General features: G+C 62.1%; 39 protein-coding genes, 1 tRNA gene, 1 pseudogene and 1 riboswitch. Of the genes and pseudogenes, 29 read left to right on the top strand and 12 right to left on the bottom strand.

The annotated features are described in order from the left end of the window. Positions 1 to 379 precede the first annotated feature (379 nt). Positions 380 to 1621 (top strand): OmpP1/FadL family transporter, encoded by a 1242-nt coding sequence (locus ACE04I_RS25345; RefSeq protein ID WP_046797220.1) that lies wholly within the window; start codon positions 380 to 382, stop codon positions 1619 to 1621. Between the two features lie 492 nt (positions 1622 to 2113). Continuing rightward, positions 2114 to 2908, top strand: a complete 795-nt coding sequence (gene exoR, locus ACE04I_RS25350; protein ID WP_046797219.1) for an exopolysaccharide production regulator ExoR — start codon at positions 2114 to 2116, stop codon at positions 2906 to 2908. A 102-nt stretch (positions 2909 to 3010) separates the two neighbouring features. On the opposite strand, the gene xth is transcribed toward exoR, so the two are convergent. Both xth and erpA read right to left on the bottom strand, forming a co-directional pair. Next, complete coding sequence (xth, locus tag ACE04I_RS25355) at positions 3011 to 3817, bottom strand: exodeoxyribonuclease III (RefSeq protein ID WP_046797218.1); 807 nt, start codon at positions 3815 to 3817, stop codon at positions 3011 to 3013. 71 nt (positions 3818 to 3888) lie between these two features. Further along, a complete protein-coding gene (gene erpA, locus ACE04I_RS25360) occupies positions 3889 to 4218 on the bottom strand; it encodes an iron-sulfur cluster insertion protein ErpA (protein ID WP_046797217.1) in 330 nt (109 codons plus the stop codon). Positions 4219 to 4348: 130 nt separating this feature from the next. Here erpA and ACE04I_RS25365 point away from each other — a divergent pair, with 130 nt between their 5' ends. From ACE04I_RS25365 to ACE04I_RS25430, 14 genes and pseudogenes are all read left to right on the top strand, one after another. After that, the gene (locus ACE04I_RS25365) at positions 4349 to 5566 is read left to right on the top strand and encodes a deoxyguanosinetriphosphate triphosphohydrolase (RefSeq protein WP_046797216.1); all 1218 of its coding nucleotides are present in this window, start codon (positions 4349 to 4351) and stop codon (positions 5564 to 5566) included. 52 nt (positions 5567 to 5618) lie between these two features. Beyond that, positions 5619 to 7376 carry an arginine--tRNA ligase gene (gene argS, locus ACE04I_RS25370; RefSeq protein ID WP_046797255.1) on the top strand — a complete coding sequence of 586 codons (1758 nt, stop codon included), beginning with the start codon at positions 5619 to 5621 and terminating at the stop codon, positions 7374 to 7376. A 64-nt stretch (positions 7377 to 7440) separates the two neighbouring features. Then, complete coding sequence (locus tag ACE04I_RS25375; protein ID WP_487207740.1) at positions 7441 to 10545, top strand: SPOR domain-containing protein; 3105 nt, start codon at positions 7441 to 7443, stop codon at positions 10543 to 10545. Between the two features lie 106 nt (positions 10546 to 10651). Continuing rightward, entirely contained in the window at positions 10652 to 11668 is a 1017-nt protein-coding gene (gene nagZ, locus ACE04I_RS25380) for a beta-N-acetylhexosaminidase (RefSeq protein WP_046797214.1), read from the top strand. A gap of 22 nt (positions 11669 to 11690) precedes the next feature. Beyond that, positions 11691 to 12530 carry a segregation and condensation protein A gene (locus ACE04I_RS25385; RefSeq protein ID WP_046797213.1) on the top strand — a complete coding sequence of 280 codons (840 nt, stop codon included), beginning with the start codon at positions 11691 to 11693 and terminating at the stop codon, positions 12528 to 12530. Between the two features lie 13 nt (positions 12531 to 12543). Then, positions 12544 to 13236 (top strand): SMC-Scp complex subunit ScpB, encoded by a 693-nt coding sequence (gene scpB, locus ACE04I_RS25390; RefSeq protein WP_046797254.1) that lies wholly within the window; start codon positions 12544 to 12546, stop codon positions 13234 to 13236. Between the two features lie 51 nt (positions 13237 to 13287). Further along, the gene (locus tag ACE04I_RS25395) at positions 13288 to 14391 is read left to right on the top strand and encodes an ABC transporter ATP-binding protein (protein ID WP_046797212.1); all 1104 of its coding nucleotides are present in this window, start codon (positions 13288 to 13290) and stop codon (positions 14389 to 14391) included. 43 nt (positions 14392 to 14434) lie between these two features. Beyond that, positions 14435 to 14641, top strand: a complete 207-nt coding sequence (locus ACE04I_RS25400; RefSeq protein WP_046797211.1) for a twin-arginine translocase TatA/TatE family subunit — start codon at positions 14435 to 14437, stop codon at positions 14639 to 14641. A gap of 29 nt (positions 14642 to 14670) precedes the next feature. Further along, positions 14671 to 15318, top strand: coding sequence for a Sec-independent protein translocase protein TatB (gene tatB, locus ACE04I_RS25405; protein WP_046797210.1), 648 nt, complete (start codon positions 14671 to 14673; stop codon positions 15316 to 15318). Then, positions 15315 to 16139: a twin-arginine translocase subunit TatC gene (gene tatC / locus ACE04I_RS25410; RefSeq protein ID WP_046797209.1), complete on the top strand. Its 825-nt coding sequence runs from the start codon at positions 15315 to 15317 to the stop codon at positions 16137 to 16139. Before tatB ends, tatC begins: the two co-directional genes overlap by 4 nt. 52 nt (positions 16140 to 16191) lie before the next feature. Beyond that, on the top strand, positions 16192 to 17475 hold the full coding sequence (serS, locus tag ACE04I_RS25415; RefSeq protein WP_046797208.1) for a serine--tRNA ligase: 1284 nt from the start codon (positions 16192 to 16194) through the stop codon (positions 17473 to 17475). After that, a complete protein-coding gene (surE, locus tag ACE04I_RS25420; RefSeq protein WP_046797207.1) occupies positions 17475 to 18245 on the top strand; it encodes a 5'/3'-nucleotidase SurE in 771 nt (256 codons plus the stop codon). Before serS ends, surE begins: the two co-directional genes overlap by 1 nt. Positions 18246 to 18253: 8 nt before the next feature. Next, positions 18254 to 18886, top strand: a pseudogene (locus ACE04I_RS25425) (protein-L-isoaspartate(D-aspartate) O-methyltransferase); the annotation flags it as partial. Positions 18887 to 19018: 132 nt separating this feature from the next. Next, positions 19019 to 20626: a LysM peptidoglycan-binding domain-containing M23 family metallopeptidase gene (locus ACE04I_RS25430; protein ID WP_082118521.1), complete on the top strand. Its 1608-nt coding sequence runs from the start codon at positions 19019 to 19021 to the stop codon at positions 20624 to 20626. Between the two features lie 62 nt (positions 20627 to 20688). Here ACE04I_RS25430 and ACE04I_RS25435 read toward each other — a convergent pair whose 3' ends face one another. Further along, on the bottom strand, positions 20689 to 21561 hold the full coding sequence (locus ACE04I_RS25435; protein ID WP_046797204.1) for an ATP-binding protein: 873 nt from the start codon (positions 21559 to 21561) through the stop codon (positions 20689 to 20691). Positions 21562 to 21761: 200 nt separating this feature from the next. Between ACE04I_RS25435 and yajC the strand changes: the two genes are divergently transcribed. The 4 genes from yajC (at position 21762) to ACE04I_RS25455 (ending at position 24008) form a co-directional block, all read left to right on the top strand. Next, entirely contained in the window at positions 21762 to 22118 is a 357-nt protein-coding gene (gene yajC, locus ACE04I_RS25440) for a preprotein translocase subunit YajC (protein ID WP_046797203.1), read from the top strand. Positions 22119 to 22211: 93 nt separating this feature from the next. Continuing rightward, positions 22212 to 22598, top strand: a complete 387-nt coding sequence (locus tag ACE04I_RS25445; RefSeq protein ID WP_046797202.1) for an Mth938-like domain-containing protein — start codon at positions 22212 to 22214, stop codon at positions 22596 to 22598. Positions 22599 to 22608: 10 nt separating this feature from the next. After that, the gene (locus tag ACE04I_RS25450) at positions 22609 to 23463 is read left to right on the top strand and encodes a phytoene/squalene synthase family protein (RefSeq protein WP_046797201.1); all 855 of its coding nucleotides are present in this window, start codon (positions 22609 to 22611) and stop codon (positions 23461 to 23463) included. Positions 23464 to 23540: 77 nt separating this feature from the next. Then, the gene (locus tag ACE04I_RS25455; RefSeq protein WP_046797200.1) at positions 23541 to 24008 is read left to right on the top strand and encodes a hypothetical protein; all 468 of its coding nucleotides are present in this window, start codon (positions 23541 to 23543) and stop codon (positions 24006 to 24008) included. Between the two features lie 2 nt (positions 24009 to 24010). On the opposite strand, the gene trmFO is transcribed toward ACE04I_RS25455, so the two are convergent. The 3 genes from trmFO to ACE04I_RS25470 form a co-directional block, all read right to left on the bottom strand. Then, positions 24011 to 25435 carry a methylenetetrahydrofolate--tRNA-(uracil(54)-C(5))-methyltransferase (FADH(2)-oxidizing) TrmFO gene (trmFO, locus tag ACE04I_RS25460; protein WP_046797199.1) on the bottom strand — a complete coding sequence of 475 codons (1425 nt, stop codon included), beginning with the start codon at positions 25433 to 25435 and terminating at the stop codon, positions 24011 to 24013. Between the two features lie 148 nt (positions 25436 to 25583). Next, positions 25584 to 25727 carry a DUF1127 domain-containing protein gene (locus ACE04I_RS25465; RefSeq protein ID WP_082118520.1) on the bottom strand — a complete coding sequence of 48 codons (144 nt, stop codon included), beginning with the start codon at positions 25725 to 25727 and terminating at the stop codon, positions 25584 to 25586. 279 nt (positions 25728 to 26006) lie between these two features. Then, positions 26007 to 26153, bottom strand: coding sequence for a DUF1127 domain-containing protein (locus ACE04I_RS25470; protein ID WP_082118527.1), 147 nt, complete (start codon positions 26151 to 26153; stop codon positions 26007 to 26009). A 720-nt stretch (positions 26154 to 26873) separates the two neighbouring features. On the opposite strand from ACE04I_RS25470, the gene ACE04I_RS25475 reads away from it, so the two are divergent. Together ACE04I_RS25475 and tig are read left to right on the top strand one after the other, a co-directional pair. Next, positions 26874 to 26958, top strand: a tRNA-Leu gene (locus ACE04I_RS25475). Positions 26959 to 27099: 141 nt separating this feature from the next. Next, positions 27100 to 28578, top strand: a complete 1479-nt coding sequence (gene tig / locus ACE04I_RS25480; RefSeq protein ID WP_046797197.1) for a trigger factor — start codon at positions 27100 to 27102, stop codon at positions 28576 to 28578. 604 nt (positions 28579 to 29182) lie between these two features. On the opposite strand, the gene ACE04I_RS25485 is transcribed toward tig, so the two are convergent. From ACE04I_RS25485 to thiC, 5 genes are read right to left on the bottom strand one after another with little or no spacing between them, the layout of a single operon-like run. Further along, positions 29183 to 29815 (bottom strand): thiamine phosphate synthase, encoded by a 633-nt coding sequence (locus ACE04I_RS25485; protein WP_487207741.1) that lies wholly within the window; start codon positions 29813 to 29815, stop codon positions 29183 to 29185. Next, a complete protein-coding gene (locus ACE04I_RS25490; protein WP_046796810.1) occupies positions 29812 to 30585 on the bottom strand; it encodes a thiazole synthase in 774 nt (257 codons plus the stop codon). Before ACE04I_RS25490 ends, ACE04I_RS25485 begins: the two co-directional genes overlap by 4 nt. 3 nt (positions 30586 to 30588) lie before the next feature. Further along, complete coding sequence (gene thiS / locus ACE04I_RS25495; RefSeq protein ID WP_487207742.1) at positions 30589 to 30786, bottom strand: sulfur carrier protein ThiS; 198 nt, start codon at positions 30784 to 30786, stop codon at positions 30589 to 30591. Then, a complete protein-coding gene (thiO, locus tag ACE04I_RS25500; RefSeq protein WP_487207743.1) occupies positions 30719 to 31771 on the bottom strand; it encodes a glycine oxidase ThiO in 1053 nt (350 codons plus the stop codon). The genes thiS and thiO overlap by 68 nt, the downstream gene beginning before the upstream one ends. Before the next feature lie 4 nt (positions 31772 to 31775). Then, positions 31776 to 33584 carry a phosphomethylpyrimidine synthase ThiC gene (gene thiC / locus ACE04I_RS25505; RefSeq protein ID WP_487207744.1) on the bottom strand — a complete coding sequence of 603 codons (1809 nt, stop codon included), beginning with the start codon at positions 33582 to 33584 and terminating at the stop codon, positions 31776 to 31778. A gap of 97 nt (positions 33585 to 33681) precedes the next feature. After that, positions 33682 to 33793, bottom strand: a riboswitch (TPP riboswitch). A 167-nt stretch (positions 33794 to 33960) separates the two neighbouring features. Between thiC and ACE04I_RS25510 the strand changes: the two genes are divergently transcribed. Genes ACE04I_RS25510 through ACE04I_RS25530 form a run of 5 tightly spaced genes read left to right on the top strand, consistent with a single transcriptional unit; the run spans position 33961 to position 39751 of the window. Next, on the top strand, positions 33961 to 34212 hold the full coding sequence (locus ACE04I_RS25510; RefSeq protein ID WP_487207752.1) for an acyl carrier protein: 252 nt from the start codon (positions 33961 to 33963) through the stop codon (positions 34210 to 34212). Then, positions 34212 to 35393 (top strand): acyl-CoA dehydrogenase family protein, encoded by a 1182-nt coding sequence (locus tag ACE04I_RS25515; RefSeq protein WP_487207745.1) that lies wholly within the window; start codon positions 34212 to 34214, stop codon positions 35391 to 35393. Before ACE04I_RS25510 ends, ACE04I_RS25515 begins: the two co-directional genes overlap by 1 nt. 35 nt (positions 35394 to 35428) lie before the next feature. Beyond that, on the top strand, positions 35429 to 36337 hold the full coding sequence (locus tag ACE04I_RS25520) for an amino acid--[acyl-carrier-protein] ligase (RefSeq protein WP_487207746.1): 909 nt from the start codon (positions 35429 to 35431) through the stop codon (positions 36335 to 36337). A 4-nt stretch (positions 36338 to 36341) separates the two neighbouring features. Next, on the top strand, positions 36342 to 37325 hold the full coding sequence (locus tag ACE04I_RS25525) for a DUF1839 family protein (RefSeq protein ID WP_487207747.1): 984 nt from the start codon (positions 36342 to 36344) through the stop codon (positions 37323 to 37325). Continuing rightward, the gene (locus ACE04I_RS25530) at positions 37322 to 39751 is read left to right on the top strand and encodes a beta-mannosidase (protein WP_487207748.1); all 2430 of its coding nucleotides are present in this window, start codon (positions 37322 to 37324) and stop codon (positions 39749 to 39751) included. Before ACE04I_RS25525 ends, ACE04I_RS25530 begins: the two co-directional genes overlap by 4 nt. Here ACE04I_RS25530 and ACE04I_RS25535 read toward each other — a convergent pair. Beyond that, entirely contained in the window at positions 39722 to 41548 is a 1827-nt protein-coding gene (locus ACE04I_RS25535) for an alpha/beta fold hydrolase (protein ID WP_487207749.1), read from the bottom strand. The two genes, ACE04I_RS25530 and ACE04I_RS25535, sit on opposite strands and share 30 nt — an antisense overlap. Before the next feature lie 296 nt (positions 41549 to 41844). Here ACE04I_RS25535 and purU point away from each other — a divergent pair, with 296 nt between their 5' ends. Beyond that, a complete protein-coding gene (gene purU / locus ACE04I_RS25540) occupies positions 41845 to 42735 on the top strand; it encodes a formyltetrahydrofolate deformylase (protein ID WP_487207753.1) in 891 nt (296 codons plus the stop codon). A gap of 75 nt (positions 42736 to 42810) precedes the next feature. Beyond that, the coding region (locus ACE04I_RS25545) for a phosphotransferase (RefSeq protein ID WP_487207750.1) at positions 42811 to 44125 on the top strand (1315 nt) is incomplete at its 3' end.

Raw genomic sequence — 44125 nt, forward strand, 5'->3', positions numbered from 1 at the left:
CCTGTGGTGCCCCCCCCCCCCCCCCCCCCCCCGATGTGATTTGAGGGAATCAATACTGGTCGGGAATGCTCGACATTCTTCGCACACCCGGCCTTGGTCTCTTTATCCGCAATTGCATGTCTGTCGGTGCACAGAAGCAAAAAATGTTGCTCAACGGCAACATTCCATGCCCGTGAAGTATAAAATTCTATCCGCCGCCGGATGTCTGCGAAAAATTAGGTAATTTTATGCGTAAGGGGGCGGATCTCTGCCCCTGTTTCATTTTCTTACGTAAGTTTGAAGACACTTCGCGGCCAGTGCTCTCCGGCCCCGTAAAGTTGTCATTTAGAGCTAAACATCTAGAGTGATTCTCATCACTTACCAGGGAGTGGGAGCAATTATGGTAAGCAAAAAAATATCGAGGGGCCTGCTGGTGGTTGCCGCAGGTTGCGCCGTTCAATCAACGGCTTTGGCGGGAGGTCTTGAGCGCGGCGGGGGCTACAACATCGATCTTCTTTTCGATCCGTCACGTTTCGCGGTGGAATCCACCGCCACGTTCGTGATGCCGCAGCGGAAGGTGAAGAACGTCCGGGACATCAATCCCGCAAACGGCAATCTGAACGCGATACCGGGTTATTCCACCGAGGCGGACGATTCCGAAAACTACTGGTCGCCGCGTATCGGCGCGAAAGCGTCCATCGGCGATGCGGCGGACTGCATGTTCGACTATTCGCAGCCTTACGGCGCTCACGCGAACCCCGGCGCTCGGTGGGCGGGCGCGAGCGACAACGTCGAAACCAAGGTGAACAGCGACAACTATGCAGTGACCTGTTCCTATAAATTCGATATGGGCCCTGGCAAATTCCGCGTGATCGGCGGCGTCAACTATCTCGAGATGGATGGTTTCAAGGAGCGTCTTCTGGTTCCGCCGGAGCTTCTCGGTGCGCTCGGGCTGCCTGGTACTGGCATCGGTCGTCTCGATCTCGAAGGTGACGGCTGGGGCTGGCGCGCAGGCGTGGCCTATGAAATCCCCGAATACGCGATGCGCGCGAGCCTGATGTATTACAGCCAGGTGAAGCTCGACAACATCACCGGCACGGTGGATATGACACAGGTGCCGTCGGCCTTGCATCCGCTCGGTGGCCGGATCATTCCGGTCGAGGGTTCCGCCGCGATGCCGGATGCGCTCGAGTTGAGGGTGCAGTCGGGCATCGCGCCGGATTGGCTCGCCTTCGGTTCGGTGAAGTGGACCGACTGGAGCCAATTGCAGCGCGTGGTTTTCTACAGGGGAGCAACCGAAATCACCTCGCTCGATCTCGGCTATCGTGATGGCTGGACGATCACGGGCGGTATCGGCCACAAGTTCAACGATCAGTGGAGCGGTGCTGTCAGCGTCACCTGGGATCGCGGTACCTCCCAGGAGTTCGGCACGCTGAGCGATACCTGGCTGTTCACCGCGGGCGTGGCCTATTCGCCCAACCAGAATGTCGAAATCCGGCTTGCCGGCGTTCTCGGCATTCTTACCGGCGGCGAGTCCCGTCCGACGACCATCGATGGCGTTGGCGTCGGTCGCGAAGCGACCTACGAATACGACAGCGATCTGGTGGCTGCCCTGTCCACCTCGCTCAAGGTCAAGTTCTGATCCGCTGATGGAATATCTCGAATGATGAAAAGGCCCGGTTCGTCCGGGCCTTTTTCCAGTGAGCGCCGGTCGGGCGTCGAAGGTGGCTAGGGGTCGCTGGATCTGTGTCGATTTGGCAACAGTTTTTTATGACAATTTGTCCATAGTGTGTGCCGCGTCGATCTGTCCATTTCCCGCCACAAACGAGGAGCAGCGATAGACCGGCAAAAGTCGCGGATCGCGGGGGGCGACCGCGGTATTTGGAGTATCATGGGCGGGTTTCTTGAGAAAAAGCCGGGTGTTCGAGAGATTGGAAGGCGATCGTCTTTCAGATCTTCGAGAGTTGCGGCTGCGGGTCGTAGTCTTGCCGAAAACGGCAGCTACAGTTTCCTTCATCTGTCAGTGACGACGGCTGCCGACTCTTTTCGGACGGCCGAGCTGCTGGGAGAAACCGAGACTGGACAGCTGGTCCAATTCCGCTTGGGTCTCGAGTAGAGTGGAAGAAACTGTATCATGCCGAAATCTAACGTCGGATCCATGAAAGTATTGCTTCTGGGCATGTCGCTGGCCTCGGTGCTGGCGAGTTCGGCTGCGGCCTTCGATATCAATGCGGGGGTCTCAAAGGAATCGGGTCCCTTCGACCTCTTCAAGTTCGGTTTCAAAGCCTACAAGAACGGCCAGAAGGAAGATGCCGTCGAAGCCTATCGCTACGCCGCCGAAAAGGGGCATACCGGTTCGCGCTGGGCGCTTGCCAACATGTATGCCTACGGCGATGGCGTCGCCAAGGACGATTTCGAGGCCTTCAAGATCTACAACGAGATCGCGGCACAGGGCGTCGAGCCGGGTTCGGAAGACACCGGCTTCTTCATCAACGCGCTTTTGTCGCTTGCCAACTATTACCGCCGCGGCATTCCCGGCAGCCCGGTCAGGTCCGATCTGGCCCAGGCGCGCCAGCTCTATTTCCAGGCAGCCTCGACTTTCGGCGTGGCGGAAGCGCAGTTCCAGCTCGCCAGGATGATCCTTGCCGGCGAGGGCGGCACCGCGAACATCCAGCAGGCCAAGAAATGGCTGAACCAGGCGCGCAAGAACGGTCATGCAGGCGCCATGGCCGTGTTTGGAAACGTGCTTTTCCAGGAAGGGCAATCCGTGCGCGGGCTTGCCTTCCTTACGGCAGCCCTCGATCACTGCAAGAAGAATGATTGTCCCTGGATGCAGCAGATGCAGGAGCAGGCCTTCTCGCTGGCTTCCGAAGAGGACCGGCGCGTTGCAGTCGTGCTGGCGCAGGAATTCGCCAAGGGCGCCGACTAAATCCACCTATCAGCGGGGATGCTCGCGGATATCGCTCCGCGTGCATGAGTCATTTCGGATAACCCGCTCACAAGGCGCGAGAATTTCTTTTCATGCGGCTGATCAGGCTGCGAAATCGAAGTGCCCGACAACCGGTACATGGTCGGAGGGCTTCTCCCAGGCACGCACATGCTTTTCGATGACGGTCGATTTCAGCCGGTCGGCCGCTTCCGCCGAAAGGAGCAGGTGATCGATGCGGATGCCGTTGTTCTTCTGCCAGGCCCCCGCCTGGTAATCCCAGAAAGAGTAGAGTTTCGTGGCGTCCGTGGTGGCGCGGACGGCGTCCACCAGGCCGAGATTTTCGAGCCGCCGGAATGCCGCGCGGGTTTCGGGCAGGAAGAGCGCATCGCTCGCCCATACGGCAGGATCGAAACAGTCGTGCGGTTCGGGAATGACATTGTAGTCTCCCGCGAGAATCAGCGGTTCTTCAAGCAGGAGCAGGTTTGCGGCATGGGCGCGCAGCCGTTCCATCCAGGAAAGCTTGTAGGGATATTTGACGGGATCATCGGCAGGATTGCCGTTCGGTAGGTAGATCGACGCGACGCGCAATGCGCGGCCCGGAAGCGAGAAGACGGCCTCGATATAGCGGGATTGCTCGTCCACTTGTCCATCCGGGCCATTGCCGCCCGGAAGTCCGCGCATGACCTCATCCGGCTTGATCTTGGAAAGCAGCGCCACGCCGTTGAAGCCTTTCTGGCCATGGGTCTCGACGTGGTAGCCGAGCGCTTCGATCTCCAGGCGAGGAAAGGTCTCGTCGACCGACTTGATCTCCTGTAGGCAGACGATATCCGGCGCCGAATCCGCCAGCCACTGACGCAGGTTATCGATCCTGGCCTTTACGCCATTGATGTTCCAGGTGGCGATCTTCATGAAACCCGCTCTCCTTCGTAGGCCTCCTTTTTAACGAAAGAGAAGGCCTTGGGAAGGTGCGAAGATCGATATCAGATGGAAAAGCTGGTGCCGCAGCCGCAGCTTGCAACCGCGTTGGGATTCTTGATCTGGAAGGACTGGCCGAGCAGGTTGTCGACGAAATCGATTTCGGAGCCTTCCATATAGACGAGGGACAGGCTGTCGATCAGCACCTTGGCATCGCCGTTCGCGATCACCACGTCATCGTCCTGTGGGGATTCGGCGAGGTCGAATTTGTAGGAAAAGCCGGAACAGCCGCCGCCTTCCACCGAAACACGCAGGGCCTGTTTGCCGGCTTCGTTGCCGACGATCTCGGCGATCCGCTTTGCGGCGGCATCCGAGAGGGTTACATTCGCTTCCATTTTTCCGCCTCCTGCCGGGGTCAAGGCCCGGAGAGATTTGATGTCAACTGCTTTGCGCAAGTTTGCTCTATAGGTATGAAGGCGTGAACGGCACGTCAATGGGCATGCAGGCAGGAACCAGGAAAGCAGCATGACGATCGATACCAGAGCACTAGGCTTCGGAAGCGGCGAGAGAGCGGTCTATGCGACCGACCCCTGGTCTTCGCGCGGCCGACTCTTCCCCGAAACAAGCAGCCTGACCCGCTCCGAGTTCCAGCGGGATCGCGATCGCATCGTTCACACCACCGCCTTTCGCCGCCTGAAGCACAAAACGCAGGTCTTCATCAGCCCCGATGGCGATCATTACCGCACCCGGCTCACCCATACCGTCGAAGTGGCGCAGATCGCCCGCGCTCTGGCCCGCGCCCTGAAGCTCGACGAGGATCTCGCCGAAGGGGTGGCCCTGGTGCACGACTTCGGCCACACGCCGTTTGGCCATACGGGCGAGGATGCGCTCGATGAACTGCTGAAACCCTATGGTGGTTTCGATCATAACGCCCAGTCGCTTCGCATCGTCACCAAGCTGGAGCGGCGCTATGCGGATTTCGATGGGCTCAACCTGACCTGGGAAAGCCTTGAGGGGCTGGTGAAGCACAACGGCCCGCTTCTGACGAAGACGGGCGAGGGCACGCGCGGTCCGGTGCCGCAGCCGATCCGGGATTACTGCGAACTTCACGATCTGGAACTCGCAAGCTTCGCGAGCCTGGAAGCGCAGGTGGCGGCGATCGCCGACGATATCGCCTACAACACGCACGACATCGATGACGGATTGCGCGCAGGCCTGCTCACCTTCGAGATGCTGGAGGAGGTTCCGTTTCTGTCGGAACTGATGGCAGAAGTGCGCAGCCGCTATCCGCATCTCGAAGCTAGCCGCTTCACGCACGAGATGATGCGCCGGCAGATCACCCGTATGGTCGAGGATGTGATCGGCGTGGCGCAGGATAGGCTGAAGGAACTCAAACCGAAGAGCGCGCAGGATATCCGTGACGCGGACCGGGTTACCGCCACCTTTTCCGGGCAGATGGCGGAGACCGACCGGCAGATCAAGAAACTGCTCTTCTCGCACATCTACCGCCATCCGGAGATCATGCGCATTCGCGCGGGCGCGGCCCAAATCCTCTCCGACCTCTTCAACGCCTACATGGCCGATCCGACCCTGATGCGAAGCCACTATTGGGTGAACCACATTGCCGGGCTCGGCGAGGCCGCAAGGGCCCGCCATGTGGGCGATTATCTCGCCGGCATGACCGATACCTATGCGGTCAAGGCGCATGGCGAGTTGTTTGACCATACACCCGATTTGCGATAGGCACCGCGACCGATACGGGTGCCTCGCCGCAATCTGAGGCTGGATGGATGAGATGAACCTTTTTGCCGATTTCGAAGTCAGAATTAAGAGCGCGCTGGAAACCCTTGATATCATCAAGGAAAAGCGAAGCGACGTCGATTTCGGCCGTGTCACCGTCGAGCCGCCCCGCGACCAGAGCCATGGCGATGTGGCGACCAATGCCGCCATGGTGCTGGCGAAACCGCTGGGCACAAATCCCCGGGCGCTCGCCGATCTCATCGCCGAGCGGCTGCGGGACGATGCGGATGTCCGCGAGGTTTCGGTCGCCGGCCCCGGCTTCATCAATATCCGGCTGGCGACCGGCTATTGGCAGCGGCTGCTCGCTTCGGTGATCGAGGCAGGCACCGATTACGGCCGCTCGAAGATCGGCGCCGGCAAGAAGGCGAATGTGGAATATGTGTCGGCCAATCCGACCGGCCCCATGCATGTCGGACATTGCCGTGGTGCGGTGGTGGGCGATGCGCTGGCCAATCTCCTGGCCTTCGCCGGCTACGACGTCGCCAAGGAATATTACATCAACGACGCGGGCAGCCAGATCGACGTGCTCGCGCGTTCCGTCTTCCTGCGCTACCGCGAGGCGCTTGGCGAGAACATCGGGGAAATCCCGTCCGGTTTCTATCCGGGTGATTATCTGGTCCCGGTCGGTCAGGCACTGGCGGACGAGTTCGGTCCACGGCTTCACAACATGCCGGAAGAGGAGTGGATGCCGCTCGTCAAGGACAGGGCGATCGACGCGATGATGAAGATGATCCGCGAGGATCTGGATGCCCTCAACGTCCATCACGATATCTTCTTCTCCGAACGGATGCTGCATGCCGACGGCGCTCAGCGCATCCGCACCGCGATCAACGATCTGACCTTCAAGGGCCATGTCTATCGCGGCACGCTGCCGCCGCCGAAGGGGCAGTTGCCGGAGGATTGGGAAGACCGCGAACAGACGCTCTTCCGCTCGACGGAGGTGGGAGACGATATCGACCGGCCGCTCATCAAGTCGGACGGAAGCTATACCTATTTCGCGGCCGACGTCGCCTACTTCAAGGACAAGTACGATCGCGGCTACGACGAGATGATCTATATTCTCGGGGCCGACCACGGCGGCTATGTGAAGCGGCTCGAGGCTTTGGCGCGGGCGGTTTCGGGCGGCAAGGCGAAGCTCACCGTTCTGCTTTGCCAGCTCGTGAAGCTCTACCGCAATGGCGAGCCGGTGAAGATGTCGAAGCGCTCCGGCGATTTCGTCACGCTGCGCGACGTGGTGGACGAAGTCGGCCGCGACCCGGTCCGCTTCATGATGCTCTATCGCAAGAATTCGGAACCGTTGGACTTCGACTTTGCAAAGGTTACAGAGCAGTCGAAGGACAATCCCGTCTTCTACGTGCAGTATGCCCATGCGCGCTGCATGTCGGTTTTCCGGCAGGCGAGGGAGGCTTTTCCGGGCCTTGATACCGATTCGCTCGACCTTGCGGCCGCCGCGAAGGATATTGCCGACGAGAACGAGTTGCAGCTCGTCGCCAAGCTCGCCGAGTATCCACGGCTAATAGAGGCGGCAGCACTGTCCCAGGAGCCGCACAGGCTTGCATTTTACCTCTATGATCTGGCAAGTTTCTTCCACGCTCACTGGAATAAAGGCAAGGATCAGCCTGAATTACGGTTTGTTAACGATAAAAACCGAGAATTGAGTATTGCCAGACTTGGGCTGGTGCGTGCTGTCGCTTCTGTTTTGAAGTCCGGGCTTGCCATAACGGGCACTGCTGCACCGGACGAGATGCGATAGTATTGTCACCGTTTCCCCACAATGCACTGGCAAAGCTTGTTGGTGTAGGTGAGTGGACGGGACAATGGCAGACAACAATCTTGCACGTAACCGGAATGACGTTCCGGATTTTCTTGCCGATGACGATCCGCTGGCGGAACTCGCGCGCATCGTAGGGTATGAGGATCGCCCGGTGGCGCGGACCGCGCCTCCGGTTGATGCTCCGCGTCAGGAGCCGACCTTCAATCTCGAAGACGAGCTTTTACGAGAGTTCGAACGGTACGATACGCCCCGCCTTGATCCCGCTCACGACATCGCGCTTGACGATGCTCCCGGCCTTGTCGAGGAAGAGGCGGTGACGCCTTCGCTCAATTCCTTCGACGCACAGGTCGAGCCCGAAGCCCGCGAGATGAATTCTCCCGAGGTCGAGCCGAGCCTATCCGAGCCTGTGTTTTCTCCGGCCGGTCCGGAGGTCCCCGAGGCGGAAGAGCCGGAGGCCGAGGCGGTTGAAGCGCAGGCCTATGTCGATATTGCCGGGCATGATCGCTACGACAGCGAGCCGGTCACCTTTGATGCGGTCGAGGTGGATGCCGAGCCGGTTTCCGCTTTTTCCGATCCGGAGCCGTTCGAGGTACCAGCCGAAACGCCGCACGCTCCCGATATCGAGGAGCCGTCCTTCGTTCCATCTCGGAATGAACAGGTCATGCCTCGCGAAGAGGCCGTGATCGCCGCCCCCGACTTGGATGCGTTCGATCTCGCCTCCGAACTGGAAACGTCCATCGGGGTCGCGCCGGCGGTCCAGGGCGCGCCCGTCGTCGGGCGTGCGCCGGAGCCGGTTCGCAAGGCGGCCTACGAGCCCGGCTTCCGCATGCCGCTCGCCAATTTCAGCGCCGCCCGTTCTTCCGGTCCGACGGCATCGGTGATGCCGGATACCGCCGTGGCGAGCGCCGCAATCGCGCCCGCCGCGCCCACCGCAGTTTCCGAGCCGCCGGTAGTTCCTTCGGAAGCGCCGGTTGCCGCAGCGCCTGTTGCGCAGGAGATGCCCAAGGCCGAAGCGAAGATTACGGCTTCTTCCGTCGAAACTGTCTCGGTTGCGGCATCCACGGCCACTTTCGGGTCGGTCTCTCCCGCTTCGGCTTCGTCCGAGGATGACTTCTCCGCTCTCGACGCGCTGATCTCGGATGTTGAGCGCTATACGCCGCCCGCCGCCGCCGCCGACGCTGCTGCGCCGGCGCAAGCAATCTCTTCGCCCACACGGGCTCCGGCGGTGGAGCCCGTGGCTCCGGCCGCCGTCAAGGCCCCTGCAGCGGTAACGCCGCCGCTCGTCGCGAACATGGACGACGATCTCTTCGGGGACGATGATTTCGAGCTCGCGCTGGATGAGCTCGATCTCGATCTGGATCTCAGCGAAATCAACCTCGATGAGGAAGACAAGCGCCCGATGAAGCCGGAGGCCGTTCAGGTTCCGCCGGCAAAACCGGTAGCGCCGCTCAAGATGGAGGTGGCTTCGCCGGCGGCGCGCTTCGAGCCCGTCGTCCACTCGCGCGTGTCCTCCGCACCGGCTTCCTTCTCTTCACCACCGATCTCTTCGGCACCCGTTGCGGCCGCGGTCCGGCCCCAACCGGCGCCTGTTGTCGTGCCTCCGCCGGTTGTCGCAAGAGAAACGATACCAGCGGATTCTCCGTCGGCCTTCGATCCTGCGCTGATCGCGGATGCCGACGAGCACCCGGAGGCCATCGCCGACTTCGACGTCCCGGCGCTGCCGGTCGAAGAGCCGGAACAGGCACCGGTTTATCGTCCTGATTACGATCTCGATCTCGATGCGGAACTGGCCTCGCTGCTACGGGAACCGGCGCCCGCAAAGGCTGCTCCTGCCCCCAAGGAAGCGGAACCGGAATTCGTCGATTTCGGCGAGCCTGCGCAGGCGGCAAAGCCCGCCGCGCAGAACGACCTCGACGAATTCGAGCGCGCGCTTGAGGAAGATTTCCGCCGCAGTCTCGCAACGCCCTTACCGGCCGGACGAGATGTGGAGCGTGAAGCCGTCATTCCGGGTGCGGAAGTGGTTTCCAGCCGCTTCTCCCCAAGGATGGTTGTCATGCCGCTCGCCTTCCTGGGTGTGCTGGTGATTGGCGGTGGCGCGATCTATGCCTGGATGGGCAACGGTTCTGCTGGTCTCGGTTCCGGCGAGCCGGTGGTGATCGCCGCCGATAGCGACCCCATTAAGGTGCTGCCGGAAAATCCGGGCGGCAAGACCGTTCCGAACCAGGACAAGGCCGTTTACGATCGTGTCGCCGGTGCGGGACAGGAGGATCCGAAGCAGGAGGCTCTGATTTCCTCGAACGAGGAGCCGGTCGACGTCGTCCAAAAAACCTTGCTGCCGGAAACGCTTCCGCTCGAAGGCGAAAATGAAGGAGAAATCGGATCTACGCCGGTTGGGGAAACGGAAGACCCGCGCCTTCTACCGCAGGACGGAGAGCAGGCCGCGGCCGGTGCTTCCGCCGATCAGCCGATCGCGGTGATGCCGCGCAGGGTCAAGACGATGGTCGTACGGCCCGATGGCACCCTGGTCGAGCAGGAGGTCACTCAGCCGGCTCCTGCAGCCCAGCCCGCCGCACCCGCGCTCGCCGAAGCGACGGATGTGGGCGGCGTGCCGGCCGTTCCGGCAAACGCCACTGAAGTTGCCAGCGCCGCGCCGATTTCCACCTCGGCGCTTCCCGATCCCGCCCTTGCGGAACCGCCGCCTGCCGAAGCCGTCGTCGGCGCCGCTCCGGCGGAAGCTGCACCTGCAGTCCAGGCGCCCGCGATCGCCGCGCCCATTCCGACCGCGCGGCCTGCCGAGCAGCCCGTCAACGTCGTGGCAGCCGTCTCCGATCGCGGCAATGTTCGCGAGCAGGCTGCGACGCAGCCCGCTGCGGCTCCCGCCCAGCAGCAGACCGCGGCAATTCCGGGTGGCTACGTGATCCAGATCGCCTCGCTTCCCTCGGAAGCCGAAGCGCAGCGTTCCTACCAGAGCCTGTCCTCGCGCTTTTCCAGTGTCATCGGTGGCCGCGGCGTGGACATCAAGGCGGCGGCGATCCCCGGCAAGGGAACTTTCTACCGTGTCCGTATCCCGGCCGGCAGCAAGGCCGACGCTGTATCGCTCTGCGAGCGCTATCGCGGGGCCGGCGGAAGTTGCCTCGTCGCACAGTAGGGAACGTCAAGCTTGCTTGATAGACGGGGCGGTTTTCCGCCCCGTTTTCCGTTGGGCAATACTGTGCCCGTTCGTGTTTCCCTGCTGAAATGCGTATGATCCAGGCATGAGCGAATCAAAAGCAATGATCCTGGGGGCCAGCGGCCCCACCCTGACGGCCGACGAGATTGCTCTCTACAAGGCCGAGCGCCCATGGGGTTTCATCCTGTTTGCCCGCAATTGCGTGGAGCCCGCGCAGATCACCGATCTCGCTGCCGCCATGCGCGATGCGGTGGGGCGACCGAACGCCCCGGTGCTGATCGATCAGGAGGGAGGGCGCGTGCAGCGCATTCGCCCGCCGATGATCGAGCGCTATCCGTCAGGCGCCGCTCTCGGTGAGCTTTACCGCCACGATCGGAAGAAGGGGCAGCGCGCGGCCTGGCTGATGTCGCGGCTGCACGCCTTCGATCTGATGAAGCTCGGCATTACAGTCGATTGCCTGCCGGTGCTGGACGTGCCGATCGAAGGCGCGAGCAATGTCATCGGTGACCGCGCCTATGGGTTCGATCCCAAGGCGGTGGCGGAAATGGGCAGGGCCGCGGCCGAGGGCCTGAAGGCCGGCGGCATGCTGCCGGTGATGAAGCATATTCCCGGCCATGGACGGGGCATGGCGGATTCCCATCATGAGCTGCCGGTGGTCACCGCCTCGCGCGCGGAGCTTGAGGCGCATGATTTCCTGCCCTTCGTCGCATTGAAGGACGAATTGATGGCTATGAGCGCGCATATCGTCTTCACGGCCATCGATCCGGACGAGCCGGCGACCACCTCGCGGAAGGTGATCGAGGAGATCATCCGTGGGCACATCGGTTTCAAGGGGCTGCTGATGTCCGACGATACTTCCATGAATGCGCTCAAGGGCACGATCGGCCAGCGCGCGGCGAGAATCATTGGGGGCGGCTGCGATATTGTCTTGCATTGCAATGGCGTAATGGACGAAATGAAAGCGGTGGTGAAAGAGGTGCCGCCGCTCGCCGGCGAGGCCTTGGGACGCGCCGAAGCGGTGGAGGCAGGCTTCGGTGCCGGTGACGGCGCGGATGAAGAGGCGATCCGCGCGGAATTCAGGGGACTTACCGCAGTCGCCTGACGTTCTACGGACAGAGGTGGGAATGGCCATGAACATAGCGCAAGGCGCCATCCCGATGGACAAGCTCTGGCAAGACGCGCCTGAACGGGCGACGGACGAGCCGGGTCTGATGATCGATGTCGGCGGCTTCGAAGGACCGCTCGATCTGCTCCTGCATCTTGCACGTTCCCAGAAGGTGGATCTCGCCCGCATTTCCGTACTGGCGCTTGCCGAGCAATATCTGCAGTTCATCGATAGTGCGCGGAGGGTGCGCATCGAACTGGCCGCCGATTACCTCGTGATGGCCGCCTGGCTTGCCTATCTCAAATCAAAACTCCTGATCCCGCAGCAGGTGAAGGGCGATGACGGCCCGAGCGGCGAGGAGTTGGCCGCCACGCTGGCCTTCCGGCTGAAGCGTCTGGAGGCCATGCGCGAGGCTGCCACGCGGCTCGTCAACCGTAACCGGCTCGGCCGCGATATCTTTGCCCGTGGCGCGCCGGAGCATATTCCGCACCGCGTCGAGTCGGCCTATGACGCCAGCCTCTACGATCTTCTTTCGGCTTACGCCAATCTGAGGCAGCGCCAGGCGGTCACACAGGTGACGATCGAAAAGCGCAAGGTCTGGTCGCTTGCGGATGCGCGCGATCTGCTCAACCGGATGCTCGGCGAGATCACCGACTGGACCATGCTGCAGCACTATCTTCTGACCTATCTGCCGCCGGAGGATCGGATCACCGCAACGGCGAGCGCTTTCGCCGCCTCGCTCGAACTCGTGCGCGAGGGCAAGCTCGAGATTCGCCAGGAAGGCGCCTTTCAGCCGATCTATATGCGCAAGGGGCAGAAAAAGCCGATGGAAGGGGAGGCGTTGATTGACGCCGTCTGAAGACGATTTCGCCATGGAACAGGAGAAGGGGGATACCCTTTCGGAGTTTCCCTCATTGGCGGAGGCCGAGCGCATCGCCGAGGCGCTGGTCTTTGCGTCCGCCGAGCCGGTTTCGGAAAATTTCCTTGCCGAACGCCTGCCGGAAGGTGCCGATGTGCGCGCCATCATGCTGCGGCTTGCGGACATATACGCGCCGCGCGGGGTCAATCTCATCCGCAGCGGCGATCGCTGGGCCTTCAGAACCGCAGCCGATCTTTCCTTCGTCATCCGCAAGGACGATTCCGAGGCGAAGAAGCTTTCCCGTGCAGCACTGGAGGTGCTGGCCATTATCGCCTATCACCAGCCGGTGACGCGTGCCGAGATCGAGGAAATCCGAGGGGTTCAGACATCGAAAGGCACGCTCGACGTGCTGATGGAGGCCGGATGGGTGCGCTTCCGGGGCCGCAGGCGGACCCCCGGCAGGCCTGTGACGCTCGGCACCACGCCCGATTTCCTCGATCATTTCGGGCTGGAAGAGCTGCGCGATCTGCCCGGCCTCGAGGAGCTTAGGGGCGCCGGACTGCTTTCGGGACGCATCCCGCCCGGTTTTCATATTCCCGTCCCATCCGCCGGCGCCGACGATCTGACGGAGGACGAGGACCCGATTACTCAGCTCGATCTGGAAGAGCTCGGCCTCTTGACACCGAGTGGTGAAGCGGAGGAATAGCGTCATGTTTGGCAGGTCTGCTTCTGGGCCTCCGCGCGTGTGAGCGAGGGTATGGGTTTTCAACCGGCACAGTCGGCAGCGGAAAAGACGAGGCGCACGACCGGTGTTACCTTCGCGTCCAGGCTGACATTCGAAGATATCCATCACAGCTATCACGGCAAGGAGACGATCCGCGGCATTTCGCTGACGGCCGAGCCGGGAGAAGTCCTTTGCCTGCTGGGGCCCTCCGGTTCCGGCAAGACGACGCTGCTCAGGATCGCGGCCGGCATAGAGATCCAAAGCCGAGGCAGGATCGTCATCGATGGACAGGAAACGGCAGGGCCGGATAAGTTCCTGCCGCCGGAAAAGCGCGGCATCGGCCTGATGTTCCAGGATTTCGCCCTGTTTCCACATATGACGGTGCTGGAGAATGTCCGCTTCGGCCTGACGGCGCTTCCGGCCAGGGAAGCTGCGGCGGAGGCCGGTGCCGCTCTGGAGCGGGTGGGGCTTGCCCATTATGCGCAAAAATATCCGCACGCGCTTTCGGGTGGAGAGCAGCAACGCGTGGCACTCGCGCGGGCGCTTGCGCCGCGTCCGGGCGTGCTTCTCATGGACGAGCCCTTTTCCGGCCTCGATTCCCGCCTGAAAGATGCCATACGCGCTGATACGCTGGCGATTCTGAGGGAAAGTCGCGCGACGGCGATCGTCGTTACCCATGATGCCGAGGAGGCCATGCGGATGGCCGATCGGATCGCGCTTTTGAAGGACGGCCGCTTGGTGCAGGTCGGCACTTCCGACGATCTCTATCGCCGGCCGTCCGATCTCTTCACCGCCGCGTTCTTCTCCGAGATCAACGAGTTTGACGGCGTGGTTCATAACGGCCTCGTCGTCACGCCGATCGGGCCCGTGCCGGCCAAGGGGATCGGCGAGGGCAGGGAGGTCTCGGTTGCCGTCCGTCTTTCGGGCATCGACGTCCAGCCTCACGGCGGCGCCGTGCCGGCGCGCATCCTTTCCCGGCGCTTTCTCGGCGTGGTCGAACTGCTGAGCCTTGCCGTACCCGGAAGCGAGGAAACGGTGCGCGCCCGCATCCGCGCGGATCAGCTTCCGCCCGGCGTCACTGACGTCGCGATCACAGTCGCGCCAAAGGACATTTTGGTGTTTGAAAAAGCCCGATAAAGGGCTTACATCGGGGAAATGTGAAATCAGGGAGTTTGGCGTTATGGGTTCCTTCAGTGTGTGGCACTGGCTGATCGTTCTGGTCATCGTGCTCGTCCTCTTCGGACGCGGCAAGATTCCGGAACTGATGGGCGACGTTGCCAAGGGCATCAAGAGCTTCAAGAAGGGCATGACCGATGAGGATGCCCCGGAGACGGCGAAAACCGTCGACCACAAGTCGGATGAGGTCAAGGAAAGCACCCGGTCCTGATCGGGATCGGCTTGCGGGAGCCTCATTGAATGCTTGATATCGGCTGGACCGAGCTTCTCGTCATTGCCATCGTGCTCATCGTCGTGGTCGGTCCGAAGGACCTGCCTCCGATGCTGCGCGCATTCGGCAAGATGACTGCCAACCTTCGCAAGATGGCGGGCGAATTCCGTACGCAATTCGACGAAGCGCTGCGGGAGTCGGAACTCGACGAGGTGCGTCAGACCATCTCGGATGCGCAGAAGCTCAATCCGTCGAACGCGCTGCGCGACGCCATCAATCCGCTGAGGCAGATGGGTCAGGAGATCCGCAGCGATCTTCAGAAGGCGACGCAGGTTCCGGCGAAGACCGATGCCGAGCTGCAAGCCCCTGTAGAAGGCGAGGCGGCCAAGCCCGAGCCGGCTCTTGCGGTGCCGGCCTCCGCCATGACGCTGCCTTCAAGCCCGCCGGAGACGCTCGCGCCTGCCGCTGCGGAGAAGCCGAAGCGCGTCAGCAAGGCTCCAGCCAAGGCGAAACCTGCCGAAACCGCTCCGCAGGCCGCCACTGCCGACAAGCCGAAGCGCAGCCGCGTTGCCGCCAAGCCGGCGCCTGTCGCCAAGGCTGTGGAAAAGGATTCCGCGAAGGCTCCGGCGCGGAAACGCGCCTCGAAGAAGACCGATACCCCGAAGGATGATGCATGAGCGGTAATTACGAAGACAAGCCGCAGCCGCTCATCGAACACCTGATGGAGCTGCGCACCCGCCTTATCTGGTCGCTGGCTGCCTTTTTCGTGGCCTTCGTCGGGTGCTTCTTCTTTGCCAAACAGCTCTTCAATCTTCTGGTCGTGCCGTATCGGTGGGCCGTCGTCTGGGCCGGGCTCGATCTTTCGAAATCGGAGCTCATATACACCGCTCCGCAGGAGTTCTTCTTCACCCAGGTGAAGGTCGCGATGTTCGGCGCTCTGGTGATCTCCTTCCCGATCATCGCATCGCAGCTCTACAAGTTCGTGGCGCCGGGCCTTTACAAGAACGAGCGGTCGGCCTTCCTGCCCTTCCTGATCGCTTCGCCGATCCTCTTCTTGCTGGGCGGCGCGCTGGTCTATTTCTTCTTCACGCCCATGGTGATGTGGTTCTTCCTCGCCATGCAGCAGGCGCCGACCGAAGGCGAAGTGGCGATTTCGCTCCTGCCGCGGGTGTCGGAATATCTCAGCCTCATCATGACGCTGGTGCTTTCGTTCGGCCTGGTCTTCCAGTTGCCGGTGGTGACGACGCTGCTTGCCCGCGTCGGTCTGCTCACCAGCGATTGGCTGAGAGAAAAGCGGAAGTTCGCGATCGTCATCGCCTTCGTAGTGGCCGCGGTGCTCACTCCGCCCGATCCCCTGTCCCAGATCGGTCTTGCGCTGCCGACCATCCTTCTCTACGAGATTTCCATCTACGCCGCGCGACTCGTCGAGCGCAAACGCGCCGAGGAAGCCCTCGAACGCGAAGCCTCTTCGGAGATTGCCACGACGGACAAGGCTTGAGTTCTTTAAGCCGCGTCGCGAGTTGGCGGCGTCACGCTTAAAGGCTTGGACAATGCTCGATATCAAATGGATTCGTGAAAATGAGGCGGCTCTGGACGAAGCGCTAAGGAAGCGCGGCGCGGAGCCCATGGCGGCTGTCCTCGTGGCGCTGGACGACAAGCGCCGCTCCGTCATCCAGACGCTCCAGGACATGCAATCCCGCCGCAATGCCGCCTCCAAGGAGATCGGCGCGGCCATGGCGAGCAAGAACGCCGAGCTTGCCGAAAAGCTGAAGGCCGAGGTCGCTCAGATCAAGGGCAGCATGCCTGCCGCCGAGCAGGAGGAGCGCGAGGCGATCGCCGCCCTCGACGATGCGCTCTCACGCATCCCGAACGTTCCGCTGGACGACGTGCCCGTCGGCAAGGACGAAAACGACAACGTGGTGAAGCATGTCGTCGGTGAAAAGCCGCGCTGGAACCATGCGGCACGAGAGCATTACGAGATCGGTGAAGCCCTCGGCTACATGGATTTCGAGCGTGCCGCGAAGCTCTCGGGCGCGCGGTTTACGGTGCTCACCGGCCAGCTCGCGCGTCTCGAACGCGCGCTCGGCCAGTTCATGCTCGATCTGCATACGACCGAGCATGGCTATACGGAGGTTTCCTCGCCGCTGATGGTGCGCGACGAGGCCATGTACGGCACGGGCCAGCTTCCGAAGTTCGCTGAAGACCTGTTCAAGACCACCGACGGCCGCTGGCTGATCCCGACTGCCGAAGTCACGCTCACCAATCTGGTCTCCGGCGAGACGCTGGAACAGGAGAAGCTGCCGCTGCGGTTTACGGCGCTCACGCCTTCCTTCCGTTCGGAAGCCGGCTCTGCCGGCCGCGACACGCGCGGCATGCTGCGCCAGCACCAGTTCTGGAAGTGCGAGCTCGTCTCTATCACCGATCAGGAAAGCTCGATCGCCGAGCACGAGCGCATGACCGAATGCGCCGAAACCGTTTTGAAGCGGCTCGGGCTGCATTTCCGCACCATGACGCTCTGCACCGGTGACATGGGGTTCGGCGCGCGCAAGACCTACGATATCGAGGTCTGGCTGCCGGGTCAGAACACCTATCGTGAAATCTCGTCCTGCTCGGTCTGCGGTGATTTCCAGGGCCGGCGCATGAACGCGCGCTATCGCGGCAAGGACGACAGGGCGCTGAAATTCGTCCATACGCTGAACGGCTCGGGCGTCGCCGTCGGCCGCTGCCTGATCGCCGTCATGGAGAATTACCTCAACGAGGACGGCTCGATCACTGTCCCGGACGCGCTTCTGCCTTATATGGGCGGGATCACGAGGATCGAGAGAGCGTCCTGATGCGTATTCTTCTGACCAATGATGATGGCATTCATGCCGAAGGGTTGGCGGTTCTCGAACGCATCGCCCGCAAACTCTCCGATGACGTCTGGATCGTCGCGCCGGAGACCGACCAGAGCGGGCTTGCCCACTCCTTGACGCTTTCCGAACCGCTCCGGCTGCGCAAGGTGGGCGAGAAGCATTTCGCGCTGCGCGGCACGCCGACCGATTGCGTCATCATGGGCATCCGCGAGATCCTGCCGGAAAAGCCGGACCTCGTGCTTTCGGGCGTCAATGACGGCGCGAACATGGCCGACGACGTCACCTATTCCGGCACGATCGCAGGCGCCATAGAAGGTACGCTCCAGGGAGTGCGCTCCTTTGCGCTGAGCCAGGCCGTGCGCCGCGAGAACGGCCGCGTTGCGCCCTGGGAGGTTGCCGAATCATACGCGCCGGACCTCATCCGCAAGCTGAGCGAACTGGACCTGCCGGACGGCACCTTCCTGAACCTCAATTTCCCGAACTGCGAACCGAAGGACGTTCAGGGCGTTCAGGTCACCTCGCAGGGCAAGCTGGATTTCGGCCTCACCATAGATGCCCGCAACGATGGACGGGGGCTGCCCTATTACTGGCTGCGATTCGGCGAGCGGCAGGGGCATTTCCGCGAAGGCACCGATATCCATGCGCTGAAAGAGGGGAAAATCTCGGTGACGCCGCTTAAGCTGGACCTTACGGACCATTCCGTGCAGGATCGGGTGGCTCAGGCACTTGGATTCGGAGTTGCCGGTTGAAATCGGGAATGGTCGAGAAAGAGGGTTTTGCAGCGCTGGTGCTGCGGCTCCGGGCGGAAGGTATCTCCGACCTCGATCTTCTGACGGCCGTCGAACAGACGCCGCGCTCGCAGTTCGTTCCTCCCACGCTCGCCGAGGAAGCCTATTCCAGCCGCTCCATTCCGATCGATTGCGGAGCCTTCATGGAAGGCGCCGATCTCGCCGTCAGACTGCTCTATCATCTGCAGGTCAAGCCCGGCCATCGCGTACTCGAAATCGGCACCGGCAGCGGCTTCACGGCTGCGGTCATGGGCAGGCGCGCCGAGCGAGTGCTGACGGTCGATCGTTACCGCACGCTCGTCACCGGCGCACAGGCCCGCATGGATGCGCTGGGCTTGCGCAATGTGGTTATTCGCCAGGCGGACGGGGTGAACGGCATGCCGGGCGAGGGGACATTCGACCGCATTCTCGTGACGGGCGCATTTACCGCGATGCCGCGATTCTATGCCGACCAGCTCACGCATGGCGGTTCGATGATCGCGCCGCTGATGGTCGATGAGGAAAACTGCCTCATGGTGCGCCTGACCAAGATGGGCAGCCGCTTCGAGCGGGAAGACCTTTTCCCCGTGCCCTATCTTCCGCTCGTGCCCCACATAGCCGCTACAGATGTAGGGCTTTCGTGCCATGACGGTACGGCTCGTCCGGTGTCATGGTTATCAATTTGCCAAAAATTTCTCTGCAATCCCTTCGCTTTAACCGGCCGGTAAGACTAACGCGCTTTAATCGCCCACAAGATGGTAGCGTCATGTGTAGGTCGAGTCATGCGTATGAAGGGTTCCCAAAGAATCGGAAAATCTACAGCGAAGCTTGCGGTGGCTGCGCTGTTGGCCAGCACGGCGGCCGGATGCAGTTCGGATGCGTCGCGCTTTGCCGGGGTCTTTTCCAATTCGGACCAGATCACCACCGCGTCGATCCAGCGCAACGGCGCAGGAGCCCATGGCGAGGTGCCGGTCCCGCGCGGTGACGTCAACACCGGTGGCGCGATGGCGTCAGCTGCTCCGCAGGGCGGTTATGGTTCGCCTTCTCCGGGTTATGGTCAGGCTTATCCGAACTCCGGCGGCTACAACGCTTCGCCGGCACGTGTGGCATCCGCTCCGGTTGCCGTACAGCGCACGGAACTCGCCGCTCCTTCGCCTGTAGCCTCCGCCCGCGATGCTGCGCCGGCTGAGCGGCGTGAAGCGCTCGGTCAGCCGTTCCCCGGCGGACAGGAGGGTGTCTCCAATGCTGCCGCGCCTCGCCAGCCGCCGGATGCGATCGCCACCGGCGCGACCAGGCCAATGTCCGGCTGGTCGACGGTCAACGCTCCGCAGGTAACCCTGCGTCCCGGCGAAACTTCGGCGACACTCGCCTCGCGCTATGGTGTCCCGGAAAAGGAAATTCTGAAAGCCAACGGCGGCAAGCTGGCGCCCGGCCAGATCGTCACCATTCCGACTTTCGGTCCCGCCCGCAATTCGGCGAAGACGGCTGCCGCCGATATCGACCTGCAGAACAAGGCGCCTGCGCCGGCCCAGCAGCAGGAGCAGAAGGTTGCCGTGCTGCCGAGTGGGGCCGCTCGCGACAAGCTTCAGGGTGAGGCCGCCAAGCTGACGCCGCCTTCCGGCGGCAAGCCGGTTCCGCCGACGGGCGGCTATGTGGTGAAGCCCGGAGATTCGCTCAACAAGATTGCCCGCGAGACCGGCGTGTCGGTTGCCGATCTCAAGGCTGCCAACGGCCTCAGCGCGGAAAGCATCCGCGTGGGTCAGACGCTGCGGATGCCGGGTGCGGGTTCCGCCTCCAATGAACCCGTCAGGACGGCCTCCATTCCGCAGAACGCCGCGGAGAAGCCGGCGGCGATGCCGAAGGCCGCCGAGGCTCCTGTTCAGGCAGCCCAGACCCCCGCCGAGGCAAAAGCGCCGGTCGAGACCGCCTCGATTTCGGACGTCACGACGAAGTCCGACATAACCGCCGCCGCACCGTCATCCACGGGCATCGGCAAGTATCGCTGGCCGGTCAGCGGCGCGGTCGTCGCGGGCTTCGGCCAAAACGTCAACGGCAGCCGCAACGACGGTATCGATATCTCGGTTCCGGAAGGTACGCCGATCAAGGCCGCCGAAAACGGCGTCGTCATCTATGCCGGCAATGGCTTGAAACAGCTCGGCAACACGGTTCTGGTGCGCCATGACGACGGCAAGGTCACGGTTTATGGCCATGCCGGCAATCTCAACGTGAGCCGCGGCCAGAAGGTGACCCGCGGCCAGACGATCGCAGCATCCGGCATGAGCGGCGACGCCAAGCGCCCGCAGGTTCACTTCGAAGTCCGCAAGGACGCGACCCCGGTCAACCCGATCAGCTTCCTTGAATAATGTAGTGCGTTTCAAGGGGACGGAGGAAAAGCCCGGCATTGCCGGGCTTTTTCGCGTTAGGTTCAATCTTTTGGCAGAGGCTTTCTGAGCCGGCCCGCCAGATCCTGGATATATTGCCAAGCGACGCGTCCGGATCGCCCGCCGCGGGTCGTTGCCCATTCGAGCGCTTGCGCGTGCAGCGTTTCGCGGTCGAGACCGAGTTCGAAATGGTCGGCGTAGCCGTCGATCATCGTCAGATAATCATCCTGGCTGCATTTATGGAAACCGAGCCAGAGGCCGAAGCGGTCCGATAGCGATACCTTTTCCTCCACGGCTTCGGAGGGATTGATGGCCGTCGATTGTTCGTTCTCGATCATGTTGCGCGGCAGCAGATGCCGGCGGTTCGAAGTCGCGTAGAAGAGTACATTGTCCGGCCGGCCTTCGATGCCGCCGTCGAGCGCCGCCTTCAGCGACTTATAGGCCGTGTCGTCATGATCGAAGGAAAGGTCGTCGCAAAAGACGATGACCCGGTGGCCGGAGGCTTTCAGGATGTCCAGAAGTTCCGGCAGCGAGGAGATGTCCTCGCGATGCACCTCGACAAGCTTCAGCGACACGCGGGTCGCAGCGCGGACATCCTCATGCACGGCCTTTACCAGGGACGACTTGCCCATGCCGCGGGCGCCCCAGAGGAGCACGTTGTTTGCGGCAAAGCCTTCCGCAAAGCGTAGCGTGTTTTCGTGCAGGATATCGCGCACGTGGTCCACGCCGCGGATGAGCTTCAAGGCCACGCGGTTCGGCCGGGGCACCGGCTGCAGGCGCAGGTTGGCAGGCACCCAGACGAAACAGTCGGCGGCGTTCCAGTCGTTGACGGCGGGAGGAGGGCCGGCGAGACGTTCGAGCGCATCCGCCAGCCGGCGGACTTCGGCAAGCAGCAGCGTATTCATCTCGTCGTTCATCGTCGTATCTCCTGGCATACGGGACCTGTGGCGTGTGGCTGCTGCGGTAACATGCACGTTTTCAACCGGAAAGTCTGAGAGAGGTGGATTTGGTACTGCGGACTACCTGTTTTTGTTGCATTCCGGGCCATGGCAACTATATTCCGGCGGCTTGAAGCGGGGGCTCGAGGAGAGGACCCGGCAACCATATGGAGTTCTCTATGTTCATTACTGAAGCATTCGCCCAGGCCGAAGGCGCAGCCCCGGGTGGCTCGGCGTTTGGCTCCGGCCTCGAAATGCTTTTCCTGTTCGCGCCGCTGATGGTGGTCTGGTACTTCTTCCTGATCCGTCCGCAGCGCGCTCAGATGAAGAAGCGCCAGGAAACGCTCTCCGCCATCCGTCGTGGTGACCAGGTCGTACTCGGCGGCGGTATTTCCGGCAAGGTGACCAAGGTCGTCGACGACAATGAGCTGGAAGTTGAAATCGCCGAAGGCGTCAAGGTCCGCGCCGTGCGCGCCTATATCGCGGAAGTCCGTGTGAAGGGCGAGCCGGTCAAGACCGAAGCGGCTGCTTCCTGATGATGGCGGCGGGCGTGTCGCGGAAGACATGCCCCGCCTTTCCAAGAGCCGCCGCGGCGGCTCTGAGCTGATTTTTCGAGAAGGCTTAAGGGCATGGCGAGAGGCATCGAAATCCGGGACGCCCATTTTCCCGGACGCGCTCCGATCGACGCCTATGGCAATGGCGGGTTTCGCTTCGCCGATATGTCCCATAAGGGCTCGTTGCTCTGCCTGCCTTCCGGCGTTCATGGCTGGGATATCAAGGAGGGCGAGCCGCTGACGGTCGACGCCTTCGGCAAGGTGTTGGCGGATGCCGGCGAGATCGAAGTGCTTCTGGTCGGCACCGGACAGAACCTGAAGCCGCTTCCGGCGGCGCTCAAGGCGGCCCTGAAGGCACGTGGAATAGCATCGGACCCCATGAGCACGGGGGCTGCGGTCAGGACCTACAACATCATGCTGTCGGAATCGCGCGCCGTTGCCGCTGCCCTGATTGCCGTCTGACGAGGTGCCGGTGACCGACACGGCCACGGACAACGCCGATATCTGCCTTGCGACGCTTCGCGAGACCGATCGCGACCGCTATCTTGCCTGCCTTCTGTCTCCAACGGAAAAGCGTGGAGCTCTCGCCGCGCTCTATGCCTTCAATGCGGAGATCGCCCGGGTGCGGGACGTGGCGCGCGAACCCTTGCCGGGGGAAATCCGGCTGCAATGGTGGCGCGATCTTCTCGAAGGCACGTCTCATGGCGAAAGTTCGGCAAATCCAGTAGCCGCAGGGCTGCTTTCGGCGATCGAGACCCACCGCCTGCCGCGCCAGACGCTTATCGACATGATCGACGGTCGGATCTTCGATCTCTACGACGACCCGCTGACAGATCGGAACGCGCTGGAAGGCTATGCCGGCGAGACCGCTTCTGCGTTGATCCAGCTTGCAAGTCTGATCCTGTCACCGGCCGATGCGGCGCGTTCGGCCGAAGCGGCGGGACATGCCGGTGTGGCGCAGGCGATCGCGGGGCTGCTGCTGCTCATGCCGATCCATCGCCGCCGCGGGCAGCTCTACCTGCCGCTCGATATACTCGCTGCGACCGGGCTCGACCGGGACGCCTTTCTTCTTGGCGAGGAGAAGGCGAAGATTTCCGCTGCGATAGAAGCTTTTGCCGGTCTGGGGTTGGAGCATCTTGCCAAGGCTCGGCGCGCCGGCCCGGTTCCTGCCTCCGTCTTCGCCGCCTTCCTGCCGGTCGCGCTGGCGGAGCCGGCGCTTCGGCGGGCCGCCCGAGAGGGTGCCAAGGTGCTCGAAACGAACCTCCAGCAGCCGCAATGGCGGCGCCAGCTTCGTCTCCTGAAGGCGATTGTTGCGAAAAAACTCTGACAGACACCACATTCGCGCAAGCCTCGTGCGATAAATGATGGCGGACGCTAAAGTGCCGTTCTCTAAGGGAGGAGCCCGTGAGTCCCGTCGTCGTATGGTCGATCGTATTCGGATTGGTCGTGCTTTTGGCGCTCTATGCTTCGCGCATGGCACGGCTGGAGAGAACGGAAAGCAGCCAGGACACCGGCCTTGCGATACTGGAATTCGGCCGGGCCTTTCCCAATGAGGCGATACGTGCCCTGCATGTGACGGCTGATGGCGGCGCGGTTTTCGTGCGGCTCTATGACGGCAAGACCGGGATCATGCGTAACCATCGCAAGCACTACGCCTGCCATGTTATCCAGCCCGGCCGCGTGCGGGTGACGCCCTCCGGCAATCCCAAGGGTTTTTCCGTGGATTTCCTGGATGTTCGCAGCCAGAACGGCGAGTACGTCTTCGCCACCGAGCAGGAAGCAGCCGAAGTCTCGCTCTGGCTGCTCGATAATTACGTGAGCCCTGAAGACCGGGAGGCCGAAAAACAGGAACCGGCCGCCGACCGCGCCTGATCTCAGCCCGCCGCGCGGACCTCGTGTCCCAGCCAGGCGGCGCAGTCCCGCAGCGCGCGGGCCGCGAGGAGCTGGCGCTTCATGATCGACTTGTCCTTGCCGCGGAAGCGCTTCACGCCTTCCGGCTTGACGATCGATCCCGGCTGCAGTTCCGGGAAAAGCCCGAAATTGATGTTCATCGGCTGGAAGGACCTCTTGCCCGGCTCGTCGTCGGAAACCAGGTGTCCTCCGGTGATGTGACCCAGCAGGGAACCGAAGGCGGTCGTGACCGGCGGAGAAGCAAGTGTTTCGCCCTTGCGTTCGCTGGCTGCGAAACGCCCGGCCAAAAGGCCGATCGCCGCACTCTCCACATAGCCTTCGCAGCCGGTGATCTGACCGGCAAAGCGCAAGCCGGGCCTGCTCTTCAGCGTCAGTGTCTTGTCGAGCAGGATGGGGGAATGGATGTAGGTGTTGCGGTGCAGGCCGCCGAGCCTTGCAAATTCGGCATTCTGCAGGCCCGGAATCATGCGGAAGATTTCCGCCTGGGTGCCGTATTTCAGCTTCGTCTGAAAGCCGACCATGTTGTAGAGCGTGCCGAGCGCATTGTCCTGGCGGAGCTGCACGACGGCATAGGGCTTGACGGAAGGGTTATGGGCATTCGTCAGACCCATGGGCTTCATCGGGCCGTGCCGCAGCGTCTCGCGTCCGCGCTCGGCCATCACCTCGATCGGCAGGCAGCCGTCGAAATAGGGGGTACCTTCCCATTCCTTGAAGCCGACGGTATCGCCGGCGATCAGCGCGTCGATGAAGGCGTTGTACTGCGCTTCGTCCAGCGGGCAGTTGATGTAATCCTTGCCCGTGCCGCCGGGCCCGACCTTGTCATAGCGCGACTGGTACCAGCAGATGTCCATATCGATGGAATCGCGGTGGACGATCGGCGCGATCGCATCGAAAAAGGCGAGCTGGTCCTCCCCGGTCTCGGCCTGGATCGCCGCCGCCAGGGCAGGCGAGGTGAGCGGGCCGGTGGCGATGACCGCAAGATCCCATTCCTTCGGCGGCAACCCCACGATCTCCTCGCGGACCACGGTGATCAGCGGATGCTTCTCGATCGCCTCCGTCACCGCATCGGAAAAGCCGTCGCGGTCCACGGCCAGCGCGCCGCCGGCCGGCACCTGGTTCCGGTCGGCCGACGCCATGATCAGCGAGCCGGCCAGCCGCATTTCTGCATGGATGACGCCGACGGCGTTCGCGGTCGCATCGTCGGAGCGGAAGGAGTTGGAGCAGACAAGCTCGGCAAGCCCGTCGGTCTTGTGGGCATCGGTGCCGCGCACGCCGCGCATTTCGTGCAGGACGACCGGGACTCCGGCCTCGGCCACCTGCCAGGCAGCTTCCGAGCCGGCAAGGCCTCCGCCGATGATATGGATGGGAGAATAGCTGTTCTTCGTCATGGCGGCTCAATACCATGGGTGCCGCGAGGCGTCCAACCGGAATCAAAACGGCACCCGAAGGTGCCGTCTTACATCATTCATCTGCTGTCTTTGCCAACCACGGCACCTTCCGGTCGCGGTCTTGCTCCGCGCCGTCCGTCAAAACGGATTAGCGGAAGGAGCGGGCTGCGATGTGGCGGATGTCGTAACGGGTCAGACCGATGTCGCTGAGAGCCTGATTGGACAGGTTGCTCAGTTCGTTCACAGTCCGCCTGTAGCTGATCCAGGCCTTTGCCATGCGAAGCGGGTTCATCTTTGTTTCCTCAAGAACTCCAACCGATGCTCGTTATCGACATCGGCGATGGCGTCCTTATACAACCGAATAATAAGAGAGTGCAGTGCAAAAAATATGCGACTGCCATGCAAATGTGCATGGGATTGGTGAAATTTGCGCCTTTGAATAAATTATCGGCAGCGCCTGCCGAAGTATGTCGCACAATGGTTTGCGGTGTTTTTTGCGACAACAGCCGAGCGCGCAAATAAAAAAGCGCCCCGAGAGGAGCGCTTTCTTCAAGCCTGATGGCTGTATCGATCAGAAACCGACGGCGGTGCGAGCAACGCGGCGGATGTCGGCGCGGCCGATGCCGAGATCGTTGAGTTCGCGGTCCGTCATGCGACCGAGTTCGGATACGGTCTCGCGATACTTGCGCCAGTTGTTGAAAGAGCGTGCGATGTTCATGGTCTGCCTCTTCTTTTCCAAGTGGTCGGCAGCCTTTCTGGCGCCGGCTTCAATCTCATGGCGGCTATATATGTTGCGCCGCGAAGGAGTAACAGCGCCCATTCGGTATGCCACCTATGCACGGAATGCATTCCACAGGTCGCAGTTATGACCAATTGGTTAAAGTCTGGGCAGGGGCCAAGCGGAAATGGGAGGATGATGAGAAAAGATAACGCCCACCGGGGGAGGAGGATCCGGTGGGCGTTACGCGTAACGACTGGCGATTTGGGAGGAGGAGGATCGCCAGTCTTGATCGGAATGCGCTGGGAGGAGGAGGGCGCAATCCGAATTCCGAATACTCGGAAAATCCGAGGGCAGTTTCAATGCGGCGGACTGCCACCCCGCCGTTCGGTTTGCCGATGTTTCGGCCCGCCTCATGCAAAAATCAGGGAAGTAGTCGGTGGTTGTGCAGAGCAAGATCCTCCCGGATGACATGCAGCCGCCGCATGGCAATTCCGTGAGCTTGATGTTAAACTTTAGAAATAAATAAAAAGTTAACGCGAGCATTGCGGGCGGCTATGCAAAACAGGGTTGAAATGCGGTTCTCGCAGGTGCTTCTTTCCTGCCTTTCCGCCGGTGCCAAAAAACCGTCATTTTCCCTTTGCGCTCGCCGAAACGGGTGATATAGAGACGCGCGCTCCGGAAGGCCTCGATGCGAGGGTTTTCGATGCGGTTTGGAGCGCGGGTATGGTGAAATTGGTAGACACGCCAGATTTAGGTTCTGGTGCCGCAAGGCGTGGGAGTTCAAGTCTCTCTACCCGCACCAGAGCCGCCGGGAGCGCAGTTGCGAACGATTTTCGGTTGCGACCGGCGTTCCAGAAGACCGCGACCGGTCACTAGTTCCGGCGTCGTGCTCGATGAAACAACGGCTGTCTGAGCACCGCCGCCACGATATGAAGGTATAGACATGCAGGTTACCGAAACGCTCGCTGAAGGGCTGAAGCGCGAAATCAAGGTCGTTATCCCGAAAAAGGATATGGAAGCGGAGCTCAACGTTCGCCTGGCCGACGCCAAGGACAAGGTCCGCATCAACGGCTTCCGTCCGGGCAAGGTGCCGGTCGCGCATCTGAAGAAGATGTACGGCAAGTCGATCATGGCCGACCTCGTCAACGAGATCGTCCGCGAGCGCCCGACCAAGATCCTCTCGGAGCGCGGCGAGAAGTCCGCCACCCAGCCTTCGATCTCCATGACCGAGGACGAGGCCGAAGCCGAAAAGATCCTGAACGCCCAGGCCGATTTCGAATTCACGCTTTCCTATGAAGTCATCCCGCCGATCGAGCTCAAGTCGACCGACGGCCTCAAGGTCGTACGCGAAGTCGTCGAGATCGGCGATGACGAAGTCAACGAGCAGATCGAGAAGATCGCCGAAAGCGCTCGTACCTTTGAGACCAAGAAGGGCAAGGCCGCCGACGGCGACCGCGTCACCATGAACTATCTCGGCAAGGTCGATGGCGTCGCCTTCGACGGTGGTACCGCCGAAGATGCCGAACTGGTTCTCGGCTCGGGCCGCTTCATCCCCGGCTTCGAAGACCAGCTCGTCGGCGTCAAGGCCGGTGACGAGAAGACCATCACGGTCACCTTCCCGGCAGATTATCCGGCCGCCAACCTGGCCGGCAAGGAGGCTACCTTCGACGTCACCGTCAAGGACGTTGCCGCTCCGGGCGCGATCGAGATCAACGACGAACTCGCCTCCAAGCTCGGCATCGAATCGGTCGATCGTCTGAAGGAGATCGTCCGCGGCCAGATCGAAGGCCAGTACGGCAACATCACCCGCCAGAAGGTCAAGCGTCAGATCCTCGACCAGCTCGACGAGATGTACAAGTTCGACACCCCGCAGGGCCTGGTCGACGCCGAGTTCGAGAACATCTGGCGTCAGATCAACACGGATCTCCAGCAGTCCGGCAAGACCTTCGAGGACGAGGAGACGACCGAGGAAGAGGCGCGCGCGGAATACCGCAAGCTCGCCGAGCGCCGCGTCCGTCTCGGCCTGGTTCTTTCCGAGATCGGCGAAAAGGCCGGCGTGGAAGTGACCGAAGAGGAAATGCAGCGCGCGCTTTATGCGCAGCTCCAGCAGTTCCCGGGCCAGCAGAAGGAAATCCTCGATTTCTTCCGCAACACGCCCGGTGCTTCCGCTTCGCTGCGCGCTCCGATCTTCGAAGAGAAGGTCGTCGATAAGCTGCTTTCCGAAATCAACGTGACCGACAAGACGGTAACGAAGGAAGAGCTGCTCGCCGACGAAGAGGGCGAAGAAGGCGACAAGCCGGCCAAGAAGGCCGCGCCGAAGAAGAAGGCTGCCGCCAAGGCCGAAACCGCCGAAGGCGAGGAAGCTGCTCCGAAGAAGAAGGCCGCGCCGAAGAAGAAGGCCGCTGAGGACAGCGCCGAATAACCTTCGGGTCATTCACCGAACAGGAAAGCCGGGCCGGAAACGTCCCGGCTTTTTTCATGGCCGAAGTTCTCGCGGGGCAGGGTCATATTCTCCCGGATTGTGCATCCGGAAGCGTGGCAGGATTCATATCCGCACGGCGCACGCGCCTGCGGTTTCAAAGAGCGGTCCGGAGAGCCCACACGAATGCGGAACCTCGCAATTGTTTAGTTCAGTGGCTCCGCATTCGCGTGGCCTTCGGCGTTCTCTCGGGGCTTCCGGCCCCTACAGATGATAGCCTCGCCTCGCTGCGTGGCCCTTTCAGGCCACTTGCACGGCTCAACCGAACCTGGCCTGGCGGCCAGGGGGAGGCTTGATAGGGAGGGTTTGCCTTTCGGCCCGTCTCCCATGGCTTTCACCTCCCTCACCTTTCCCGCACGTTACGGTTCCGATGAGGGCGCCGGCCTCCGCCTGCCCGCGAACGTCTCGCGAAACACTCCGGCGACGGAAGCGGGACGATTGTAGGCATGGTTGGAGAGGGCGGGGATGAGAAAGGTGACAAGTGATTGATGCGATTAAGGTGGGGTGGGGTTTCGTCCCCGTAAAACACCTCTGGAGCAGTTCAGGGCTAACCGGCGCTCACCGAAATTCCTTTTTCCCGCCAAGGGGCGGTCACGGCAAGCCATTCGCGTGTCCGCCCCTCCGGATCGGCATGGCGCGTGATATCGGTCACCACCGCCACACTGTCGGCTCCCCGCTCCAACGCCAGCGGCGCGCGCTCTGCCGTGATCCCGCCGATTGCCACGAGCGGCAGACGACCGATATTCGCTTTCCAGGCCGAAATCCGCTCCAATCCCTGTGGAGCCCATTTCATCTGCTTCAGGATGGTCGGCCAGATGGGACCGAGCGCCAGGTAATCCGGTTCGGCGGAAAGCGCCGTCTGGAGCTCCGTCTGGTCGTGCGTCGAAACCCCGAGCCTGAGCCCTGCCCGCCGGATGGCATCGCGATCTGCTTCCGCCAGGTCTTCCTGCCCCAGATGGACGAAATCGCAGCCTTCCTCGATCGCCAAGCGCCAGTAGTCGTTGACGATCAACTGGCAGCCGTGGGCAGCGCAGGTTTCCCTCGCCTGGCGGATCTGCCGCCGAAGCTCGGCGGGCGGACAATCCTTGATCCGCAATTGCACCAGCTTGACGCCCAGCGGGACCAACCGGGCAACCCAATCGGCGCTATCGACGATCAGATAGAAGGGATCAAGCTTCATGCGAACACGCCCTTTCCGACGATCGGGGTCGAAGCCACGGCCATTTCGCGCGGCTCCAGCATTCCGGCCTCGAAGGCTTGCCGGCCTGCCATGGTCGCGCGGGAAAAAGCCTCCGCCATCGCGGGCGGATCTCCTGCTCCGGCAACCGCGGTATTGAGGAGGACCGCGTCATAGCCGAACTCCATCACCATTGTGGCGTGGGAGGGACGGCCGATGCCGGCATCCACGATCAGAGGAACGCCCGGAAAAGCCGCTCTCATCGCCGTCAAGGCTGATAGGGAACGGGGTCCAGCCGCGCTTCCGATCGGCGCGCACCAGGGCATAAGAACTTCACAGCCCGCATCCAGCAGCTTTTCAGCCACGACGAGATCGTCCGTCGTGTAGGGAAAGACCGCGAAACCCTCCTCACAGAGCGTGCGCGCCGCTTCGACGAGCTCGAAGACGTCCGGCTGCAGATTGTCGTGGCGGCCGATGACCTCCAGCTTGACCCAATTGGTGCGAAACACCTCCCGCGCCATTCGGGCTGTCAGGACCGCTTCCTCAACGGTGTGGCAGCCAGCCGTGTTGGGCAAAATGCGCACGCCAAGCGAGCGTATCATCTCGAAAAAGGCGCCACCGGCCTTGCCCCCGGCCATTTCCCTTCGGAGCGAAACGGTGACGACTTCCGTTCCCGACCGGCGCACGGACTCCGCCAGGACGGCTGGAGAAGGATAGCGCGCAGAGCCTAGCAATAGGCGCGACGAGAGTTTGGTTTCATAAAGCGAAAGCACGGATCATCCTCCCTGCATGGGTGAAAGTATTTCAACCCGGTCGCCCGCGCCCAGGATATGGCGCGACCGATCTTCCCTATGGACTAGATCGCCATTGACGGCGGTCGCCAGCCATTCTCCCTCGTATTCGAGTTCATGGAGAAGGTCGGCGAGCGTCGTGCTCCTGCAATCCCGCTGTTCCCCGTTGATGAGCACTCGCATGGTTAAGTTCCTTTCCTGCTGGACGCAATCTTTGTTCGAGCCGATCGGCTGCCTGCCCGGCCATTGCCGGCGCTAGGAGAAAGCCGTGGCGATACATTCCGGCGATCGCTAACCCATCGGGACGTTCGACCACGCGCGGCAGGTTATCCGCAAAGGCGGGGCGAACGCCCGTCCCGGTCTCCATCACCCGCGCTTCGCCGAAAGCCGGGTGCACCGCGTAGGCGGCATTCAGAAGTTCCATGAGGGAGCGCGCGGAGATCGGCCCCTCGTCCTCGGTTTCGATCATGGTCGCGCCGATCATGAACCGGTGATCGCCGCGCGGTACGATATAGACCGGATGGCGTGGATGGAGCAGACGGACAGGCCGAGAGAGCCGGACATCCGGCGTTTCCAGATAGAGCATCTCCCCGCGGACGCCGCGCAGGCCAGGAAGGGTCGCGATTGCCGCCGGCCCCGTGCAATCCAGCACCGCAGAAAACAGCCCTTCCTGCGGCTGCCCCAAGTTCCCGAAATGAAAAGCGACTCCGCGTGCCGTCAGCATCTCATAAAGACCGTTCAGCGCGCGGCGCGGGTCGAGGTGCGCCTCCTCGGCAAAGAACAACCCATGCTGGAAACGACCGGCCAGGGCAGGCTCCAGAGCCGCGATCTCTTCAGCGCTCACCCGGCAGCAGCCGCGCGTGCGGGCCGCGAAGCGATTGAGCTCCGGCAGGTCGCGACCCGAAGCCACGACAAGCGTTCCGTTGCGGACCACCTCGCCCGGAAGAGCCTCTTCCCACCAGCGCGCGGCATCGATGCCGAGCGTCAGCACCGCCTCCTCTGCGGCCTCCCGCTCGCAATAGGGAGCCAGCATGCCTCCGGCATAGTGAGATGCGCCGAGCCCGACCGTCCTCCGCCTCTCCGCCACCTCGACGGCGAAGCCGCGGCGGACAAGCTCGAGGGCCGCCGTCAATCCCGCGACGCCGGCTCCTTTTACAAGCAGGCGCATCCGCCTATTGCTCCACCGGCATGTAGAGATCGCCGCCGTCACGATATTTCGCGGCCATCGCTTCCAGCCCCTCCTTCTGGGCTTCCGCGCGGATATCGTGGGAAATCCGCATGGAGCAGAATTTCGGACCGCACATGGAGCAGAAATGCGCGACCTTGTGCGCTTCCTTCGGCAAGGTCTCGTCGTGATAGGAGCGCGCCGTTTCCGGATCGAGCGACAGGTTGAACTGGTCCTCCCAACGGAACTCGAAACGCGCGCGGGAAAGCGCATCGTCGCGGACCTTCGCCGCCGGATGACCCTTGGCGAGATCGGCCGCATGCGCCGCGATCTTGTAGGTGACGACGCCGACCTTCACGTCGTCGCGGTCCGGCAAGCCCAAATGCTCCTTCGGCGTGACATAGCAAAGCATCGCCGTGCCGAACCAGCCGATCATCGCCGCCCCGATGCCGGAGGTGATATGGTCGTAACCGGGCGCGATGTCGGTCGTTAGCGGCCCGAGCGTATAGAAGGGCGCCTCGCCGCAGACCTTGAGCTGCTTGTCCATGTTCTCCTTGATCTTGTGCATCGGCACATGGCCGGGGCCTTCGATCATCACCTGGCAATCCTTTGCCCAGGCGATCTGCGTCAGCTCGCCAAGCGTTTCCAACTCCGCGAACTGCGCCGCGTCGTTTGCATCCGCGATCGAGCCGGGACGCAGGCCATCGCCGAGCGAGAAGGAGACGTCATAGGCGCGGCAGATATCGCAGATCTCCTCGAAATGCTCGTAGAGGAAGCTCTCCTTGTGGTGATGCAGACACCACTTGGCCATGATCGAGCCGCCGCGTGAGACGATGCCGGTGACGCGATTGACGGTGAGCGGGATATAGGCGAGCCGCACGCCCGCATGGATGGTGAAGTAATCGACGCCCTGTTCGGCCTGCTCGATCAGCGTATCGCGATAGACTTCCCAGGTCAGATCCTCGGCGATGCCGTTCACCTTCTCCAGCGCCTGGTAGAGCGGCACCGTGCCGATCGGAACCGGCGAATTGCGGATGATCCACTCGCGGATATTGTGGATGTTGCGGCCGGTCGAGAGATCCATGACCGTATCCGCACCCCAGCGGATCGCCCACACCATCTTCTCGACCTCTTCCGCCATGGAGGAGGTGACGGCCGAATTGCCGATATTGGCGTTGATCTTGACCAGGAAATTCCGGCCGATGATCATCGGCTCGGTTTCCGGATGGTTGATGTTGGCCGGAATGATGGCGCGGCCGCTCGCGATTTCCTGACGGACGAATTCGGGCGTCACGAAATCCGGAATATGCGCGCCGAAGCTTTCGCCATCTCTTTCCAGAGCTTGCCTTTCGGCTTGACGGCCGAGGTTTTCGCGAATGGCGATGAATTCCATTTCCGGCGTGATGATGCCGGCCCGCGCATAGGCGAGCTGGGTTACGGCTTTGCCTTCCTTCGCCTTGAGCGGCGTATTGCGGACCGGGAATTCCGGCGTCAGCCGCTCGCCGGTGGCAAAGCCGTTGTCTTCCGGCTTAACCAGGCGGCCCTCATAGCTTTCGACATCGGCGCGCGCCTTGATCCAGCTTTCGCGAAGCCGCGGCAGACCGGATTCGATAGCCACTGCATGGGCAGGATCGGTATAGGGGCCGGAAGAATCGTAGACCGTTACCGGCGGTTCGCCCGCCGTCGGATGCAGCGCGATCTCGCGCATGGGAACCCGGATATCCGGATGGATGGTGCCGGGTTTGAAGACTTTCGTAGAAGCTGGAAGCGGGCCGGTGGTGACGACCGGAGTAAGCTTGGGGGTGACGATATTCATGGGCAAGGCTCCAAGGTTTGACGTTTGGAGACCCAGTCCGGTGTTGGAATGATGGAAAAACGCCTTGAGCCGAGTGGCCGGAATCCCGCCATGGGCGCATTCAGCGTTCGCACCGTCCCTACGCCAGTATGAACTGGATCAGGTTCAACGGGTCACTGCGCGCTCTAGCAGTATCTCAGCCCCTTGCCGGGACCCCCCTGGTGAATGGTGCACATCAAAAACCCGACCACGGCACTTGTCAAGCGCAAGCGAAAGAATCGGATTCTATCGAATCCCGCAGCCTCGGCTTCACCATCTTCCTTAGCCGATTATTACGCTTTCCCGCTTAAACATGGCGGTCAGCGATGAGCGCAGCAAAACTCTCGGGGATTTCATGATGAACCAGACTATTCGCGAACTGCTGGGACGGCTGGGCGGCCTTCCGGTAGCCGTTACCGAACTGGAAGACAGCGCCGATCTTTATGCCGCCGGCCTTTCCTCCTTCGCCTCCGTGCAGCTCATGCTCGGCATCGAGGAAGCCTTCGACATCGAATTTCCCGACAATCTCCTGAACCGCAAGTCCTTCACCAGCATTGCGGCGATCGAAGAGACAGTCTCGATGATCCTGAAAGCCCGCGAGGTCGCCTGATGACGTCCGCCGCCGTCGCCACTGACATGAGCCTCGGCGGCAGGGCGCATCGCGTCGCTGCCATCGCGGCCGAATTCGCAGACCGGGTCGATGTGGAAGGGCGTTTTCCGCACGAGGCGGTCGACGCGATGAAGGCCGAACGGCTGCTCGGCATCCAGGTTCCCTTCGCCCATGGCGGTGAAGGTGCCACCATGATCGAAATCGCCGAGGTCTGTTCCATTCTGGGCCAGGCCTGCGCCGCAAGCGCCATGGTTTTCGCCATGCACCAGATCAAGCTCTGCAGCCTCGTCGAGCATGGCGGGGAAAGCGCCTGGCACGTAGATTTCATGCGCGAACTCGCCGGCCGGCAGCTCCTGATCGCCTCGGCGACGACTGAGGGCGGCATCGGCGGCAATCTGCGCAATTCCATCTGCGCGATCGAGATCGACGGCGACACCTGCCGGCTCGAAAAAGACGCGACCGTCATCTCCTATGGCGCCCATGCGGATGCGATCATGATCACCTCGCGCGCTCACAAGGATGCCGCGCCGAGCGACCAGGTGATGACTGTTTTCAGAAAAGGTCAGTACACGCTTCAAAAGACCGTCGACTGGGACACGCTCGGCATGCGCGGCACCTGTTCAGACGGCTTCCTCTTCAAGGGCGAAGCTCCGGCGGTACAGATGTTCCCGAAGCCTTTCGCCGAGATCGCCGCGCAGAGCATGCTCGCAAGCTCCCACCTTCTCTGGAGCGCGGTGTGGTACGGGATTGCCGCCGACGCGGTCGCCCGGGCGCAATCCTTCGTGCGCGCCGCCGCCCGCAAGGCGAACGGCCAGACGCCTCCCGGTGCGCTTCGGCTCGCCGAAGCCTCGAACCTGCTGCAGCTCCTGAAATCCAACCTGCTTTCGGGCCTGAAAGCCTACGCCGATGCCAAGGCTGATCCGGACCGGCTTTCCTCCATGGGTTTCGCGATCGCCATGAACAACGTGAAGCTCGCCTCGTCGGAGATGATCCTGACCATCATCAACCAGGCGATGATGATCTGCGGCATCATGGGCTACAAGAACGGCACGCCCTATAGCCTCGGCCGGCATCTGCGTGACGCCCATTCGGCGCAGTTGATGATCTCCAACGACCGCATTCTCGGCAATACGTCGACCATGCTGCTGGTACAGAAACCGGACACCAGCCTCATAGGCTGACGCCCATCCTGCGCACCCAATAACGAGATGAAACCATGGATATGCAAGTTTCCTTTCTCGACCGTCTCTTCGAAGCCGGGCTGCTGATCGATACCGGTGTCGATGGTCTCTATGGCCGCAGCGGCGAATTCGAAGAGGTGATCGCCGCCTTCGAACGGCTGATCGACAAGATCGGCGGTGGCGATGGAGCCGAAGCGATGCGCTTTCCGCCGGGCATGAACCGCGCCTATTTCGAGACCAGCGGCTATATGAAGAGCTTTCCGCAGCTCGCCGGCACGGTGCATTCATTCTGCGGCAACGAACTCGACCACATGGGCCTGTTGAAGTGCATGGAAGTGGGCGAGGACTGGACCGAGGGGCAGGAGGCGACCGATATCGTGCTGACGCCGGCTGCCTGCTACCCCCTCTATCCGACGGTGGCGAGACGCGGCAGACTGCCTGCCGCCGGCGGGCTCTTCGACCTGCAGAGCTATTGCTTCCGCCACGAGCCCTCCAAGGACCCGGCCCGCCAGCAGCTTTTCCGCATGCGGGAATATGTCTGCATGGGCACCGAGGCCCAGGTGACGGATTTCCGCCAGCGCTGGATGGACCGCGGCGTCGAGATGATGAAATCGATAGGGCTCGAGGTGACGATCGACATTGCCAACGACCCGTTCTTCGGCCGCGCCGGCAAGATGCTCGCCAACAACCAGCGCGACCAGAACCTGAAATTCGAGCTATTGATCCCGATTACCTCCACCGCCAAGCCCACCGCCTGCATGAGCTTCAACTATCATCAGGATGCCTTCGGCACGAAATGGGGCCTCTATCTGGAAGACGGCTCGACCGCCCATACCGCCTGTGTCGGCTTCGGACTGGAGCGCATCGCGCTCGCGCTCTTCCACACCCATGGCCTCAAGACGAAAGAGTGGCCGGAAGACGTCCGCGCCGCGCTGTGGGGTTAAGCCGATGACCACGGTTTTCCCGGGGCTCGATCCGTCAAACTATCGGCCGCACGGGCTGCATTCGACCGAGCGCATATGGCCGGAAACCAATTGCTATGTCGATCTGTGGATCGAAGTGCTTTCGGTCCAGAAACTGCCGCCGGAAGCCATGCTCGGCTTTACCGTGGCACAGGATTTCGAGGGCGATCAGGCCACCTTCTTCAAGGTGCCCTTGGAGGATCTCGAAACGCTGTTCGGCATCCGCGTGACCGAGCTCGCGATCTTCGACCGGCCGGAAGGCCATGTCCTGGAACAGATCGCCCGCGGCCGGCTCTGTCTCATGGAGCTGGACAGCTTCCACCTGCCCGACACGCGCGGCCTTACTTACCGCCAGGAGCACGGCAAGACCACCGTGGCAATCAATCGGCTCGATCTCGAAGGGCGCGAACTCGACTATTTCCATAATGCCGGCTTCTTTCAGCTTTCCGGAGAGGATTTCGACGGTCTCTTCCAAATGAATGCCGGCCCGGACGCGCTGCCCTTCCTGCCCTATACGGAGTTTGCGAAATTCCCAGCAATCTATCCCGAAGAGGCGACGATCCGCGAGACGGCCTGGCGGCTTCTGCGCCACCATTTCGCACGCCGCCCGGCGGAAAACCCGATCCGCGCCTTTGCCGAGGTTTTTCCGGACCAGGTGGAGCGCGTGGCGGAACGCGATTTCGGCTTCTTCCACAAATACGCCTTCAACACGTTGCGCCAGTTCGGCGCCAATTTCGAGCTTCTGGCAAGCCACCTCACCTGGCTGAACCCAAAAGCCTTCGCGACCGCCGAGGAGCGGGCCTTGCGGATCGCCGAGATTGCCAAATCCACGCAGTTCCAGCTCGCCCGCGCGGTCACGCGCCGGAAATTCGAACCGCTCGCCACCGCGCTCGATCCGGCAGCCGAAGCCTGGGACAGTCTGATGGCCGAGATGGCGCTAGCGCTTGACGGTACCCGCGAGGCGGCGTGAGCGGATTTTCACCGATCGATGCCGAAACCAGCCTTCTCCACGAGGGCTGGTCGCTCGTGCTGACCGCGCCCGGCGCATTTTCCGGGCCGGCCGAGCTTCCCGCAACGCTCGATGCCATTCCGGCCATCGTACCGGGCACAGTTGCCGCCGCATTGGACGCGATCGGCCGGTTTGATCGTAACCGACCGGAGCCGCTGACGGGGAAGGACGCCTGGTATCGCCTCCGGTTGCCGCATGGGGCGGTGGGACCGGCCATCCTGCATTTCGAGGGACTGGCCACGGTGGCGGAGGCCTTTCTCGACGGAAAACTAATCCTCTCCTCGGAAAGCATGTTCGAGGCGCATGACGTCCCGGTTGTGCTGGCGGGCGGAGAAGAACTGGCCGTTTGCTTTCGAGCACTCGGCCCGCACCTCGAACGCACCGGTCCTCGCGCCCGCTGGCGCCCACGGCTCATGAATGCGCAGGGGCTGCGGCTCATCCGCACCACGGCACTCGGCTTCATGCCCGGCTGGTGCCCGGAAATACATGCCGTTGGTCCATGGCGGCCAGTCAAGCTGATCCGGAAGCAGGCTTTTACCTCCTCTCCCATCGTTTCTGCAAAGCTTGCAGAAGACGGGACGGGCATACTCAAGGTCAGCTTTGTCTATGAAGGCTCAGTCAGGGACTTTCGTCTGGCTTGCGACGGCCGCGAAACGCATTTTACGGCAACCGAGGGAAGATATTCCGCCGAGCTGCACATTCCCGATATCAAACCTTGGTGGCCGCATACCCATGGCGAACCGAACCTCTATGACGTGATGCTGCGGGTCGACGGCGCCGATCGCCTTCTCTGCCGCACCGGCTTTCGCCGTATCGAGGTCGATCGCGGCAAAGACGATCAGAGCTTCGGCCTGATCCTCAATGGCGAGAAGATATTCTGCCGCGGCTCGGTCTGGACGGCCGCCGATATCGTCCGTCTTCCCGGTGACCGCAAGAGCTACGAGCCCTGGCTGCGGCTGGCAAAGGAAGCCGGCATGAACATGATCCGCATTCCCGGAATAGCGGCCTATGAAACGCCGGATTTCTTCGCGCTCTGCGATGAACTTGGATTGATGGTCTGGCAGGACTTCATGTTCGCCAATTTCGATTATCCGGCGGGCGATCCGGATTTCGTGATTCACGTGAAAACCGAAGCCGAGCAGTTTCTTGCCGCCACGCAAGCGTCTCCATCGCTTGCCGTGCTCTGCGGCGGCAGCGAGATCCATCAGCAGGGAGCGATGCTCGGCCTGCCGGAACGCATCTGGAAAGGACCGCTCTGTGAGGAAATTCTGGCCGGCATCGCGGCTGAGAAGCGGCCGGATGTCCCCTATGTGCCGAATTCTCCTTATGGCGGCGCTCTGCCCTTCTATCCGAACGCGGGAATCGCTCACTATTACGGCGTTGGCGCCTACAAGCGCCCGCTGGAAGATGCCCGCCGCGCAAACATCCGTTTCGCGGCAGAATGCCTTGCCTTCTCCAATCTCTCGGCCACGGAGACGCTCGCAGGTGGGAAGGAAGGAATTCCGCGTGATTCGGGCGCCGATTGGGATTTCGAGGATGTGCGGGACCATTATCTCGGCCTTCTATACGGCGTGGACCCGCAAAAGCTTCGGGAGAATGATTTCGAACGCTATCTTGCCCTTTCCCGCGTCGTGACGGGCGAAGTGATGGAAACAGCTTTTGCCGAATGGCGGCGGCCGGGCTCAACCTGCAACGGCGCGCTGACATTCACGCTTCAGGACGTGATGCCTGGACCCGGATGGGGCGTGGTCGATGTCGGCGGCCGGCCGAAGCCCGCCTGGTACGCCCTCAAACGTGCCTTCCGGCCGATTCAGCTCATCCTCGCGGACGAAGGAACGAACGGCCTGGACCTGCATCTCATCAACGAAACCGCATTTTCCCTGTCAGCCATTCTGGAAATCTCGTGTTTGCGCGAAGGAAAGATGCCTGTGGTTTCCGCCCGGCGCGAATTGGCTGTTGATCCGCGAAACAGCCGCACATTCGCCGCCACCGATCTTTTCGGCGCCTTCTTCGACACCAACTATGCCTATCGTTTCGGCCCGCCTTCTCATGACCTGACGGTCTCGCGGCTGAAACATGCGGAAACCGGCGAGGTGATCGCCGAGGCCTTCCACTTTCCGCTCGGCAGGGCAGAAGCCTTCCACGATGCCGTCATTGAAACCACGCTGACGGAGGATGAAGAGGGCTACCGGCTGGAACTTTCGACGAATTGCCTGGCACAATCCGTGGCGATCGAAGCGCCGGGCTTCCGCGCCGCTGACAATTGGTTTCACCTCGCGCCGGGCGAGACAAGGCGGGTGAGGCTGACTGCCCTCGAGGGAACCGCGCCGGGCCGGCCATCCGGCACCGTTCGGGCGCTAGGCGGCGAGAGGGCCGTCCCGTTCTGATGTTTCATCCTCCGGGCGACGGCTGCGTGTGACACGCAATGCCATCTCCTCGACAGCTTTGAGATAGGCTGCCCGCGCGTGCTCCGGCGTCAGATTATGATCCGCATTCGGAATGATGGTGGAGGTGACGTCCGGGAACCGCGCAAAGCCGCTTCCGTCATGGCCGAAATAGAAATCATGCTGCTCCAGGCCGAGATCGTTTTCGCTGTAGATCAGTGCGACCGGCACACCCCGCTGCCGCAACGTCCGGAACATGGCATAGATAGCCTGTCCTTCCGGCAGAATGCCGCGGAATGCATGAAGCAGCCTGTTTGCTATCCTGCCGCTGACGCCTTTCAGGATATTCACGCCGGCGCGCCGGATATCGATCTCGCCGCGCAGCAGACGGCGGAAAGTCTCCGTCCGCAGAACCCGCTGCCCATAGTCCTCCAGCCGCCGTGTGCCCTTGACGATCGCCTCTTCCACGGAGCGGCCGGGCCGCCAGCGGAAGACTGCGGGATTGACGGACACCACGCCGACGATACGGGCATCCGTGAGCGCCGCCTGAAGACCGAGATAGGCGCCGCTGCAGCGGCCGGCCGCGACCACCGGGCCGAGACCGCGGCTTTCCAGATAGTCGATCGCTTCCGAGACATCGGCATTCTGGCATGAATTATAGAGAACCTGCTCCGCCAGGCCCGGCACGGGCGGGCTGTCGCCGGCATTGGCCGTATCGAAGCGCAGAGAGGCAATGCCGGAGCGCGCAAGCGCGCGGGCCATCATCACCGTCGTTCGGCCCCAGCCGGCATGCCGGTCATAGGCGGAGGTGAGAAAGAGCACCGTCGCTCCCATGCGGGGTTGCAGCGGTTCGCAGACCACCCCGGAAAGCCGATCGCCCTTTCCAAGGCGGACAGGAAGCTCGCGAAACCCGTCTCCGGTGAGCGGCTTGGCCGAGGCCATCGGCGGACTGACTGGGCTTTGCCCCGTTGTCGACGGCAGCGATGCGACCCAATCGACAAGGCGATCCGCGGCCCGAAGCGGCAGTTTGGAGATCGCCGGATTGGAGACGAGTTGGTCATATCCCTCGAACACCTGCTCCGTCACCTCGATGCCGAGCGATTGCAGCCGGGCGGCGAATTCCCTGTCGGCGGGCCGATCAACCCTGCCCACCACGAGAGCAAGTGGCGCAGGGGAATTATCGAGTGCCGTCAGATTGATCTTGCGCACCTCCTCCGCCACTCCGGAAGGCATAGTGAACGAAGCGATGGACACCCGATCACTGACGCGCTGCTCCTGCGAAAGTCCGAGATTTTCATCGACGACCCTCGACCAGACGGCAAGCTCGCGCAGGTGTTGCCGCCCTGAAACGACGGGAGCCAGAAAGGCAATCGCTGCCAATCCCGGCAGGTCCGCCGCAGCCCTGGCAGTGATGACGGCGCCAAGCCCTTGGGAAATGACGACGATATTCTCGCAGCCGGAAAGTGCTTTCAACTGATCGCCCCCCGCAATGAGGCTATCCGACCAGACCGAAAGCCCGCTTTCGAAATCCACCTCGTCCAGCGCGTCCCCGGTGCCGGGATAGTCGAAGCGCAGGCTGGCGATACCATGATCGGCGAGCTTTTCGGAAATGATGCGCCAGAACTTGCGGGTACACATCTCCTCCAGGCCCCATGGACTGGCAAAAAGCACGGCAAAAGAGGAGGGATCGGCGCCGGGGCGGAGGCTGGAGAAAAGGCCGACCGTCCCGTCGAACGTGACCGGCTCGGCAGCTGGCCGAAAGATAGCCGAGGGAATGGAAGTGTTCCGGACGTCCGCCATGATGTCGCCGAAAGATCAGAAGAGATCGCCGACGAATACGCCAATCTCGCTGCCAAAGCCTTAAGGCGCCCGCAATAATTTGCGGTTTCCACCTAGAGTGTGCCGGAATCGCTGCTGCCACGTCCGGCGTAAGGGCAGGCGCGACGGGGATGCGCACGTGAAGGGCGCAACGGGAACGGAATTTTCGGCGCCCTTCCCTAAGCTCAGACCGACGAGGAGAGATTGAGGCGCCGGATATTCCCTGGCGCCTCGTTCATGTATACATCATGCGGCCGGAAAAAGTGGCGAGGGAAATGATGACGAAGATGAATTACGTTCTGACCGTAACCTGCAAGTCCACCAGGGGCATTGTGGCCGCGATCTCCGGATACCTTACGGAGAAGGGTTGCAACATCATCGATAGTTCGCAGTTCGACGATCTGGACACCGGCAAATTCTTCATGCGCGTCTCCTTCATTTCCGAGGAGGGCGTCAGCCGCCCCGCCCTGATCGAGGGCTTTGAGCCCGTCGCGAAGAAATTCGGCATGGAATGGGACATCCATGACGCGGCCGAGCGCATGAAGGTGCTGCTGATGGTCTCGCGCTTCGGCCACTGCCTCAACGACCTGCTCTATCGCTGGAAGATCGGCGCCCTGCCGATCGAGATCGTCGGCGTCGTCTCCAACCATTTCGATTATCAGAAGGTCGTCGTCAACCACGACATTCCCTTCCACCATGTCAAGGTGACGAAGGAAAACAAACCGCAGGCCGAAGCCCAGCTCCTGGATCTGGTCGAACAGACGGGCACGGAACTCATCGTGCTCGCCCGCTACATGCAGGTGCTTTCCGACCAGCTCTGCGCGAAAATGTCGGGCCGGATCATCAATATCCACCATTCCTTCCTGCCGAGCTTCAAGGGCGCGAACCCTTACAAGCAGGCCTATCAGCGAGGCGTGAAGTTGATCGGCGCCACGGCGCACTACGTCACGGCCGATCTGGACGAAGGCCCGATCATCGAGCAGGACACGGTGCGCATCACCCATGCGCAGTCGCCCGATGACTATGTTTCGCTCGGCCGCGACGTGGAGGCCCAGGTACTCGCCCGCGCCATCCATGCGCATATACACCATCGCACCTTCATCAACGGCAACCGCACCGTCGTCTTCCCGCCGAGCCCTGGAAGCTACGCCTCCGAACGCATGGGCTGATAGACCGCTTAGGGCTATGGACGCGCGGTTGCGGCGCGCTATCCTCTCCGGGAACATTTGTTTCCGGAGCGGTGCATGTCCGATGCCTTTCCTGTCGATGGCGAAACTGACGGCCGAACCATATCGGCCGAAGAGGTGGAGGCTGTGCTCAGGGACCACTATGGGCTTTCCGGCACGATAAACTCGATCGCCGGAAGACGGCATCCCTATTTCCTGATCGACAACGGCCATATGCGCTATCTCCTGAAGGCAGCGCCCGCCGACGATCCTGAACAGGATGTCGAAGGAGAACATGCGCTGATGCGGCATGTCGCCCGCAGTCCGGATGGACCGCGAGTGCCGGAGCCGGTCGCCGCACGGGAAAATGGGGATGTGGTTCGGCTTTCCCTTGCCGATAAGGAATATCGGGTACGCCTCCTCACCTTTCTCGACGGCGCGCCTCCGCCCCTCGAAGGCCCCTTCTCCGAGGAGGCCATCGCCGCCTTCGGCACGCTCTCGGCGGCGCTGACCAAGAGCCTCGAAGGCTTCGAACATCCCGTGCTCGACCGCGTGCCGGAACTCGATCTGCGGCGCGCCGGACCGTTGGTGGTCGAGCTTCTGTCCACCGTCGAGGACCATTCGGCGCGCGACATGATTGCCAAGGCCATGGTCACATCCCTCAGGCGCGTTCAGCCGCTCGGAGCGAAACTGCGCGTCCAGCCTTCCCATCAGAGCCTCACCGGCCTGTCGGTGGTGGGAGATACAAGGGAAGGGGATTGGCGCCCCGATGGATTGACGGATTTCACCGGCATTGACCGCGGCTGGCTCGTGGCGGGTCTTGCCGCGAGCTGCGCTTTCCTGCTTCAGCGCAATGGCGGCAATCCCTTCTCCATCCTGCCGGCGGCGCGCGCCTATCATGCGCTTTATCCGCTGACGGAGGCGGAATTGGAGGCCCTGTGGCCCCTGGTGGTCATCCGCATCGCCCTGATGGCCGCGACTGCGGAGCACAGGCACGCGGCCGATCCGGAAAGCTACGAGGCGGCGGCAGAGGCAGAGGAAAGGCGGAGCCTTCTCGCGAAAGTCGCGGAAGCCTCGCCCGCCCTGATGAGCGCGGCCATCCTCGATGCCTGCGGCATAGCCAAGACCATGCCGGTTATCGGGCGGCTGCTGCCGGAAATCGATCCCGACCGCATACGGCTGGTCGATCTCGGCATGACCAGCGCACATTTCCGGCAAGGAAACTGGGCCGAGCCGGACATCGACTGGAAACTGCTTGCGCATGTCGCGTGGGAAACCGGCATGGGCAGCACCCGCTACGGCGAATTCCGGCTGTCTCGCACAAAGACGAATACCCGCAGCCGGCCGGAAAACTTCGCGCTGCATATCGATGTGTGCGTTCCTGCCGGGACAG

The organism is Rhizobium moroccans, from assembly GCF_057559155.1.

Excerpts from the sequence above, each read along its gene's own strand:
- tatB (WP_046797210.1), top strand. The coding sequence starts at position 14,671 with ATGCTTGATATCGGCTGGACCGAGCTTCTCGTCATTGCCATCGTGCTC.
- ACE04I_RS25365 (WP_046797216.1), top strand. The coding sequence starts at position 4,349 with ATGACGATCGATACCAGAGCACTAGGCTTCGGAAGCGGCGAGAGAGCG.
- ACE04I_RS25345 (WP_046797220.1), top strand. The coding sequence starts at position 380 with ATGGTAAGCAAAAAAATATCGAGGGGCCTGCTGGTGGTTGCCGCAGGT.
- ACE04I_RS25385 (WP_046797213.1), top strand. The coding sequence starts at position 11,691 with ATGGCCATGAACATAGCGCAAGGCGCCATCCCGATGGACAAGCTCTGG.
- exoR (WP_046797219.1), top strand. The coding sequence starts at position 2,114 with ATGCCGAAATCTAACGTCGGATCCATGAAAGTATTGCTTCTGGGCATG.
- thiC (WP_487207744.1), bottom strand. The coding sequence starts at position 33,584 with ATGAATATCGTCACCCCCAAGCTTACTCCGGTCGTCACCACCGGCCCG.
- argS (WP_046797255.1), top strand. The coding sequence starts at position 5,619 with ATGAACCTTTTTGCCGATTTCGAAGTCAGAATTAAGAGCGCGCTGGAA.
- tig (WP_046797197.1), top strand. The coding sequence starts at position 27,100 with ATGCAGGTTACCGAAACGCTCGCTGAAGGGCTGAAGCGCGAAATCAAG.
- yajC (WP_046797203.1), top strand. The coding sequence starts at position 21,762 with ATGTTCATTACTGAAGCATTCGCCCAGGCCGAAGGCGCAGCCCCGGGT.
- ACE04I_RS25525 (WP_487207747.1), top strand. The coding sequence starts at position 36,342 with ATGACCACGGTTTTCCCGGGGCTCGATCCGTCAAACTATCGGCCGCAC.
- serS (WP_046797208.1), top strand. The coding sequence starts at position 16,192 with ATGCTCGATATCAAATGGATTCGTGAAAATGAGGCGGCTCTGGACGAA.
- ACE04I_RS25470 (WP_082118527.1), bottom strand. The coding sequence starts at position 26,153 with ATGAACATCGCACGCTCTTTCAACAACTGGCGCAAGTATCGCGAGACC.
- thiO (WP_487207743.1), bottom strand. The coding sequence starts at position 31,771 with ATGCGCCTGCTTGTAAAAGGAGCCGGCGTCGCGGGATTGACGGCGGCC.
- ACE04I_RS25520 (WP_487207746.1), top strand. The coding sequence starts at position 35,429 with ATGGATATGCAAGTTTCCTTTCTCGACCGTCTCTTCGAAGCCGGGCTG.
- surE (WP_046797207.1), top strand. The coding sequence starts at position 17,475 with ATGCGTATTCTTCTGACCAATGATGATGGCATTCATGCCGAAGGGTTG.
- ACE04I_RS25400 (WP_046797211.1), top strand. The coding sequence starts at position 14,435 with ATGGGTTCCTTCAGTGTGTGGCACTGGCTGATCGTTCTGGTCATCGTG.
- ACE04I_RS25445 (WP_046797202.1), top strand. The coding sequence starts at position 22,212 with ATGGCGAGAGGCATCGAAATCCGGGACGCCCATTTTCCCGGACGCGCT.
- xth (WP_046797218.1), bottom strand. The coding sequence starts at position 3,817 with ATGAAGATCGCCACCTGGAACATCAATGGCGTAAAGGCCAGGATCGAT.
- ACE04I_RS25465 (WP_082118520.1), bottom strand. The coding sequence starts at position 25,727 with ATGAACCCGCTTCGCATGGCAAAGGCCTGGATCAGCTACAGGCGGACT.
- ACE04I_RS25515 (WP_487207745.1), top strand. The coding sequence starts at position 34,212 with ATGACGTCCGCCGCCGTCGCCACTGACATGAGCCTCGGCGGCAGGGCG.
- trmFO (WP_046797199.1), bottom strand. The coding sequence starts at position 25,435 with ATGACGAAGAACAGCTATTCTCCCATCCATATCATCGGCGGAGGCCTT.
- ACE04I_RS25485 (WP_487207741.1), bottom strand. The coding sequence starts at position 29,815 with ATGAAGCTTGATCCCTTCTATCTGATCGTCGATAGCGCCGATTGGGTT.
- purU (WP_487207753.1), top strand. The coding sequence starts at position 41,845 with ATGACGAAGATGAATTACGTTCTGACCGTAACCTGCAAGTCCACCAGG.
- ACE04I_RS25395 (WP_046797212.1), top strand. The coding sequence starts at position 13,288 with ATGGGTTTTCAACCGGCACAGTCGGCAGCGGAAAAGACGAGGCGCACG.
- ACE04I_RS25375 (WP_487207740.1), top strand. The coding sequence starts at position 7,441 with ATGGCAGACAACAATCTTGCACGTAACCGGAATGACGTTCCGGATTTT.
- ACE04I_RS25435 (WP_046797204.1), bottom strand. The coding sequence starts at position 21,561 with ATGAACGACGAGATGAATACGCTGCTGCTTGCCGAAGTCCGCCGGCTG.
- nagZ (WP_046797214.1), top strand. The coding sequence starts at position 10,652 with ATGAGCGAATCAAAAGCAATGATCCTGGGGGCCAGCGGCCCCACCCTG.
- ACE04I_RS25430 (WP_082118521.1), top strand. The coding sequence starts at position 19,019 with ATGGTAGCGTCATGTGTAGGTCGAGTCATGCGTATGAAGGGTTCCCAA.
- ACE04I_RS25535 (WP_487207749.1), bottom strand. The coding sequence starts at position 41,548 with ATGGCGGACGTCCGGAACACTTCCATTCCCTCGGCTATCTTTCGGCCA.
- erpA (WP_046797217.1), bottom strand. The coding sequence starts at position 4,218 with ATGGAAGCGAATGTAACCCTCTCGGATGCCGCCGCAAAGCGGATCGCC.
- scpB (WP_046797254.1), top strand. The coding sequence starts at position 12,544 with ATGGAACAGGAGAAGGGGGATACCCTTTCGGAGTTTCCCTCATTGGCG.
- thiS (WP_487207742.1), bottom strand. The coding sequence starts at position 30,786 with ATGCGAGTGCTCATCAACGGGGAACAGCGGGATTGCAGGAGCACGACG.
- tatC (WP_046797209.1), top strand. The coding sequence starts at position 15,315 with ATGAGCGGTAATTACGAAGACAAGCCGCAGCCGCTCATCGAACACCTG.
- ACE04I_RS25510 (WP_487207752.1), top strand. The coding sequence starts at position 33,961 with ATGAACCAGACTATTCGCGAACTGCTGGGACGGCTGGGCGGCCTTCCG.